This is a genomic window from Sulfitobacter sp. M368, assembly GCF_025141875.1.
GTDB lineage: Bacteria > Pseudomonadota > Alphaproteobacteria > Rhodobacterales > Rhodobacteraceae > Sulfitobacter > Sulfitobacter mediterraneus_A.
The window spans coordinates 3774291-3830089 of record NZ_CP081113.1 but is presented as its reverse complement, the minus strand read 5'-3'; the positions used below and the strand labels follow the sequence as shown (position 1 = coordinate 3830089).

General features: G+C 56.4%; 62 protein-coding genes (1 of these 62 only partly in view). 38 read left to right on the top strand and 24 right to left on the bottom strand.

Annotated elements, in window-relative coordinates; translation table 11 throughout:
- Window positions 1-35 precede the first annotated feature (35 nt).
- The 4 genes from K3754_RS18915 to K3754_RS18900 all read left to right on the top strand — a co-directional run bounded on the left by K3754_RS18915 (window position 36) and on the right by K3754_RS18900 (window position 2683).
- Entirely contained in the window at window positions 36-566 is a 531-nt protein-coding gene (locus K3754_RS18915; protein WP_203209646.1) for an invasion associated locus B family protein, read from the top strand.
- 108 nt (window positions 567-674) lie between these two features.
- Window positions 675-1859, top strand: coding sequence for a 23S rRNA (adenine(2503)-C(2))-methyltransferase RlmN (gene rlmN, locus K3754_RS18910; protein ID WP_259939562.1), 1185 nt, complete (start codon window positions 675-677; stop codon window positions 1857-1859).
- Between the two features lie 2 nt (window positions 1860-1861).
- Complete coding sequence (locus K3754_RS18905) at window positions 1862-2338, top strand: hypothetical protein (RefSeq protein WP_259939560.1); 477 nt, start codon at window positions 1862-1864, stop codon at window positions 2336-2338.
- 144 nt (window positions 2339-2482) lie between these two features.
- Window positions 2483-2683 carry a hypothetical protein gene (locus K3754_RS18900; protein WP_025049271.1) on the top strand — a complete coding sequence of 67 codons (201 nt, stop codon included), beginning with the start codon at window positions 2483-2485 and terminating at the stop codon, window positions 2681-2683.
- Between the two features lie 30 nt (window positions 2684-2713).
- Here the strand turns inward: K3754_RS18900 and K3754_RS18895 are convergent, their stop codons facing one another.
- Entirely contained in the window at window positions 2714-3556 is an 843-nt protein-coding gene (locus tag K3754_RS18895) for a TIGR00730 family Rossman fold protein (protein WP_203209649.1), read from the bottom strand.
- Window positions 3557-3634: 78 nt separating this feature from the next.
- Here K3754_RS18895 and K3754_RS18890 point away from each other — a divergent pair, with 78 nt between their 5' ends.
- The 4 genes from K3754_RS18890 to K3754_RS18875 all read left to right on the top strand — a co-directional run bounded on the left by K3754_RS18890 (window position 3635) and on the right by K3754_RS18875 (window position 6362).
- Window positions 3635-4555 (top strand): threonine/serine dehydratase, encoded by a 921-nt coding sequence (locus K3754_RS18890; protein WP_259939556.1) that lies wholly within the window; start codon window positions 3635-3637, stop codon window positions 4553-4555.
- Between the two features lie 230 nt (window positions 4556-4785).
- Window positions 4786-5613 (top strand): 2,3,4,5-tetrahydropyridine-2,6-dicarboxylate N-succinyltransferase, encoded by an 828-nt coding sequence (dapD, locus tag K3754_RS18885; RefSeq protein ID WP_203209651.1) that lies wholly within the window; start codon window positions 4786-4788, stop codon window positions 5611-5613.
- Window positions 5614-5679: 66 nt separating this feature from the next.
- A complete protein-coding gene (locus tag K3754_RS18880) occupies window positions 5680-5934 on the top strand; it encodes a GlsB/YeaQ/YmgE family stress response membrane protein (RefSeq protein WP_259939553.1) in 255 nt (84 codons plus the stop codon).
- A 68-nt stretch (window positions 5935-6002) separates the two neighbouring features.
- Entirely contained in the window at window positions 6003-6362 is a 360-nt protein-coding gene (locus K3754_RS18875; RefSeq protein WP_203209653.1) for a hypothetical protein, read from the top strand.
- Between the two features lie 46 nt (window positions 6363-6408).
- On the opposite strand, the gene K3754_RS18870 is transcribed toward K3754_RS18875, so the two are convergent.
- Both K3754_RS18870 and K3754_RS18865 read right to left on the bottom strand, forming a co-directional pair.
- Window positions 6409-7503 carry a Hint domain-containing protein gene (locus tag K3754_RS18870; RefSeq protein ID WP_259939549.1) on the bottom strand — a complete coding sequence of 365 codons (1095 nt, stop codon included), beginning with the start codon at window positions 7501-7503 and terminating at the stop codon, window positions 6409-6411.
- A gap of 1 nt (window position 7504) precedes the next feature.
- Entirely contained in the window at window positions 7505-9088 is a 1584-nt protein-coding gene (locus tag K3754_RS18865) for a Hint domain-containing protein (RefSeq protein WP_259939546.1), read from the bottom strand.
- A gap of 266 nt (window positions 9089-9354) precedes the next feature.
- On the opposite strand from K3754_RS18865, the gene dapE reads away from it, so the two are divergent.
- The 3 genes from dapE to rnr are packed head-to-tail and all read left to right on the top strand — an operon-like array spanning window position 9355 to window position 13359.
- Window positions 9355-10500, top strand: coding sequence for a succinyl-diaminopimelate desuccinylase (gene dapE, locus K3754_RS18860; protein WP_259939543.1), 1146 nt, complete (start codon window positions 9355-9357; stop codon window positions 10498-10500).
- A 20-nt stretch (window positions 10501-10520) separates the two neighbouring features.
- A complete protein-coding gene (locus K3754_RS18855; RefSeq protein WP_203212251.1) occupies window positions 10521-11072 on the top strand; it encodes a TIGR04282 family arsenosugar biosynthesis glycosyltransferase in 552 nt (183 codons plus the stop codon).
- Window positions 11073-11103: 31 nt separating this feature from the next.
- The gene (gene rnr / locus K3754_RS18850) at window positions 11104-13359 is read left to right on the top strand and encodes a ribonuclease R (protein ID WP_259939540.1); all 2256 of its coding nucleotides are present in this window, start codon (window positions 11104-11106) and stop codon (window positions 13357-13359) included.
- Here rnr and K3754_RS18845 read toward each other — a convergent pair.
- On the bottom strand, window positions 13328-14059 hold the full coding sequence (locus tag K3754_RS18845; RefSeq protein ID WP_259939537.1) for a glutathione S-transferase family protein: 732 nt from the start codon (window positions 14057-14059) through the stop codon (window positions 13328-13330). The two genes, rnr and K3754_RS18845, sit on opposite strands and share 32 nt — an antisense overlap.
- Before the next feature lie 75 nt (window positions 14060-14134).
- Here K3754_RS18845 and K3754_RS18840 point away from each other — a divergent pair, with 75 nt between their 5' ends.
- Both K3754_RS18840 and K3754_RS18835 read left to right on the top strand, forming a co-directional pair.
- Window positions 14135-14878: a YafY family protein gene (locus tag K3754_RS18840; protein ID WP_203209659.1), complete on the top strand. Its 744-nt coding sequence runs from the start codon at window positions 14135-14137 to the stop codon at window positions 14876-14878.
- Between the two features lie 32 nt (window positions 14879-14910).
- Window positions 14911-16173 carry a lytic murein transglycosylase gene (locus K3754_RS18835; RefSeq protein WP_259939533.1) on the top strand — a complete coding sequence of 421 codons (1263 nt, stop codon included), beginning with the start codon at window positions 14911-14913 and terminating at the stop codon, window positions 16171-16173.
- Between the two features lie 32 nt (window positions 16174-16205).
- Here the strand turns inward: K3754_RS18835 and K3754_RS18830 are convergent, their stop codons facing one another.
- Together K3754_RS18830 and K3754_RS18825 are read right to left on the bottom strand one after the other, a co-directional pair.
- Complete coding sequence (locus K3754_RS18830) at window positions 16206-17603, bottom strand: aspartate aminotransferase family protein (protein ID WP_259939531.1); 1398 nt, start codon at window positions 17601-17603, stop codon at window positions 16206-16208.
- 73 nt (window positions 17604-17676) lie between these two features.
- Complete coding sequence (locus K3754_RS18825) at window positions 17677-18378, bottom strand: GntR family transcriptional regulator (RefSeq protein ID WP_259939528.1); 702 nt, start codon at window positions 18376-18378, stop codon at window positions 17677-17679.
- 146 nt (window positions 18379-18524) lie between these two features.
- On the opposite strand from K3754_RS18825, the gene K3754_RS18820 reads away from it, so the two are divergent.
- The 5 genes from K3754_RS18820 to K3754_RS18800 all read left to right on the top strand — a co-directional run bounded on the left by K3754_RS18820 (window position 18525) and on the right by K3754_RS18800 (window position 23835).
- On the top strand, window positions 18525-19610 hold the full coding sequence (locus K3754_RS18820; RefSeq protein ID WP_203209663.1) for a polyamine ABC transporter substrate-binding protein: 1086 nt from the start codon (window positions 18525-18527) through the stop codon (window positions 19608-19610).
- A 79-nt stretch (window positions 19611-19689) separates the two neighbouring features.
- Window positions 19690-20817: an ABC transporter ATP-binding protein gene (locus K3754_RS18815; protein WP_259939524.1), complete on the top strand. Its 1128-nt coding sequence runs from the start codon at window positions 19690-19692 to the stop codon at window positions 20815-20817.
- A complete protein-coding gene (locus K3754_RS18810) occupies window positions 20817-21692 on the top strand; it encodes an ABC transporter permease subunit (protein ID WP_259943414.1) in 876 nt (291 codons plus the stop codon). Before K3754_RS18815 ends, K3754_RS18810 begins: the two co-directional genes overlap by 1 nt.
- Window positions 21689-22510, top strand: a complete 822-nt coding sequence (locus K3754_RS18805; protein ID WP_025049290.1) for an ABC transporter permease — start codon at window positions 21689-21691, stop codon at window positions 22508-22510. The genes K3754_RS18810 and K3754_RS18805 overlap by 4 nt, the downstream gene beginning before the upstream one ends.
- Window positions 22507-23835, top strand: a complete 1329-nt coding sequence (locus K3754_RS18800) for an FAD-binding oxidoreductase (RefSeq protein ID WP_259939517.1) — start codon at window positions 22507-22509, stop codon at window positions 23833-23835. Before K3754_RS18805 ends, K3754_RS18800 begins: the two co-directional genes overlap by 4 nt.
- Here K3754_RS18800 and K3754_RS18795 read toward each other — a convergent pair whose 3' ends face one another.
- Window positions 23836-24501, bottom strand: coding sequence for a flagellar hook capping FlgD N-terminal domain-containing protein (locus K3754_RS18795; protein ID WP_259939514.1), 666 nt, complete (start codon window positions 24499-24501; stop codon window positions 23836-23838).
- 11 nt (window positions 24502-24512) lie between these two features.
- Window positions 24513-24977: a flagellar hook-length control protein FliK gene (locus K3754_RS18790; protein WP_259939511.1), complete on the bottom strand. Its 465-nt coding sequence runs from the start codon at window positions 24975-24977 to the stop codon at window positions 24513-24515.
- A 1624-nt stretch (window positions 24978-26601) separates the two neighbouring features.
- Between K3754_RS18790 and K3754_RS18785 the strand changes: the two genes are divergently transcribed.
- From K3754_RS18785 to K3754_RS18760, 6 genes are all read left to right on the top strand, one after another.
- Window positions 26602-26886, top strand: coding sequence for a rod-binding protein (locus tag K3754_RS18785; RefSeq protein ID WP_203212252.1), 285 nt, complete (start codon window positions 26602-26604; stop codon window positions 26884-26886).
- Window positions 26867-27229 (top strand): flagellar biosynthesis protein FlgN, encoded by a 363-nt coding sequence (locus K3754_RS18780; protein WP_231024181.1) that lies wholly within the window; start codon window positions 26867-26869, stop codon window positions 27227-27229. Before K3754_RS18785 ends, K3754_RS18780 begins: the two co-directional genes overlap by 20 nt.
- 216 nt (window positions 27230-27445) lie before the next feature.
- Window positions 27446-28288: a flagellin gene (locus K3754_RS18775; protein WP_259939508.1), complete on the top strand. Its 843-nt coding sequence runs from the start codon at window positions 27446-27448 to the stop codon at window positions 28286-28288.
- Between the two features lie 73 nt (window positions 28289-28361).
- Window positions 28362-28733: a flagellar biosynthesis regulator FlaF gene (gene flaF / locus K3754_RS18770; protein ID WP_259939506.1), complete on the top strand. Its 372-nt coding sequence runs from the start codon at window positions 28362-28364 to the stop codon at window positions 28731-28733.
- Window positions 28730-29134: a flagellar biosynthesis repressor FlbT gene (gene flbT / locus K3754_RS18765; protein ID WP_259939503.1), complete on the top strand. Its 405-nt coding sequence runs from the start codon at window positions 28730-28732 to the stop codon at window positions 29132-29134. Before flaF ends, flbT begins: the two co-directional genes overlap by 4 nt.
- Window positions 29134-29922 (top strand): DUF1217 domain-containing protein, encoded by a 789-nt coding sequence (locus K3754_RS18760; RefSeq protein ID WP_259939500.1) that lies wholly within the window; start codon window positions 29134-29136, stop codon window positions 29920-29922. The genes flbT and K3754_RS18760 overlap by 1 nt, the downstream gene beginning before the upstream one ends.
- A gap of 15 nt (window positions 29923-29937) precedes the next feature.
- Here K3754_RS18760 and K3754_RS18755 read toward each other — a convergent pair whose 3' ends face one another.
- Window positions 29938-31275, bottom strand: a complete 1338-nt coding sequence (locus K3754_RS18755) for a FliI/YscN family ATPase (protein ID WP_259939498.1) — start codon at window positions 31273-31275, stop codon at window positions 29938-29940.
- 112 nt (window positions 31276-31387) lie between these two features.
- On the opposite strand from K3754_RS18755, the gene K3754_RS18750 reads away from it, so the two are divergent.
- The 9 genes from K3754_RS18750 to K3754_RS18710 are packed head-to-tail and all read left to right on the top strand — an operon-like array spanning window position 31388 to window position 35961.
- Window positions 31388-31774, top strand: a complete 387-nt coding sequence (locus K3754_RS18750) for a FlgB family protein (RefSeq protein ID WP_259939488.1) — start codon at window positions 31388-31390, stop codon at window positions 31772-31774.
- A gap of 9 nt (window positions 31775-31783) precedes the next feature.
- Complete coding sequence (gene flgC, locus K3754_RS18745) at window positions 31784-32176, top strand: flagellar basal body rod protein FlgC (protein WP_259939486.1); 393 nt, start codon at window positions 31784-31786, stop codon at window positions 32174-32176.
- 32 nt (window positions 32177-32208) lie between these two features.
- Window positions 32209-32487 (top strand): flagellar hook-basal body complex protein FliE, encoded by a 279-nt coding sequence (gene fliE, locus K3754_RS18740; RefSeq protein ID WP_259939484.1) that lies wholly within the window; start codon window positions 32209-32211, stop codon window positions 32485-32487.
- Window positions 32487-32756, top strand: a complete 270-nt coding sequence (locus tag K3754_RS18735; RefSeq protein ID WP_259939482.1) for a flagellar biosynthetic protein FliQ — start codon at window positions 32487-32489, stop codon at window positions 32754-32756. Before fliE ends, K3754_RS18735 begins: the two co-directional genes overlap by 1 nt.
- A 1-nt stretch (window position 32757) precedes the next feature.
- Window positions 32758-33468, top strand: a complete 711-nt coding sequence (locus K3754_RS18730; protein ID WP_259939480.1) for a flagellar hook-basal body complex protein — start codon at window positions 32758-32760, stop codon at window positions 33466-33468.
- Between the two features lie 26 nt (window positions 33469-33494).
- On the top strand, window positions 33495-34280 hold the full coding sequence (gene flgG / locus K3754_RS18725; RefSeq protein ID WP_259939478.1) for a flagellar basal-body rod protein FlgG: 786 nt from the start codon (window positions 33495-33497) through the stop codon (window positions 34278-34280).
- Entirely contained in the window at window positions 34280-34708 is a 429-nt protein-coding gene (gene flgA, locus K3754_RS18720; protein ID WP_259939475.1) for a flagellar basal body P-ring formation chaperone FlgA, read from the top strand. The genes flgG and flgA overlap by 1 nt, the downstream gene beginning before the upstream one ends.
- 8 nt (window positions 34709-34716) lie before the next feature.
- Window positions 34717-35442: a flagellar basal body L-ring protein FlgH gene (gene flgH, locus K3754_RS18715; RefSeq protein WP_259939472.1), complete on the top strand. Its 726-nt coding sequence runs from the start codon at window positions 34717-34719 to the stop codon at window positions 35440-35442.
- A gap of 12 nt (window positions 35443-35454) precedes the next feature.
- Window positions 35455-35961: a flagellar basal body-associated protein FliL gene (locus K3754_RS18710; protein WP_259943412.1), complete on the top strand. Its 507-nt coding sequence runs from the start codon at window positions 35455-35457 to the stop codon at window positions 35959-35961.
- A 14-nt stretch (window positions 35962-35975) separates the two neighbouring features.
- Here the strand turns inward: K3754_RS18710 and K3754_RS18705 are convergent, their stop codons facing one another.
- The 10 genes from K3754_RS18705 to fliL all read right to left on the bottom strand — a co-directional run bounded on the left by K3754_RS18705 (window position 35976) and on the right by fliL (window position 45887).
- Window positions 35976-36353, bottom strand: coding sequence for a hypothetical protein (locus tag K3754_RS18705; RefSeq protein ID WP_259939470.1), 378 nt, complete (start codon window positions 36351-36353; stop codon window positions 35976-35978).
- Window positions 36354-36385: 32 nt separating this feature from the next.
- Complete coding sequence (locus K3754_RS18700) at window positions 36386-37471, bottom strand: flagellar biosynthesis protein FlhB (RefSeq protein WP_259939468.1); 1086 nt, start codon at window positions 37469-37471, stop codon at window positions 36386-36388.
- A complete protein-coding gene (locus K3754_RS18695; protein WP_259939466.1) occupies window positions 37468-38241 on the bottom strand; it encodes a flagellar biosynthetic protein FliR in 774 nt (257 codons plus the stop codon). The genes K3754_RS18700 and K3754_RS18695 overlap by 4 nt, the downstream gene beginning before the upstream one ends.
- Window positions 38238-40322, bottom strand: coding sequence for a flagellar biosynthesis protein FlhA (flhA, locus tag K3754_RS18690; RefSeq protein WP_259939463.1), 2085 nt, complete (start codon window positions 40320-40322; stop codon window positions 38238-38240). Before flhA ends, K3754_RS18695 begins: the two co-directional genes overlap by 4 nt.
- Window positions 40323-40324: 2 nt before the next feature.
- Window positions 40325-40789 carry a transglycosylase SLT domain-containing protein gene (locus K3754_RS18685; protein WP_259939460.1) on the bottom strand — a complete coding sequence of 155 codons (465 nt, stop codon included), beginning with the start codon at window positions 40787-40789 and terminating at the stop codon, window positions 40325-40327.
- Window positions 40790-41149: 360 nt separating this feature from the next.
- Complete coding sequence (locus tag K3754_RS18680; protein ID WP_259939457.1) at window positions 41150-43510, bottom strand: hypothetical protein; 2361 nt, start codon at window positions 43508-43510, stop codon at window positions 41150-41152.
- A complete protein-coding gene (gene motA / locus K3754_RS18675) occupies window positions 43447-44316 on the bottom strand; it encodes a flagellar motor stator protein MotA (RefSeq protein ID WP_259939455.1) in 870 nt (289 codons plus the stop codon). Before motA ends, K3754_RS18680 begins: the two co-directional genes overlap by 64 nt.
- Window positions 44317-44383: 67 nt before the next feature.
- The gene (locus tag K3754_RS18670) at window positions 44384-45004 is read right to left on the bottom strand and encodes a MotE family protein (protein ID WP_259939453.1); all 621 of its coding nucleotides are present in this window, start codon (window positions 45002-45004) and stop codon (window positions 44384-44386) included.
- Window positions 45004-45390, bottom strand: a complete 387-nt coding sequence (locus K3754_RS18665; protein WP_259939451.1) for a hypothetical protein — start codon at window positions 45388-45390, stop codon at window positions 45004-45006. Before K3754_RS18665 ends, K3754_RS18670 begins: the two co-directional genes overlap by 1 nt.
- Window positions 45391-45398: 8 nt before the next feature.
- On the bottom strand, window positions 45399-45887 hold the full coding sequence (gene fliL, locus K3754_RS18660) for a flagellar basal body-associated protein FliL (protein WP_259939448.1): 489 nt from the start codon (window positions 45885-45887) through the stop codon (window positions 45399-45401).
- A gap of 120 nt (window positions 45888-46007) precedes the next feature.
- On the opposite strand from fliL, the gene fliF reads away from it, so the two are divergent.
- From fliF to K3754_RS18635, 5 genes are all read left to right on the top strand, one after another.
- Complete coding sequence (gene fliF, locus K3754_RS18655; RefSeq protein WP_259939446.1) at window positions 46008-47642, top strand: flagellar basal-body MS-ring/collar protein FliF; 1635 nt, start codon at window positions 46008-46010, stop codon at window positions 47640-47642.
- On the top strand, window positions 47642-48241 hold the full coding sequence (locus tag K3754_RS18650; RefSeq protein ID WP_259939444.1) for a hypothetical protein: 600 nt from the start codon (window positions 47642-47644) through the stop codon (window positions 48239-48241). Before fliF ends, K3754_RS18650 begins: the two co-directional genes overlap by 1 nt.
- A complete protein-coding gene (locus K3754_RS18645) occupies window positions 48234-48527 on the top strand; it encodes a FliM/FliN family flagellar motor C-terminal domain-containing protein (protein ID WP_259939442.1) in 294 nt (97 codons plus the stop codon). Before K3754_RS18650 ends, K3754_RS18645 begins: the two co-directional genes overlap by 8 nt.
- A gap of 59 nt (window positions 48528-48586) precedes the next feature.
- Window positions 48587-49264: a flagellar type III secretion system pore protein FliP gene (gene fliP / locus K3754_RS18640; protein ID WP_259943410.1), complete on the top strand. Its 678-nt coding sequence runs from the start codon at window positions 48587-48589 to the stop codon at window positions 49262-49264.
- Window positions 49265-49373: 109 nt separating this feature from the next.
- Window positions 49374-50546, top strand: a complete 1173-nt coding sequence (locus K3754_RS18635) for a hypothetical protein (RefSeq protein ID WP_259939440.1) — start codon at window positions 49374-49376, stop codon at window positions 50544-50546.
- Between the two features lie 6 nt (window positions 50547-50552).
- Here K3754_RS18635 and K3754_RS18630 read toward each other — a convergent pair whose 3' ends face one another.
- From K3754_RS18630 to K3754_RS18610, 5 genes are all read right to left on the bottom strand, one after another.
- Window positions 50553-51656 carry a flagellar basal body P-ring protein FlgI gene (locus K3754_RS18630; RefSeq protein ID WP_259939439.1) on the bottom strand — a complete coding sequence of 368 codons (1104 nt, stop codon included), beginning with the start codon at window positions 51654-51656 and terminating at the stop codon, window positions 50553-50555.
- Entirely contained in the window at window positions 51653-52657 is a 1005-nt protein-coding gene (locus K3754_RS18625; protein WP_259939437.1) for a flagellin, read from the bottom strand. Before K3754_RS18625 ends, K3754_RS18630 begins: the two co-directional genes overlap by 4 nt.
- 1 nt (window position 52658) lies before the next feature.
- Window positions 52659-54113, bottom strand: a complete 1455-nt coding sequence (gene flgK, locus K3754_RS18620; RefSeq protein ID WP_259939434.1) for a flagellar hook-associated protein FlgK — start codon at window positions 54111-54113, stop codon at window positions 52659-52661.
- Between the two features lie 39 nt (window positions 54114-54152).
- Window positions 54153-55454, bottom strand: a complete 1302-nt coding sequence (locus K3754_RS18615) for a flagellar hook protein FlgE (RefSeq protein ID WP_259939431.1) — start codon at window positions 55452-55454, stop codon at window positions 54153-54155.
- Window positions 55455-55562: 108 nt separating this feature from the next.
- On the bottom strand, window positions 55563-55799 hold the 3' end of the coding sequence (locus K3754_RS18610) for a flagellar motor protein MotB (RefSeq protein ID WP_259939428.1). Its footprint extends 609 nt past the window's final position; only the last 237 of its 846 coding nucleotides appear in the window; its start codon lies beyond the right edge, outside the window; it ends in the stop codon at window positions 55563-55565.

Below are 55799 nucleotides of genomic sequence, written 5' to 3'. Positions count from 1 at the left end.
TAAATTGAGGTAGAAGTCAGCTGGAGGCTGCACAGATGCGAACTGGAAGAACACTTGGATATGCGTTTGGGCTTATGGCTCTTGCCGCATTCCCCGCTGCCGCGCAGGAACAAAGCACAAACCGGGTTGCCGCAAAAACCGATTGGAGCGTTTTTGTCGAAGACAATCCAACCGAATGCTGGGGCGTCTCAACACCCAAAGAATCTGTAAACACTCGCGACGGGCGCGTTGTGGCGGTGAACCGGGGTCAAACCCTGCTCATGGTTTTTTACCGTCCCTCAGCCGGTGCCAAGGGTCAGGTTGCCTTTACAGGCGGCTATCCTTTTGCAGCTGGATCCACGGTCAACATGGATATTTCCGGCACCACGTTTGAGCTGTTCACCGAGGGTGAATGGGCTTGGCCTGCGACCACCGATGACGATGCCAAGATCATCACTGCAATGAAACGTGGCGCGACGGCGATCCTTTCAGGGCGTTCCGGGCGTGGCACCAACACCAAAGATACGTTTTCTCTGCTCGGCTTTACCGCGGCTGTGGAAGATGCGGGAAAACGCTGCGGCGGGTAAAACCTGTTGCGGTTTGCTAAAACGGCCCTGCACCTGCGGGGCTGTTTTCTTTTGATCCGGGCGCGATCCTCTATATAGAGGCGCATCACCCCTCATTGGAGATTCGCCATGTCCGGCACTGCACCGATCACACAGGACGTCATGACCATCCCGCGCAAATTGCCGGATGGGCCAATGAACCTTGTCGGGCTGACGCGGGAGAAACTGCGCGACGTTCTGATTGCCAGCGGCACCCCTGAAAAACAGGCCAAGATGCGCGTTGGCCAGATCTGGCAGTGGATTTATCTGTGGGGCGTGCGCGACTTTGCCGAGATGACCAATCTGTCCAAGGCCTACCGCGCCGAATTGGCCGAACAATTCGTCATCGAAATTCCCGAGGTGGTCACGCGGCAAATCTCCACAGACGGCACGCGGAAATATCTGGTCAAGATTGCCGGCGGTCATGAGGTCGAGATCGTCTATATCCCCGAGGATTCACGCGGCACGCTGTGCATTTCCTCTCAGGTGGGTTGCACGCTGACCTGTTCGTTCTGTCATACGGGCACGCAAAAACTGGTCCGCAACCTGACCGCGGCCGAAATCATCGGTCAGGTGATGGTGGTACGTGACGATCTGGGCGAATGGCCGGAGATCGGCGCGAAAAACGTCGAAGGGCGTCTTTTGTCAAACATCGTTCTGATGGGCATGGGCGAACCTCTTTATAATTTCGAAAATGTGCGCGATGCGATGAAGATCGCGATGGATGCCGAGGGCATTCAGCTGTCGCGCCGGCGCATCACCCTGTCCACATCCGGTGTGGTGCCGGAGATTGCCCGAACCGCCGAAGAAATCGGGTGCCAGCTTGCCGTTTCTTTCCATGCCACCACAGACGAAGTGCGCGACAAGCTGGTCCCGATCAACAAACGTTGGAACATTGAAACCTTGCTGGACGCCCTGCGGGTCTATCCCAAAGTGTCCAACTCTGAACGGATTACATTTGAATATGTGATGCTGCATGGGATCAACGACAGTGACGAAGATGCCCGCCGATTGGTAAAACTGATCGACGGTATCCCGGCCAAGATCAATCTGATCCCCTTCAATGAATGGCCCGGCGCACCCTACAAAAGGTCGTCAAACAACCGCATCCGTGCGTTTTCTGAGATCGTCTATAAAGCCGGCTATGCCAGCCCCGTCCGGACACCACGCGGCGAAGATATCATGGCCGCCTGCGGACAGCTCAAATCGGCCACCGAACGCGAACGCAAATCCCGCAAGCAGATCGCCCAAGAGGCGGGCCTGGCAGGAAGCTGACATTGCCAGCGCATTTCTTGGTTGCGGCAGACCTGCCCGGACGGCTGACGATCATGCCTTGTCCGACAGGGAATGATCTGGCAGATCAGTTTGCATCCTTTGCGCAGGCCGGGATCACGCGCATCATCTCTATGCTGGCCCCTGATGAGGCGGGTTTGCTGGGCGTCGCTTCAGAAACCAGATTATGCGCCGATGCGGGCATCGCCTTTGAAAACCATCCAATTGTTGATTTTGGATTGCCTGACCAATCCGCCTTTCGCAGGTTGGTGGCCCATATCACGGATCATCTGCAAAACGGCGCACATGTCGCCATCCACTGCCGCGCCGGTATCGGGCGATCTGGCATGGTGGCATCCGCCGTGTTGATCCGTCTGGGGTATGCGCCGGAACAGGCCATCGACAAGGTCAGCATTGCCCGCGGCGTTTCCATTCCCGACACAATCGAACAGCGGCAATTTATACTAGATTTTGCACCTTAACGCCGCAGATTTGGCTTTCGCCGTTATTTTCATGGCTGAAAAGGTTTTGGGAAATACCTTTATTCTGCCGCAATTCGGTTCAAATGCTGCCATGGTCACGCGCAAGGGTTGTTTCCAGATTGAAACCAATCAAGGAGCGGACCCATGTCCTTTATCTCTAAGAAAGACCAATTCGACACCAGCAAGGTGTTCGACTTTATCCTGAGCGAACGCGCCTGCGCCCTTTCTGTGCGTGAATGGAAGCACCGGCTGGCCGGCTATGGCTATGCGATCAAGGAAACGCTGCACGGCCAGGTCGTTGAAACCCTTCCGCACCACGTTGAAGTGGGTGTTTTGCCTGCGTAACCCGCAGGCAAGACCATTTGATACGGATCGTTATCTGCCTGGAATAGCATCCCGCGCCGGGGCCGTTTCCCAGTTCTCGATCAAATCCATTGCCTCTTGCGCCGTTTCGACAAAGCGGAAGAGATCCAGATCCTCGGCCGAAATTGTGCCGGCATCCGCCAATGCATCCCAGTTGATGATCTTTTTCCAGAATTCCTCGCCAAACAGCAGGAATGGGACCCGTTGCATTCGGCCCGTCTGAATCAGCGTCAGCGCTTCGAACAACTCATCCATGGTGCCAAAGCCGCCAGGGAAAACACAAATTGCCTTTGCCCGCATCAGGAAGTGCATCTTGCGGATCGCAAAGTAGTGGAAGTTAAAGCACAGCTCGGGCGTTACGTATTCGTTTGGCGCCTGTTCAAACGGCAACACGATGTTGAGGCCAATGGAATGCCCGCCCGCGTCAACCGCGCCGCGGTTGCCAGCCTCCATCACACCCGGCCCGCCGCCGGTCACAATCACATTCTCATGACCGCCACCTTCCATGGATTTCAACGTCATCAGCCGCGCAAATTCGCGTGTCTCATCGTAAAAGCGTGACAAATCCGACAGTGTCTGTGTGCGGGCTTTGTCCTTGTCCGCCGGGGCGGGGATGCGCGCGCCACCAAACAGTACAATCGTGCTTTCGATGCCTTGCTCATCCAGCATCAGCTGCGGTTTCAGCAGCTCAAGTTGCAGGCGAACAGGGCGCAACTCATCCCGGCACAGGAAATCCTCATCCGCAAAAGCCAACCGATAGGCTGGCGCGCGGCTTTGTGGTGTGTCGGGGACATGTTCGGCAGAATCGCGGTCTGTATGGGCGTCTCTGAACGGGCTGGTACGATCGTCTTTCATGAGGGTCACTTCCTGCTTGCGCGTTTGGTCCAGAGCTATAGGGTTTGCGCTTTGAGCACCAGCAACAGGAGCGTGATCATGGATTGGAAAGCTGAGATTGAGGCGGCAAAAGCACGGGTTGCGCCCTATGTTCGCGAAACGCCGGTGATCACCACCCGCAGCTTTGGTTTGTCCTATCCGGTCAACATGAAACTTGAGCATATGCAGCACACCGGCACGTTCAAGGCACGCGGAGCGTTCAACACCTTGCTGTCCACAAATGTACCGAAGGGCGGCGTTGTTGCGGCCAGCGGCGGCAATCATGGTGCGGCTGTGGCCCATGCGGCCAAGGCGCTGGGCCATGACGCCCATATTTTTGTGCCTGAACTGGCCGGTCCTGCAAAAATTGATCTGATCCGCCGCACAGGCGCGGAACTGACTGTTGTCTCCGGTGAATATGCAAATGCGCTTGCCGCCGCACAGGCCCATGAGGCCAAAACCGGTGCGATGCAGATCCATGCCTATGACGCGCCGGGCACAGTCGCGGGCCAAGGCACCATGATGGCGGAATGGGAGGCCCAGGGCCTTGATGCCGACACCGTGCTGATCGCTGTGGGAGGCGGAGGTTTGATCGGAGGTGCGCTTGGCTGGCTTCAGGGCCGCCGCAAGGTGGTGGGCGTTGAACCGCGCCATTGCTGTGCGTTGCATAAGGCGCTGGAATACGGGGAACCTTGCGATGTGCCGGTGTCGGGTGTCGCAGCCAATGCCCTTGGTGCACGGCGCATTGGCGATATTTGTTTTGGTTTGGCGCAGGCCCATCTGGGCGCGTCCGTATTGGTGGATGATGATGCGATCATCGCTGCGCAGGTGGCACTTTGGCGTGAATGGCGCATTCTGGTCGAACCGGCTGGCGCTGCCGCGCTCGCCGCCTTGATGAGCGGCGCCTACCAGCCAGAGCCGGGCGAAAAGGTCGCTGTTCTGCTCTGCGGGGCAAACCCGGCCCCCGATCCGATTTCATGAACCAGCGCCCTCGCAATTTGGCCGAATCCCATCCTCATTTGGCAAGAAAAACTCAATAAAGGCCTTTCAGCAAAGGGGCATGGCCGCTGATCCGTGACATCTTTGGCGCTTTTGCGTGGGCGGGCGGCGGTTTTGAAGGTGATGTGGCGGTCGGAATGCCCGATTGATCCAAGGGGGGGGAGCGGCTATAGCCCGCGACAAGCCTGAGAATTGAAATTGGAGATACGGATATGTCGAACGCGCAGCTGGAAACCGCCATTGAGGCAGCATGGGACACCCGCGATCAGATCACCTCGGCCACCACGGGCGAAGTGCGCGAGGCCATCGAAGACACCCTGAACGCGCTGGACAGCGGCAAACTGCGGGTCGCCGAAAAACAGGCAGACGGATCTTGGCATGTGAACCAATGGGCCAAAAAGGCGGTTCTGCTTGGCTTCCGTATCAAGGACATGGAACACCAAGAGGGCGGTCCACAAGGCGCAGGCTGGTGGGACAAAGTTGACAGCAAGTTCAAAGGCTGGGGCGACAACCAGTGGAAAGCTGCCGGTTTCCGTGCGGTGCCAAACTGTGTGGTTCGCAAATCGGCCTTCATTGCGCCCGGCGTGGTGTTGATGCCTTCTTTCGTGAACATCGGCGCCTATGTCGACAGCGGCACGATGGTCGACACATGGGCGACCGTTGGCTCTTGCGCCCAGATCGGTAAGAACGTGCATCTGTCTGGCGGCGTTGGCATCGGCGGCGTGTTGGAGCCGATGCAGGCAGGTCCAACCATCATCGAAGACAACTGCTTTATCGGGGCGCGGTCTGAGGTTGTTGAGGGGTGTATCGTGCGTGAGGGTTCGGTTCTGGGCATGGGCGTGTTCATTGGCCAGTCGACCAAGATCGTGGACCGCGAAACCGGCGAAGTCATGTATGGCGAAGTGCCGTCTGGTTCCGTTGTGGTTGCGGGCTCCATGCCGTCTAAAAATGGCGTGAACCTTTACTGCGCCGTGATCGTCAAACGCGTGGACGAAAAGACCCGTTCCAAGACATCCATCAACGAGCTGCTGCGCGACTGATCTGCCTCGCGGGAACCAAACATAGCGGTGGTGCGTTCTCCTTCCAACAAGGTGAAGGAGAACGACATGACGGGACTTGGATGGTTTGCGGCGCTGATCGTCGGGGCGCTTGCCGGCTGGATTGCTGAAAAGATAATGAAGCGTGACCATGGTCTGCTGCTGAATGTCTTCATGGGCATCGTTGGTGCGATGCTGTTCAATGCGATCCTTGGGTTTATCTTCGGCTCGTCGCTGGGTGGCTGGATTGGACAATTGTTTGCCGGTGTTGTTGGGGCCTGCATCCTGATCGCGGCGATCAACGCCTTTCGCAGCCGGCCCTGAGCCGAGGCTTTTCAATTCCCACAGATCACGCTAGGGCTGCCTTTCACACAGAAAAGGTGGCCCTTGTCATGTCTGATCCTAAGAAAGCCAAAAAGAAATCACGCCAACAGGTGTTTACCCTGCTGGTTCAGATTGGCCGCAAAGAGGGTGATGGCTTGCCGGACAAGGCAACCGGTGCGGCCCTTATGTGTTTTGCCTCCGGCATAGATGAGGCCGAAGCCGTGCGCGAAACCGTTGCCATTCTCAAACAGGCGGACACAAATCCATTGGATGTCACCGGCTACGGCACCATGGAGGAACGTGAGGCCGACGGACAAGAGATCGGCGACGAAGAACGCGCCTTGATGCAGCGGGCATTAGAGGAAAACGCCGTCATCGTGGCACAGATGACCCCGTTCTTTGACAAGGAACTGCCCTCACCGGAATGAGGCAAGGATCGCCGCGCCGCGCTTTCCTTGGTTTGCCACTCCGAAATCAGGCCGCCCGCTGACGCGCCAGGTGGATGGCATCATACCAGCGCAAGACATGGTGCGCGGGGCGTCCATGTTCGGGCAGGGAGCCCCGGTCGAAAGAACGCAACAGGCTGTTGGCCAGATGTTGGCCATTGCGCCGGATACGCCCGATATAAAGGCTTTCCAGCGTGGTGCCAGCGGCGAGCAATGTCTCATGGGAAGGCAACAACAACTGGGCATAGCGAATGACCGGTCCGCAGGGTTCCTCCAACGCGGCAAAGCCATTAACCAGATGGCGGGCGGGCACCAGAACCGCCTCTTGGTTGAACAGGTATTCCACCTCTGGCCCATCGATGATCAATCTTTGATCGGGAGACACGATGATGTCCTGTTGCAAGCCAAAATAGGGCGCCCGCAACCGCACAGGGCGATAACTTCCGCGCGCCGGGACCATCCGGTCAAGACTGTGCAGAACCGGAACCGTACCTGCGTTCCCCGTCAAGACGGTATCGCCGCGCTGCAACTGCCCCACTTCTTTGTATCCGCGCGGGGTCGCGACAGGTGTGCTTGGCAACAGGCTCGGCATGGGGCCAATCGGCTCAATCTTGTTCGAAAGCGCGGCAAAGATCATATCGGCTGAAAAGCTGTGATCATTGCGCCCCAACATCAGGTCGCGGATGTCATCAAGCGGCAGCGGTTTGGGCACTTCGATATAGGCATGCGAGATTTGTGCATCCTCTGGCCGCTCCAGCGTCATCCGTGCCCAATTGGCGGCGCAGTCCCATGAATAGGTGATACGGACAACATCTGTGCGACCGGTCTCGGACCTCTGGATCGCAGCATGGCAGATGTCCTGATCCTGCACCTGTACCATCGCGATGCCGCCACCGGGGATCGCCTGAAAGGTCAAGCTGCGCAATTCAGGATAGGTTGTCTTGTAACCGAACAATACCTGCGGCTTGCCATCCGGTGACAGCCGGGTCTCGAACATGATCGTGCCGCGGTTGAGCAAACTGCGTGGGTGATCAGGCAGCAGCGGTCTGTCTTTCTTGTCAGCGCCCAGTCCACGCAGGGAAAGCCGCCGGTCGTCGTGATCACTGAGGGCAAGCCATGTCATCTTAGGCCACCTGTCCAGAGCGCAGCAAATCTGCCTCAAACCGTTTCAAGGTTCGCCGTGCAGCGGGCGGATAGCCAATGCCCGTTTCGGGATCAATCTCAGGGAACAATGCGCATATCTCTGCCACGACTTCAGTTTCAAAACTCTTGTTGGTTTGAGGGCCCGGCAGATAGCTTTCTGTTTCCAAACCTTCGGAGAACACCACCTGATGGCGGTCAAACAGCAGGTGAACATAGGTCACATCGCCGCCTGGCTTGCGCCGAACGGAGCGATCATTGACCAGATCACGCGCGGCGACCAGCACCTCTGCCTCACCAAACAAAAGCTCTGCCAGATTGTCACGGATCAAGACCCGGTGCAGCGGAGACACCAACAGGTCGCGGTGATCGCCAAAGGTATTGGCGCGAATGTGAATCGGTGCAAACTCGCCTTCCGCCTTTACCGTGCGGGTTCCGATCCAGCGCAGTGGCTGTGGCCCGTCATCCTGGGTCAGCACCAGATCACCCGGCATCAAGGTCTCGGCAGGGCGTTCGCCGTCAGGCGTTGCGATCATTGTCCCCGCGACAAAGCAAGGCACACCCGTTGCGTTGACAAAGCCGACATCAACATCACTGCCGTTGTCGACGGTATAAGTAAAGTTGAAGTTCTCGACATCGCCATCACCCGTCACCGTAAAGGTGCCATTTGGGTTCAGCTTGACCGTTTGCCCTGTGGGCAGCGTGATCGTGTCACCGGCAACGACATCCTGTCCGTTGATCTGGGTGATTGTCAGGGTGCTGCCGGGTGTGTTGTTGATGTCGTTGGCCAGAACATCGATGTCTTTGTCGCCGTCTGGATAAAGGTCAATGTTATCGGACACCGCAACAAGGCTGGTCTGAACAGAGTTGCCTGCAATCAACAGATTTGAATCGAACTGGTTGTCCGACACATCCGCGATGGCGATCCGCATGGAGTTGACCACATTCGGTGTGACAGCCATCGTCAGGGTCATCGTGATGGTAAAACCGTCCATCTCGGTGTTGTAATCGTCAGACTGGTTGTTGACGTACATGTTGATGTTATTCGTGGTGTTGACGTTACCCGGATCGGTATCGCCGTTGCCAACATCCATCGGCACCAGATCGCCATTGACCCAGACACCCACAAAATCCTGATAGATCGAGTTTTGAAATTCGGGGTATTCCTCGGATGAGAACACAAACTGCATTGTCATTGTGGCCGCATCGGGGATGAAATCCACATCCAGCGTCGCGGCATCATAGGTGCGCGCGCCGGAGTGGTTGTTGTACATGCTGACGTTGTTGCTGCCAGAGGTATTGGTGCCGGTGTTTGTGCTTTGGTTGGATTGACCGCTGGAGTTGGTGAAATCCTCAGCCTCACCCGTGGACATGATCACGCCGGTATCAGATGGCGTGACACCCGGCGCAACGCTGTCGCCGTTTGAGTAAATACCCGCGCTGTCGCGATCACCGTAGTAAGTTGCGCCAGTGACCGTGACGCCATTGCCAAAGATCGCCTGCGCCATATCAAGCGCGGTTGTGCCCTCGCGCACCGTTTCGATAGGAAGTTCCGACGCTGCTACCATTGTGCCTCAAACCTCTGGTTCGGACAGAACGTGGCAGCCTGCATGGTTTTCCCATGCGAATGATCTTGGATGCAAACGCGGCCGGATTTTTCCGGTTTTGTCATCTGCGGTATGCTGCTGCGCCCTGCCTCGGGTCATATTATTGACACAAACTTAACACGAGGATTTAGGAACTGTTAACCTTTTCTCGGCCATCCCCCTTGGCATCGCGTGTTTTTCGCCACAAAACAGGGCAAATTTCACTGACCTAGCCAAAAGGAACCGCCATGCCCGGTGTTGATCCCGCCGAATTGACCGCGCAGCTTGTGCGCTGTGCCTCTGTCACCCCTGCCAATGAAGGGGCGTTGGAGATCCTGCATGATCTGCTGTGCGAGGCCGGATTCGAATGTGCCTGGGCGGATCGGGGCGGCATTCGCAACCTGTTCGCCCGTTGGGGCAAAAAGGGCAACACACGATCCTTTGGGTTCAATGGTCACACCGATGTCGTGCCCATTGGCAATCCCCAGGATTGGTCCATGCCCCCCTTTGGCGCGGAGGTGAAAGACGGGATCATGTATGGGCGTGGCACCACGGACATGAAATCTGGCGTTGCTGCCTTTGCTGCCGCAGCCGTAGATTTTGTGAAGGACACGCCGCCCGATGGATCGATCATTCTGACCATCACGGGTGACGAAGAGGGCGACGCGCTGGATGGCACCACGGCGTTGCTTGAATACATGGAAAATCATGGCGAGCGCATGGATGTGTGCTTGGTCGGGGAGCCAACCTGCCCGGAAACCATGGGCGAAATGATGAAGATCGGACGTCGTGGTTCGATGAACGCAAAGATCACCGTGACCGGAGTGCAGGGCCATTCGGCCTATCCGCACCGCGCCAATAATCCGCTGAATGCGATGGTGCGGCTTGTGGACAAGCTGGCCTCCCATGAGCTGGACCAGGGCACCGATCACTTTGATGCATCCACCCTTGCCGTAGTTACTGTCGATACCGGAAATCCGGCGACGAATGTTATCCCGGCAAGCTGTTCTGCGGGTCTGAACATCCGGTTCAACGATCTGCACTCAGGCGCCAGCCTGACCAAATGGTTGGAGCAGGAAAATTCCCTCATCCGTGACGAATTTGGCGTTGAGATCGAGATGAGCGTCAAGATTTCCGGCGAGAGCTTTATCACCCCACCCGGACCCCTGTCGGACTTGATCGGCAAGGCCGTGAAAGCGGAAACCGGCGTTCAGCCGGTGTTGTCCACGTCCGGCGGCACGTCAGACGCCCGATTTGTCAAACATCATTGCCCGGTGGTTGAATTTGGTTTGGTCGGTCAATCGATGCATAAGGTCGATGAACATGTGAAGGTGGATCATATCCATCAGCTCAAGGCGATTTATGGCCGCATTCTTCAGGACTATTTTGCGTGAAAAACGCCACCCTCATCGTAATGGTGAAGGAACCGCGCCCCGGGCGTGTCAAAACGCGGCTCGGGCGCGACATCGGAATGACTGCAGCGGCCTGGTGGTTTCGCCATCAGACCCGCCGTCTGCTGCGGCGGATCGAAGATCCACGTTGGCAGGTCGTTCTGGCCGTTGCCCCGGATGTGGAGGGGCTGAAAAGCCGCAATTGGCCGGCACACTTCCCGCGATTGCCGCAAGGGCGCGGTGACCTGGGCGAACGTATGGCGCGGATGCTGCGCCTGTCTGCGCCCGGTCCCGCTTGCGTGATTGGGGCGGATATTCCCGGCATCACACGCCACCATATTGCCGAAGCCTTTGCAGCGCTGGGCGATCATGATGCGGTATTTGGACCTGCGCCCGATGGTGGATATTGGCTCGTCGGGCTGAAACATCCCGCACGTCAGCCTGCGGGGTTTTTTGCCGGTGTGCGTTGGTCCAGCCCTCATGCGCTTTCGGACAGCCGGGCAACGCTTTCGGGCCACCGGATTGCGGAAATTACGCCACTGCGTGACATAGACACCGCCGACGATTTGCGATGACGCGCGGCAGGTCGCGTGCTACCTGAGGGATATGAGCAAAATCCCCTCCAAACCCGAAATTCTCGAATGGATCACCCAGAACCCGACCCTGACCGCCAAGCGTGACATCGCCAAGGCGTTCGGGATCAAAGGGGCCGCGCGTATCGACCTCAAGCGCGTGCTGAAAGAGCTGGAAGCCGAAGGCCATCTGGAAAAACGCAATCGCAGCTATCAAGACCCCGACCGTCTGCCACCGGTCTCCGTTTTGGTGGTCACTGGTCCGGACCGTGACGGCGATCTTTATGCCAAGCCGATGGAATGGCAGGGCGAAGGGCAGGAACCGCGTGTTCTGGTCTTGCCGCGTGCCTCTGATCCGGCGCTGGGCGAAGGGGATCGTATTCTGGCGCGGCTTACGCTGATCAAGAACGAAGAACATCACTATGAGGCGCGGCTGATCCGGCGCATCGGGACCAATCCCAAGAAGGTGTTGGGCATTTTCCGCAAGCGCACCGAAGGCGGACGTATCATTCCCATCGACAAAGGGTCTGACAAGGAATGGATCGTGGCTGATGACGCCACTTACGGCGCCAAGGACGGTGAGTTGGTCGAGGGTGAACTGGCCGGTCCAAAGGGCCGAATGGGCCTGCCACGGGCACGGATTGTTGACCGTCTGGGTGACCCGTCCGCGCCCAAAGCTGTGTCACTGATCGCAATTCATCAACACGGCATTCCAGACCAGTTTCCCGATGACGTGATCGCGCAGGCCGATGCGGCCAAACCTATGGGCCTGAAAGGGCGCGAGGATCTGCGGGAGATGCCGCTGATCACCATCGACCCATCTGATGCGCGGGACCACGATGATGCCTGTTACGCCCATGCGGATGATGACCCCAAGAACGAAGGTGGTCATGTCGTCTGGGTCGCGATTGCGGATGTGGCGGCCTATGTCACGCCCGGATCGCCACTGGACCAAGAGGCGCGTCGGCGGGGCAATTCCACCTACTTCCCAGACCGGGTGGTGCCAATGCTGCCGGATCGCCTTTCGGGGGATCTATGCAGCCTGCATGAAGGCGTGCCGCGGGCCTGTATTGCCGTGCGCATGGTGCTTGACCCAAAGGGCAACAAGTTGCGGCACAGCTTTCACCGGGGGTTGATGAAATCTCCGGCATCGCTGCACTATCAAGAGGTGCAGGACGCAGTGGACGGCCAGCCGAATGATCGCACCGAAGCATTGTTGGAGCCGGTGCTCAAACCGCTATACGCCGCCTACGAGGCGTTGAAGCAGGCCCGCGCAGAGCGCCAGCCGCTAGATCTCGATTTGCCGGAACGACGGATCGAACTTGATGCAGACGGGACGGTCAGATCCGTGAATTTCAAGGATCGGCTGGACGCGCATCGGTTGATCGAAGAATTCATGGTGCTGGCCAATGTGTCCGCGGCGGAAACCTTGCTGGCAAAGAAGGTGGATCTGCTGTTCCGGGTCCATGAGGAACCCTCACCCGAAAAACTTGAAAGCCTCCGGGAAACCGCGCAGGCGGCTGGATTCAAACTGGCCAAGGGGCAGGTGCTGCAGACCGCGCATTTGAACAGGTTGTTGAACGATGCGGCGGGTAGTGACGAGGCGGAGCTGATCAACATCTCGACGCTCCGCTCGATGACGCAGGCCTATTACGCGCCGCAGCATCTTGGCCATTTTGGGCTGGCATTGCGGTCTTATGCGCATTTCACCTCGCCCATTCGCCGCTATGCCGATTTGATCGTTCACCGTGCTTTGATCACGGCGCATGGTTGGGGTAAAGACGGGTTGAGCCCCGAAGAGATTGAGCGACTGGAGCAAACAGCGGCGCATATTTCGGACACCGAGCGCCGCTCGATGATGGCGGAGCGGGATACGACAGATCGCTATCTCGCGTCATATCTGTCCGAACGTGTTGGCAGCGAGATGACTGGCAGGACCAGCGGGATCGCCCGGTTTGGCGTGTTTGTGAAACTGGACGAAACCGGCGCGGATGGGCTTATTCCGATGCGCAATCTGGGGCGCGAATATTTCCATCATGATGCGGATAGTCAGACCCTGATGGGGTCTGACACCGGAATGACTATTGGCTTGGGTCAGCGGGTCAAAGTACGGCTTTCCGAAGCTGTGCCGGTCACGGGCGGGATCGCACTGGAGCTGCTTGAGATCGAGGATCAGAAGGTCAAACAAGGCTCGCGCAGCCCCGCGGGCCGCAGCCCACGCGGCAAAGCGCATAAAGCCAAGCGCAAGAAAGACAAGATCAAGCGCAAAGTGACGCGGAGCCGTCGGTGATCCAAGGCTTTCCCAATGCAGTGCTGACCCGATCAATGTAACGGCAAAGCACTTCATCCTCGGCGACACGGGTCTTGAGCGGGGTCTTGCCCGGCGTGGCTCTCATATTGGCGAGCATCGCCGCAACCGATGCATCCGCTGCCGTGGGCCTGTCGCCAAACAGATAGGCCCCGAGCCACAGGCGGGTTGAGATGGCTTGTAGATCCGGCTCAAGCCTTGCGAGGCGGTCGTCCTCGGACCAGCGTCCAAGGCCCTGAAATTGCATGCCTTGAATGACTGACTTTCGCAATTTGTCGGTGATCAAGCGGCGCAAGATTTTGGGAATGCTGTCAAAATACGTTTCCCGGATCGCCGGCCAAACCGCATCGTTGCACCACCTGTCCGCGACAATGTGGAAATACATATGCTCTTCCGCCATGCGTATGAACGCCCGCGAGGTTGCCTTTTCCATATCGGATAATCCGGCATCGAAGTCGGCGCCAAGACCCTCCAGATGGCATCTTATATTGTCGCTGTCATGGATCAACCGGCCATCGGCCTTGATCGCCGGCAGCTTCTGGTTGGGCATTTTACGTGGATCGGCGAGGTCTTTGCGCTGCCATTCCTGCCCGGACATATTCAAAAGCCAAATGGCTTTGGTACAGAACGGGCTGGCAGCAGGTTCGCCAAATGCGGGTTTGTAGGTGTAGAGGGTGATCATTGCAGTCTCCTGTTTCTGATGCTGGAGTAACATTCGATACTGTCAATTTCTGACAGGATAGGATATGTTTCGGAAATGACCCGCACCCATCGCCTTTTCCAGATGATGACGACTTTGCGCCGCCTGCCGGCGCCCGTTCGGGCGGTGCAGTTGGCGAATGAAATGGATGTATCGTTGCGCACGGTTTACCGTGACATTGATGCGTTGCGCGGGTTGGGTGCGGTGATCGATGGTGAGGCTGGGTTTGGCTACACCCTGATCGAAGATGCCGCCTTGCCACCGCTTGGTTTTGAGGATGATGAGCTTGAGGCGCTGGTGCTGGGCCTACGCGATGTTGCGGTGATCGGTGACCCGGCCCTGTCACGCGCTGCCGAATCAGCGCTTGCCAAGCTGACCGCGCGGGTGCCGCCCCGGCAGGCCCATCGCCTGCAACACGCAATTCTGGATGCCCGCCGTTTCTTTCGTCCCGAACCGCCGCGTATCGACGTGGCGGATCTGCGGGCGGCGACATGGGCCGAAGAAACTGTGGCGTTTTCATATGTGGATGCGAAAGGTGCCCCGTCGATACGCGAGGTCGATCCATTGGGGATCGTCTATATGCAGGACACCAATATGCTGATGGCGTGGTGTCATCTGCGCCGGGATTTCAGGGTGTTTCGCCTTGACCGGATGGATGATCTGCGGCGCACAGGGCAAAGTTTCCGGCCACGCAGGGTGCCGATGTTGCGTGAATATATGCAACAACTGCGGGCTGAAGCGGAGGAGCGGGCAAGATGCCGCCCAAGCGGAACCGACACTTCTGCGGATGACAAAAGCTGATAAGATGGCCATGTAGGCAGCAGGAAAAATTGATGCGGATCAGCAGTATTATTTGTGCGATGTCATTGGTCATTGCGCCGGTTCTGGCACTGGCGGCGGGGCCTGAAACATCGTCTCGGCCACCGGGTCAACGCAGTGCCATGATTGCCGTTGCAGGAGTGTCCGCGCAAGAGCCTGCAGGGCTGCAAGATTGGATTGCGGATTTTCGCCCGCGCGCGATGGCGCAAGGTGTTTCTGCCCAGACCTTCGACAGCGCGATGACCGGGCTGCGCTATGATGCACAGGTGATCAAACGCGATCGGAACCAATCGGAGTTTACCAAGACGATCTGGGACTATCTGGATACCGCCGTGTCGGATCTGCGCATTGCAAACGGGCGCAAGGCCCTGGCCCAATGGCAGGAGACACTGACACAAATCGAAGCGCGTTACGGTGTTGAAAAAGAAGTGGTCACCGCGATCTGGGGATTGGAAAGCGCCTATGGCACCTTTCGCGGCAGTGATAATGTCATCAATTCGCTGGCGACTTTGGCCTACGATGCCCGCCGCGCCGCTTTCTTTGAGGCGGAACTGATCCATGCGCTGACCATTTTGCAATCGGGTGACACAGACAAATCGCGGATGCGTGGCAGTTGGGCGGGGGCGATGGGGCATACGCAATTTATGCCTTCATCATTTCAGGCCCATGCGGTGGATTACGATGGCGACGGAAAGCGGAACATCTGGGAGGATGACCCGAAGGATGCATTGGCCTCTACCGCCGCATATCTCAAACATTTCGGATGGGCCAAAGGGCAGCCTTGGGGTGTTGAAGTGTCATTGCCCAATGACTTTGATTACACGCTGGCCCGGCGTGATCTTGCCAAACTGCCAAGCGAATGGGCCGCGCTGGGTATCGCGGGAGCAAACGGACCGGTGGCCGATTACGGCATTGCATCGGTGTTGTTGCCCGGCGGTGCACAGGGTGCGGCATTCCTGGTGTTCGATAATTTTGAAGTTCTGGAAAGGTACAACACGGCGGATGCCTATGTGATCGGTGTCGGGCATCTCAGTGACCGGATCAAGGGTGCGGGACCGATCCGCCATGATTGGCCTCGTGGCGACCGCGCCCTGACTTATGATGAACGGATTGAGCTCCAAAAACGGCTAACGGCGGCCGGATTTGACACCATCAAAATTGACGCGAAAATGGGGCCGCTGACCATCAATGCGGTGCGCAACTTTCAAAAGGCCAAAGGTTTTTTGCCAGATGGCTATCCCTCCTTGCGCCTGCTTGAGCGTTTGAGGGCGCTGTAGGCCGAGAAATGCCCGGCCTACAGGGATGCTTCTTATGATGCTGCCTTGAGCATGCCTTTTTCCTGAAGCTCAGCATAGGTCGCATCCAATGCTGCCTTGGCGCGGGTGGCCAATACCTCGATCTCTTCAGGGGTGATGACCAAGGGCGGGGAGACAATCATCCGGTCACCCACGTGGCGCATCACGAGATTTTGCGCAAAACAGTTCTCGCGGCAGATATAACCCACTGCCCCTTGCTCGCCTGCAAAGGGGGCGCGGCTGCCCTTGATGGGTGCCAGTTGAATGGATGCCATCAGGCCGGACATATTGATGGTGCCCACCAGCGGATGCTCCGCCAGTTTGTCAAAAGCAGCCTTGAGCGCCGGCGCTGCAACATTGCGCACGTGGTCGAGAATCTTCTCTTCCTCGATGATGCGCAGGTTCTCAAGCGCGACAGCGGCGCACACGGGATGTCCCGAATAAGTATAACCATGGTTAAACTCACAAGCGCTGATCACTGCGGCCACTTCGTCACTGACGATGGACCCACCGATGGGCGCATAGCCAGAGCTGAGACCCTTGGCGACAGTCATGATATCGGGCTTGATACCAAAAGTTTCGGACCCAAACATGTTCCCGGTCCGCCCAAAGCCGCAGATCACCTCATCGGCAATCAGCAGAACATCATATTTCTTACAAATCCGCTGAATCTCGGGCCAATAGGTGCTGGGTGGCACAACGACGCCGCCCGCGCCTTGCACAGGTTCGCCAATAAAGGCCGCGACCTTGTCTGCGCCAAGCTCAAGAATTTTCGCTTCAAGTTCTTGGGCACAGGCAAGACCAAAGTCTTCGGGCGTCTGATCGCCGCCTTCGGCCCACCAATCGGGTTGTGCGATGTGGTGAATGCCGGGAATGGGCATACCGCCCTGTTCGTGCATGTAGGTCATGCCACCCAATGATCCGGACCCGACGGACGAGCCGTGATAGGCGTTTTTACGGCTGATCACATGGCTTTTTTCCGGCTGGCCCTTCTGCGCCCAGTAGGTCCGCACCATCCGCAGGTTGGTGTCATTCGCCTCAGAGCCGGAACCGGCAAAAAACACATGGTTCAGATCACCGGGGGCGATCTCTGCCAGTTTTGCAGCCAATGCGATGACCGGCACATGGGTTGTCTGAAAGAAAGTGTTGTAGAACGGCAGTTCAAGCATCTGCCGGGCTGCGACCTGGCTCATTTCTTCGCGCCCGTATCCGATGTTGACGCACCACAGGCCCGCCATTGCATCCAGTATCTCGTGGCCTTCGCTGTCGGTCAGATAGACGCCATCGGCACGGGTGATGACGCGCGCGCCCTTTTTGCCCAGCGCCTCGTTCTCCGAAAATGGATGCAGGTGATGCGCGGCATCCAACGCCTGCAATTCATCAGTCGGGAGGTGATTGGAGATGATAGACATGATTCTGCGCCTTTCAATAATGGCCTAACGGATTGAGCGCAGAATATGATCAAATTATCCGAAGTCAATCGAATCAGTTGGCCTGCTGACCTTCTTCAAAAGCAGCCTGAACCTGAAGCATCCCCTGTTCGACGTCTTCTGCCATGGCCGCCACCGCCGCCTCAGTGTTGTTCTGTGCGAGTGCTTCAAGCAGGTCTTTGTGTTTGTCCGGTAGGTTGCTGGTTCCGAACCGCCCGCAGATGACCCGCAAAGAAGGCCCAAAGCGCAGCCAAAGCCGGTCCACGGTGGCACTCATGATCGGGGCATCTGCACCGTCGTAGATCATGCTGTGAAACCGATAGTTATGCGTCAGATACCCCCCCACATCGCCCAAAGCGATGGCTTGGTTGAGGTCTCTGTCGCAGGATCGAAGTGCCGCAAGCCGTTCTGGCGTCATGCGTTCCGCCGCGCGACGGGTCAGTTCCGATTCAAGCGTTTTTCTCATAAAATAAAGCTCATCGGCGCAGCTTTCCGTTAACTCTGGTACGCTAACGCGGCGGTTGCCCTGATGGGTAAGCGCCCCTTCGGAGATCAATCTGCGCAACGCTTCGCGCACTGGGGTCATCCCTGCGCCCAATTGTTTGGTCAATCCCTGAATTGTTACCGCCTGGCCGGGGGCCAGATCACCAAAGAGAATCATTTGGCGCAGCTCTTCATAGACATGTTGATGCGCCGGTGTTTTTACGGAAGTGTCCGCACCGTTTTCGCCACTGGCCGAGATCACGTCTTTCGTCATTTTCTGTTGCCCAATTTCTACGCTGTAACGGCACCTTGCACCAATGCGTCGTGCGTGAAACCATAAATCATCTTGCTCGAAGACGCAAAACTTGATCAAATTAACGTAAGGCCGGGGTCAACCCGGTCACTTGATGGGAGCTTACTATGAAAAACCGAATTCTTGGCGGCCTTGCCGTGACGGCTTTGACGGCGGTCAGTGCCATGGCCGAAGAAGTACGCGTGTACAACTGGTCCGATTATATCGACGAAAGTCTGTTGGAAAAGTTCGAGACCGAAACCGGCATCGAATTGATCTATGACGTGTTTGACAGCAACGAAGTGCTGGAAACCAAAATGCTGGCCGGTGGATCCGGTTATGACGTTGTTGTGCCCTCCGGCACCTTCTTGCAGCGCCAGATCAGCGCAGGTGCGTTTCAGAAGCTGGATATGTCCAAGCTGCCGAACAAAGACAATCTTTGGGACGTCATCGAAGACCGTCTCAAGAAATATGACCCAAGCAACGAATATGCGATCAACTACATGTGGGGCACCACAGGTATCGGTGTGAACATCGGCAAGGTCAAAGAAGTATTGGGTGAGGATGCGCCGGTCGGTTCGCTTTCACTGATTTTTGATCCCGCCAACATGGAGAAACTGGCGGGTTGCGGTGTGCATTTCCTTGATGCCCCAGCGGAGATGATCCCTGCGGCGCTGGCCTACATCGGTGAAGACCCCGATAGCCAGGACAAAGACGTGATTGCAAAGGCCGAGGATGTTCTGACCCCGGTCGCGCCCTTTGTGCAAAAATTCCACAGCTCTGAATACATCAATGCTCTGGCCAATGGTGACATCTGCGTCGCATTCGGCTGGTCCGGTGATATTCTTCAGGCGCGCGATCGTGCGGCCGAAGCGGAGAATGGCGTTGAGATCGAATATTACGCGCCGTCCGAAGGTGCGTTGATGTGGTTTGATAACATGGCAATTCCGGTGGATGCGCCGAACCCTGATGCCGCGCATAAGTTCCTGAACTTTATCTTGGACGCGCAAAACATGGCTGCGGCCTCCAACTACGTTTACTACGCCAATGGCAATCTGGCGTCTCAGGAATTTCTTGAGGAAGACGTGATCGGGGATACCGCGATTTACCCTGATGCCGCGACACTTGAAAATCTCTACACCACATCGCCTTACGGCCCCAAGACCCAGCGTCTGGTGACCCGGATGTGGACCAAGATCAAGTCCGGTACCTAAAATCTAAACGGGGCAAGGCAGCAATGCCTTGCCCTTTTTACATGCCCGATCAAATGGGCCGAACGAAGGATTGCCAGCCGTGAGCCAAACCGTTTTTGCGCCTTGGGATGATCCCAATGAAAAGCCTCTCATCCGCTTTCAGAATGTCACCAAGAAGTTTGGTGAATTCGTCGCGATTGATGATTTGACGCTGGATATCTTTGAACAGGAATTTTTTGCCCTGCTTGGTCCATCCGGCTGCGGCAAGACCACCATGATGCGGATGTTGGCCGGGTTTGAAACGCCAAGCGATGGCCGGATCGAACTGGCCGGTCAGGACATCGGCCCGGTGCCGCCAAACAAGCGGGCCGTGAATATGATGTTTCAATCCTATGCACTGTTTCCGCACCTTTCGATCTGGGAAAACATTGCATTTGGCCTCCGCCGCGATCGCAAATCAAAAGAAGAGATCAGTGCCCGTGTTGAGGAAATGCTCAAACTCACCCGGCTCGAAAAATTTGCACAGCGCAAGCCGCACCAGATTTCTGGTGGCCAGCGGCAGCGTGTGGCACTGGCCCGGTCTTTGGCCAAGGCACCAAAACTGTTGCTGCTGGATGAACCTTTGGGCGCACTGGACAAAAAGCTGCGGCAAGATACGCAATTTGAGCTGATGGATATTCAAGAGACCACCGGCACGACCTTTGTGATTGTGACCCACGATCAGGAAGAGGCCATGACAGTTGCCTCCCGCGTGGCGGTCATGGACGAAGGCCGCATCATTCAGGTGTCCACGCCCGCCGCAATTTACGAATACCCCAACTCCGTTTATGTGGCGGATTTCATTGGCGATGTGAACATCATTCAGGCGACGGCAAAGGCCTCTGGTGAACAGATGTATGATCTCAACTGGGCCGATGGTCAGTCCCCGATCAAGGCCACCTCGGCCAAACCATTTACCGAAGGGCAGCAGGCCCATTTGGCCATTCGCCCCGAGAAAATCCGTATTTCGACCGAAAAGCCGGAAGATGCGCCAAACGCGATGCAAGGCAAGGTACTTGATATCGCCTATCTCGGGAATCTCAGCACCTATCACGTCGAATTGCCCGGCGGTCAGATCATCAAGGCCCAAACGGCCAACACGCGCCGCCTGGCCCGCCGCGACATCACTTGGGAAGATCCGGTGTGGATCTCATGGAGCGCCACCGCCGGCGTTTTGCTGGACCAATGATGCGCCGCGCCGCCCTGATCGCAGTTCCTTATCTGTGGCTCTTGCTGCTGTTTCTGGTGCCGTTCCTGATTGTATTCAAGATCTCGCTGTCGGATACCGCACTTGCGATCCCGCCCTATTCACCAACCATGCGGGATGGATTATTTGCCCTTCTGGCCGAGTTGGATTTTGAGAATTTTGTCTTCCTGACCGAAGATGATCTTTACTGGAAAGCCTATCTCAGCTCTCTCAAGATCGCGGTTATCTCTACCGTTCTGACGTTGGTCGTAGGCTATCCCATTGCCTACGGCATGGCCCGCGCGCCCGAAGAATGGCGGCCAACCTTGATGATGTTGGTGATTCTGCCGTTCTGGACCTCATTCCTGATCCGCGTTTATGCGTGGATGGGCATTCTGAGCAATGAGGGTCTATTGAACCAGTTCTTGCAATGGCTGGGTCTGATCAATGATCCGCTGACGATTCTGAACACGACCACCGCTGTCTATATCGGTATCGTCTATACCTATCTGCCGTTCATGATCCTGCCGATTTATGCCGCATTGGACCGGCTCGATGATTCATTGAACGAAGCCGCGGAAGATCTGGGATGTTCCCGGATGCAGGCATTTTGGCTTGTGACCATTCCACTGTCCAAAAACGGCATCACTGCAGGATCGTTCCTTGTGTTCATTCCGGCGCTGGGTGAGTTTGTGATCCCATCGCTTTTGGGCGGATCAGGGACACTGATGATCGGCAAGGTTCTGTGGGAGGAATTCTTTAACAACCGCGATTGGCCGGTCGCCAGCGCCGTTGCGGTTATCTTGTTGCTGATCCTTGTGATCCCGATTGTGCTGTTCCAGCGCAACCAGCAGAAACAGGCGGAGGCAGAGCAATGAGGCGCTTAAGCTGGTTCAACGTCACGTCGCTGACCCTCGGGTTTGCCTTTCTGTATTTGCCGATGGTCATTCTGGTGATCTACAGTTTCAACGCATCCAAACTGGTCACGGTTTGGGCCGGTTTCTCGACCAAATGGTATGGCGAGTTGATCCAGAATGAGGCGTTTTTGGATGCCGCATGGGTCACGCTGAAAGTTGCAGTGATTTCCTCGACCTTTGCGACCATTCTGGGCACGATGGCGGCCTACGTTTTGGTGCGAGGCGGGCGGTTTTTGGGGCGCACCTTGTTTTCCGGTATGATTTACGCACCGCTTGTGATGCCCGAAGTGATCACCGGCCTGTCGCTGCTGCTGCTGTTTATCGGGATTGGGCTGGATCGCGGTGTTTTGACCATTGTTCTGGCGCATACGACATTTTCGATGTGCTACGTCTCTGTCGTTGTTTCATCGCGGCTGGTCTCCTTTGACCGTTCCTTGGAAGAGGCCGCGCTCGATTTGGGATCCTCCCCCTGGGAGGCGTTTCGCCTTGTGACCCTGCCGATTATTGCACCCGCTGTTATCTCCGGATGGCTTTTGGCCTTTACGCTCAGCCTGGACGATCTGGTGATTGCGTCCTTCACATCTGGCCCATCCGCGACAACGCTGCCGATCAAGATCTTCAGCGCGGTGCGTTTAGGTGTCTCGCCAGAGATCAACGCACTTTCCACGATCATGATTGCCATCGTGACAGTGGGTGTGATCAGCGCCTCTTTGGTCAGCAAGCGCAACTCGCTCCGTGCCCAAAAGGATGCGCAAGCCGCGGAACGCGCCAACGGATGACACGCATCTATCCTGACTTTGCTTATGGCGACGGTCCCCGTGCGGGCTGTTGGTGGAATAAAACCTGCGCCGCCCCGGACAGGTCTTCATTGACTGGAGAGCATCGATGCGACGTTGCCATCATCGGTGGCGGGTTCACCGGCATTTCCGCGGCGCTGCATCTGGCGCAAGCAGGCGTTTCTGCGACAGTCCTTGAAAGCCATTATGTGGGATGGGGTGCATCCGGTCGGAATGGCGGGTTCTGCTGCCTGGGCGGAGGTATGTTGGAAGATGCCGCGCTCGATAAAGCATTTGGCCGGCAAGGCAGAGCGGATTGGCGCGGGGCAGAACTGGCGGCGGTCAAACTTGTCGAAGACCTGATTGCGCGTTTTGGCTGGGAGGTGGATCGCCATTCCAAGGGCGAAACCATGTTTGCCCACCGCGCCCGCCATTTCGAAGCCATGAAGGGCGCTGCAGATTACTACGCTGAAAATTTCGGCGTTAAGGTTGATCTTGCCGGTCCGCAGGATCTGCAGGATGCGGGGATGAACGCAGGGTATCAGGGGGCGTTGACCGTCCCGATTGGATTTGGATTGAACCCGCGAAAATACATCACCGGATTGGCAGCGGAGGCTGAAAAAGCAGGCGCAATGATCTGTCACGACAGCCCAGTGACCTCGGTACGCCGCGCAGCGAAAGGGTTCTCTGTGGTGACGCCAGCTGGCAAAGTGACGGCAGACAGGGTGATTGTTGCAACCAACGGGTATTCCTCCGAAAACCTGCCACCCTGGTTCGCCGGTCGCTATATGCCGACGCAGTCCAGCATCATCGTGACGCGGCCAATGACCCAAGAAGAATTGACTGCGCAAAACTGGACCAGTCGGCAAGCCAGCTATGATACCCGTAGTCTGCTCCATTACTTTCGGCTTATGCCCGACAACCGTATGCTGTTTGGGGTGCGCGGCGGCTTGATGGCAACAGCCGGTTCAGAGGCCCGCGCGATGAAGCGCGCCCGTGCAGATTTTGACCGTATGTTCCCGGCATGGCGCCACGTGGAAACGCCGCATGCCTGGTCAGGGATGGTCTGTATCGCCCGCAAGATGATGCCATTTATTGGCGAAGTCCCCGGTGAGCCGGGGATGTTCGCGAGCCTGTGTTACCACGGCAATGGTGTCGCCATGGCAAGTTATTCAGGTGCCCTGCTGGCCGATCTGGTGCAGGGAAAACCGTCGCACCATATATATCCCGAGGCCGTGCAACGCCCCTTGGCAAAATTTGAATTGGGCCGATATCGCAGGGCCGTCATGCCCTTCGCCTATGCCGGATTTGCTTTGACGGATCTTTAATCAGAGCAACGGCGGGCTGCGCAAGCCCGTCACCGCATCCGCCGCCACAATTGATCCCCCCTCCAGCACCAAGAGCGTCTGGCCTGCATGTATCTGTGCTTCTGTGATTGTGCCGTATGTTTCCGCAGGCTCTGACAAGACAAGTTCGCCCTGCGCACGGCTTTCCACTTCGAACCGATAAAGGCCGGGCGGAAAGGGTGCGCCGCCTGAGGTGACGCCAGCCCAATGGACCGGTTCGGCTGAGGTCGGGATCGTCAACCGCTGAACCTCGGCCCCGACAGAGTCATAGACGACAAGCTGCACATTGTCGGCAATCGCCGCAGGGTTTGGCGCGACAGTCAGCGGCGCACCGTCAAAATGCACTGGCGCCGTTGTCCGGGCTTCCATGCCGATCCACCCTGACATCTGCGCCATGTTGCTGGCCCCCAATTGCGCGGTCAATGCGGAAAGCAGATCATTGGATTTCACCTGTTGTTCCACCATGGAGAACTGCGCAAGTTGGGCGGCATATTCCGAGGAATCAATGGGCTCTAGCGGGTCTTGGTATTTGGCTTGCGCGGTGAGCATTTGCAAAAATGTCTCAAAGTCCGAGGACAGGACAGCATTGGCCTGTGGCGATGCGGCGGTCCCGCCTGTGGCTGGGAATGTGGCAGAGGTGATTTCCATGTCGGACCTTTCTATAGGCGCAAATCAAGACCACCTTCGCGGGGCAGCGTGGCGGGCGCGGGTGGTGTCTCAGCGGGCGCAAGCGGATCCGCAATCTCGCCCTGATGTTCGGGTGACTGGCCGTTGGACGGGTCTGCTTGATCCTGTGGCCCTTGTCCCCCGGCAAACGAGAATGCGACATCCTCAAACCCAAGCTTCAGAAACTCTTGATCCAAAATGCCAATGTGGCGGCGCAACAGGTCCATTGTTTCCGGCCTCTCTGCAGAGACATGCACAGCGATACCCGCCTCGGACGTGACCAGATGCAACTTGAGACGCCCCAACTCTTCAGGGTTCAAGCTGATCTCGACTGGTCGATTGGGAAGGGTCTTCACCACATCTACAATCTGCTGTGCGATGTGGTTTGCAAGCTCTGGTTTGGCTGCCGCGGGTGTAGCCGGGTTTGGCGCGGCTGTCACATCCGTTCGCGCTGCCATCCCAAACTCCACGCTTGAGGATGCCATATGACCATGGGCTGATCGTTGGTCAGTGAGAAACGTCGCCGAGGGCTGGGTCAGGGGCGGAACGCTGACCTGTGCCGAGGGCCGGACGGCGATTTTCGCCTGTTGTTGCATCGGTGCCGTTGGCTGGCTTTCGATTGTCCGGTGACTCTCCACAGCTCTTGAAACATGTGGCATTGGATTGAGGGGTGCTTGATACCCGCGCAACATCTGTTTGAGGGGCGCGCGGTTGGCCGGTTCGGTTTCGGCCGTCTTTGTTGTTGTCGTGCGGCGATGATCAGGAACAAGTCCTGCAACCGTGATGTTCTGAGCTGGCGTCGCAATTGGTACCCCCATGTTGGCGGTGATATGCGTAGAACTTGCGGTCAAAGCCGAAGCCGGTCGTGCACCTGTCGGCGCAGAGGGGTTGGTTTTGGGATGGATAGAAAAGTCGCTTCTGTCTGGTACTGGCCGAATTGGAGTATGGGTCTTGGGATGTGTGGCAAGCGGCATATCCCTGTCAGGGATTGGGGTTTGCGCGACGGCTTTTTCTGCATTGGACTTGGGCATGGCTGCAGCGATGCCTTGCTGTCGGATTTCGTGATAGGCAGGTGTCGAAGGCTCACGTAACTGCGCCGCCGCGGGCACAATCGGTGCCCGATTTGGCGTGAGGGCAGCCTGCTTGGGCTGAACAGTTTCGGCAGTATGGGCTGCGTTTGGTTGTTCAAGCTTAACTTGGATGTTTGCTGGATGTGCAAGCGGAACCGCCGTTTTCTGATGCGCGGCTGAAGGTTGGTCTACATTGACGGTGGCAGGGTTCGCCAGCGGAATTTCTGTTTCAGCCATTGCAGGCGGGGTCTGCAATCGCGGCAAAGGGTGCCTGATCGTCTGGACCGTTGCAGGCAGCATCTGCGCTGGCGGTGCCGGTTGATGGAAGGGCCCTTTCGCGTCGGGAGTATTCAGCGTTTCGGGTTGTGCATCGCCGCGCATCACGGCGGCGGATGGGTCTTTCGGTTGGACCACCGTCGTGCGGGCTGGAGCTAGAATAGGTGCCCGCAATTCGGTGCCGGTCCGCGCCGAAGGAGCGAGCGGTTTGGTCTGATGAACCGCAGCCCCTTCTTCGATATTGGGCTGCGAAGCTTTCATCACTTTTGCAGCAATTTCATCTTGTGGAGAGAGTGAAGCAGGATCGTGTTTTAACTTGGCCTGGTCCTCATTTTCGGCTTCTTGGGTGAATGTCCCTTCTCCGGCAATTGGAGGCGCCTCTGGATCATCAGCGGAATCAGACTGAGAGGTGATTACGTTTGTATCATTCTCGGTCAGAGCCATTTCGATGCTTTCTGGGACTGTTGGCTCCTCAGTAGGCATTAGCGTCCTGAACAGATCACCAAACGTGGCCCCGGCCCCGTCTGCCGGAACGTCAACAGGGGCAAGGTGGGTAAGTGGACCCTGCTTGGCGGATTCAGCCGTGCCTGTGCCTGTAAGTATACCCATCAACGATTGCATCGCATCCTCCGGAAGTTTCTGCCCGTGGCTGCTGGTATGCGCGATCCTCCTTACCTGTTGTTTACCGAAACAGCGGATAACCGAGAAATATACGCAGCAATTTAAGGATCACGCGATGCAAATCCTGCCATCCCATCAACCCCAGACTGCGGTCGAACGAGACCAGAAATTGCGTGCCGCAGCACATGATCTTGAAACGACGTTTTTGGCTGAAATGCTCAAATCTGCTGGCTTGGGGCAAACGCGCGGCGCCTTTGGCGGCGGTGCGGGAGAGGATCAGTTCGCGTCTTTTTTGCTACGTGAACAGGCCGCCGCAATGGTGCGCAGCGGAGGTATCGGACTAAGCGAAACGATTTTTGAATCCCTAAAGGAGAGAAACGATGCAACCCCAATTGACTGACCTTGCGCTGGAAGATCTGAGCACCCTGTTGGACGCAGAACGTGAGGCGCTTCTTGGCGGTGATCTTGAACGCCTTGCTGACATGTATTCAGCCAAAGAAGCCCTTATCGGATCGGTGAATGAACATCCGGAGAAACATGATCTGAGAACTCTCGAAGCACTGGACAGAAAAGTGCGCCGAAACCAGCTTTTGCTCGACGGGGCACTTGAGGGCATTCGCGAGGTCGCGCGCCGCATGGCAGCTCTACGCGAAACCAGGGGATCGCTTGAAACCTATGGCGCAGATGGTCGCAAGCACCGCATCGAGATGGATGCAGAAGCCTCAGTGGAAAAACGCGCCTGAGGGGCGGATTTGGGCGTTTGAATAAAAATCGGGGTACTCCGTCGCAGCGCATTCAGAAGGTATTAACGCTCCGGACGGCAAGTTGTCCCTGCATCCGAGGTCGGATGGCGCAGCCTCTTCATTAGGCGTTTGCACAGGTCAGAACGACATTTCGTCCAGCCCCAGGGGGGTGGGACCTCACGGACGCAAAGCGTCAATGACTGAAGGACTATGCTTATGTCGAGCATTCTTACAAACAACTCCGCGATGGTGGCCCTGCAAACGCTGCGGTCGATCAACAAAGATCTGGCGATGACGCAAAATGCGATCTCAACAGGTAAAGATATCGGATCCGCGAAAGACAATTCAGCAATCTGGGCGATCTCCAAGGTGATGGAATCGGACGTCGCCGGTTTTGAAGCCGTTTCAAACTCTCTGGCGGTGGGTGAATCCACAGTTGCAGTTGCATCTGCCGGTGCAGAACAGATCGTTGAAACACTCAAGGAGATGAAGCAACTCGCGGTCGCGGGCCAATCGGAAACCGCGGATTTCACAAAGATCAACGCGGATATGCTTGAGAAGATTGACCAAATCACCGCGATCACCAACGGATCCCAGTTCAACGGTGTGAACCTGCTCAAGGACGATATTGATGGCAATGGCGCAACCGCCCTGACGGTTGTGTCCTCTCTTGACCGGGTCGGCAACGCCTCCCCTACCGTAACAACGATTGATGTAGACACGGCGGATTTCACGACCAATCTGGATGCCACCAGCATCTCTGCCATTACAGATGCGACCGAGGCGGCAACAGCCTTTGGCGAGATCGAGGCCTTCTTGACCGTCGCTATCGACGGGGCTGCCGCACTTGGCGCCTCCGCTCAACGAATTGCCGATCAACGTGATTTCATCAGCAAGCTGAATGACGCGGTCAAATCCGGGATCGGTTCGTTGGTTGATGCGGACATGGAAGCAGCCTCGGCCCGGCTTCAGGCACTGCAAACCCAGCAGCAGCTGGGTGTTCAAGCACTGTCGATCGCCAACCAGGCACCTCAAACCATTCTCTCGCTCTTCCGGTAAGAGAACAGCGGAGGCGTGACATCGCGCCTCCGCATGCGCCTTTAATCCGATTTAAGAGCAGGCAGGACATCTCATGAACGCGACCGATCTGGCACAACGTGCCTACGCGCCCACAACTGCGCCAACGAAATCTCACCGCAGTGTCGAATACGAGGTCATCGCGCGGATCACATTCCGGCTAAAGCAGGCAATAGAGGCGGACAAATTTCCGAAGCTTTTGGAAGCTTTGCACGAGAACCGCAAACTGTGGCGCACACTTGCTGTTGAGGTGGCTGATGACAATAACCTTTTGCCGTCAGACCTGCGCGCACGAATTTTCTATCTGGCTGAGTTTACGGATATCCACACCAGCAAAGTAATTGCCAGGCAGGCGACACCCATTGCCTTGCTCGAAATCAACACTGCCATTCTGCGGGGGCTCAAGCAAACAGGGGCATCGACATGAGTGGTCTTGTCCTGAAGTTGAGTCCAAAAGAAAGAGTGCTGATCAACGGTGCTGTCATCGAAAACGGTGATCGCCGCAGCCGTCTGTCAATCAAGACACCAGATGCGCATATTTTGCGATTGCGCGATGCTATCCATCCCGAAGATGCCAAGACGCCCGTGCGCCGCGCCTGTTTTGCGGTCCAGCTGGTGTTGTCCGGGGACAGTGCACCCGATACGGCACAACACGGCTTGTTGCGGCAGATCGAGGAGCTTAGCCAGGTCTTCAAAGATCCGGACAGCCGGGGCATCCTGGCAGAGGCGAGCGAAAGCCTGATCGAGGGTCACCATTACCGAACCTTGAAAGCGCTGCGCAGTTTGCTGGCAAGGGAAGACCGCCTTTTGGCGATCCGGCCAAGCTGATGTTTCAGCCCGTGATCCCTGCGGCGGGTCTCGCCGGCTGGCGGTTCTTACAACGAACCTACGACAGTCAGTTTGAGGCCTTCACCAAATCGACAGCATTGCAGCGCGATACGGAGTATTTTCGCGAAAAGCTTGGCCAGGTTTCAACCGCTGATGACCTTGTTTCAGATCGCCGCTTGCTGGGTGTGGCGCTGGGGGCCTTTGGACTTCAGGACGATATCGACAATCGGTATTTCATCAAGAAAGTGTTGGAGGAGGGCACGGTAAGTGACGATGCACTCGCCAATAAGTTTGCGGACACCCGTTACAAGGAATTGTCAGAGGCGTTTGGTTTCGGACCTGGAGAGTTTCTCAAGACCGGTCAGGCAAGTTTTGCGGATGCGATCATTGCCCGCTTTGAAACCGGCAGTTTCGAAGTGGCTGCAGGGGCGCAAAATGACGCGATGCGCGTAGCGCTTTATGCGCAGCGCAGCCTGGAAGATATCGCGGGTGCAGATATTTCATTGGATTCAAAGTGGTTTACGGTGATGGGTGATCCGCCACTGCGCGAACTGTTTGAAAAGGCGCTGAATCTGCCATCAGCCATTGGGCAAATCGATATCGACCAGCAGCTTGAAATCTTTAAAGATCGCGCAGCGTCAGTTTTTGGATCAAATGATTTGAGCCTCTTTTCACAAGAAGATGCCCGTGAGGATGCGATCACCAAATACGTCCTGCGTGATCAGCTGAGCGGGTTTGGCGGGGGCATGTCTGGCCGTGCGATTGCGTTATCGCTGCTGCAAGGTTGATGGTCTGGTCGTGCCCTAAGGCTTGATTTGGCTTTTGCCTGGCAGCGTTCCTGAGACCAAGCCGCCGCGCCGCAATAGCAAGGCCAGCTTTTGAAAGCTTGCTTCGCAGTCTTGCGGATCCAGCCGTGCCAAAAACGCCTCGAGTTCGGGCCAAAGAGTGATGGCGCGGTCCACTTCTACATCACTGCCATGGGAGTAAAGCCCGGCCCGGATCATCATCGCGTTTTGGTCGTAGGTCGCGAGGGCGCTGCGTGCCTGCGCAAGGATTTCATTTTCATCAGTGGTTGCTGCGGCGGGCAAACTGCGCGAGACGGAGCGCAAGACGTCGATCGCGGGATATCGTCCCCGTTCCGCGATGTCTCTGTCCAGCACGATATGGCCGTCCAAAACCCCGCGCAGAATATCGGCAATGGGTTCTTCCATATCAGACCCTGCCACCAAGACCGAAAATACCGCGGTGATGTCGCCCTGTGTCTGCCCGCCAGGACCGGCCCGTTCACAAAGTGACATGATTTGATGCGCGGTGGACGGTGGATAGCCGCGCAGCACCGGCGCCTCCCCTGCCGCCACGGCCACTTCGCGGTGGGCTTCGGCAAAGCGGGTGATGGAATCGGCGAGCAGCAGGACGGATCGCCCCTGATCTCGAAAGTGCTCTGCCACGGCCATCGCTGTCCAACCACACCGTCGGCGCAGAAGCGGTGATTGATCCGATGTTGCCACAACGACCACGGCGCGTTTCTTTCCCTCTGGGCCCAACACGTCGTCCAGAAAATGCCGCAGCTCGCGACCACGTTCCCCGATCAATCCCACGACAACAACATCCGCCTGCATGTGACTGGCCAGATGCCCCAAAAGACTGCTTTTGCCAACGCCAGACCCGGCAAAAAGGCCAATCCGCTGCCCCTTCACAATCGGCAGAAATGTGTTGGTGATAGCCATGCCGGTGCTCAAGCGATCACCAAGCGGTTTTCGGGTTGCGGCAGCGGGCGGCTGGGCACGTAAATCCCGCAGCACTGCGCCGCGCAACAATGGGCGTCCATCAAGTGGTTGACCTGCGGGGTCAATCACCCGCCCGATCCAGCTCTCATCTGGTGCAAGTGTCGCGTTGATCTCCACTGTGGCGCGATCCTGAAGCGCAACGCCATCTGGCGCCCCTTCGGCAAGAACAACTGTGGTCCTATCCTGCAACTGAACAACTTCACCCAATAGCGGCGGATGGTTCTGTCGGGCAATTCGGATGGCGTCACCTATTCGCGCCACGTCGCCCAATCCGGAAACCCGGATCACCCCGGCTGTGACGTCAGTCACACGGCCAATAGGCCGCACGGCTTTCATGCTGTCAATTTGAGCCATCAATCCGGCTAGGCGTGCGGCGGTTGTCATAAGCATCCCTTGGTCAACGCTCACCCTTTCTAAAGGAATCACAGTTAAGCGTTGATTGAGATAGCCCGAGGGAGAAACCCGGATGTTCAAGAACCTTGACCTCTTTAGGATGTCATCTGCCATGGCGGCACATGCCGGCCAGAAACAGGCATTGACCGCACAAAATGTCGCGAACGCGGACACGCCGGGATACATCGCACGGGATCTGGCGGATTTTCGCACAACGTTTGATCCCGGATCAGGCGCCGCTCACCCCAAGGCAACACGTTCCAGTCATCTGCATGGTGTCTCAGCCATGAACGCCATGTCAGCACCACTAGTGGGCGATGGAAGAGAAACACCCAATGGCAACACGGTTTCGCTTGAAACTGAGATGCTCAAATCGGTTTCCGCAAAACGTCAACATGACCGCGCCTTGGCCATCTACAAAACCGCGTTGAGCGTGCTGCGCAGCACCATTCGCTCGTGAGGTCCAAAGATGAATGAATTTGCCAAAGCTCTTACTGTTTCGTCCAGCGGTCTGCGTGCGCAGGCGACCCGGTTGAGGCATCTGTCCGAGAATATCTCAAACGCGGACACGCCCGGTTACAGGCGGAAAACGATCTCGTTTGAAACCGCTTTGGCAGCAGGGCGCGGTGTTGCCCAAGTGACGGCAGGCCCAGTCAGGCTGGATCAGACCGAGCTGGAAAAGATCCATGACCCTGCGCACCCGCTGTCAGATGCATCGGGGCACTATCGCGGCTCAAACGTGGATCTGTTGATCGAACTGGCCGACGCCCGAGAGGCGCAGCGCAGCTATGAGGCGAACCTCAAAATGTTCGAACAAACCCGAAAGATGTCTACTGGCCTGCTGGAACTGCTGCGCCGTTGACCCCGATCTAAACCCGAAAAAGGAGATCCAGAATGGATATCAAGGGCCTTTCCGCCATCCAAAAGTATCAGGCTGCCCGGCCGGCAACAGAACCGGCCAACCCTATCGATGCGGCCAAAACTGTCATCCATGATTTTGCCACGACACTGGCAGTGGGGGAGCAAACCGCGAAAGACGCGATGATTGGCGACGCGGATCCACATGCATTGGTCACCGCACTTGCCCAGACAGAGCTGGCCGTCGAAACCGCAGTCACCGTTCGCAACAAGGTGGTCGAAGCCTACCAGGAAATTCTGCGGATGCCGGTCTGATGCTGAACGAGGTCATCTTCTTTGACACGATGCGGCAGGGGCTATGGGTCGCGCTGGTGGTGTCTTTGCCGATCTTGACCGTGGCTCTTTTGGCCGGGGTCAGCATTGGACTTGTGCAGGCGTTGACCTCCATCCAGGAAATGACCCTGACCTTTGTTCCGAAACTTGCGGCGATTGCCGCTGTTTTCTGGCTGTCCATGGGATTCATGACGCAGACATTGGTCTCGTTTTTCCATGAACGCATCATCCCACTGATCATCGGAGGATAGAATGGAGAACGCTGGTTACACCACGCTCACCCGTCAATCGGGTCTCGCCCGCGAGATGCAGATCGTAGCGAACAACATAGCCAACAGCGCAACAACAGGGTTTCGCGCGGAAGGTTTGATTTTTAGTGAATTTGTAAGGCCGTTAAGACAGGGCGCATCTTTGTCCATGGGCCAGGGCAATGTCAGGAACACCTCGTTCGTCCAAGGGGCGTTGACCAAAACAGGCGGCACATTTGATCTGGCGATTGAAGGCGACGGATATTTTCTGCTCGAAACACCAGGCGGGGAACGCCTGACGCGGGCCGGAGCTTTTTCTCCAAGCGCCGAAGGGGATCTCGTGACACCCGGCGGCTATCGGGTGTTGGACGCGGGCGGCGCGCCGATGTTTGTTCCGCCGGGTGTCAACATCACCGTGTCGAGTGACGGTACCTTGAGCGCGGGTGGAACGCCGCTTGGCCAGATCGGGATCGTGCGGCCCATAGATGCCGCACAGATGACCCGCGAGGACGGTGTGATGTTCGACAGCCCGTCCGGGTTCGAACCGGCGGGCACTGCGCGCGTCCTTCAAGGATTTGTCGAGAATTCGAACGTCAATGCTGTGAGCCAGTTGGCGCGAATGATCGAAGTGCAGCGGGCCTATGAATTGGGTCAAAGTTTCTTGGAAACCGAAGATGAACGGGTCCGGGCCGCCCTTAAGAGCCTGTCCACTTAATACCCAAAAGCCAAAGGAGACCGACAATGCGTGCGCTCAAGATCGCGGCCACAGGAATGTCTGCCCAACAGATGCGGGTTGAAACCATTTCCAACAATCTCGCCAACATGTCGACAACCGGCTACAACGCCCGCCGGGCAGAGTTTGCCGATCTTCACTATCAACAATTGGCCCGCGCCGGTGCGGTGAATGCCTCTGATGGAACGGTTCTACCAACGGGGATCCAGCTTGGCCTTGGCGTGCGCCCCGCAGCAGTATCCATGCATCTTGCCCAAGGCAGCCTCTCGGCCACCCAGGGCGATTTGGACATCGCCATTGACGGCCAGGGCTTTTTCGAGGTGCAGCTGCCCTCAGGCCAAACCGCCTATACCCGTGATGGTGGGCTGAAACGCACGGGTGAAGGGGTGATCGTCACGTCGGATGGATATCCGGTCGCGCCTGAAATTGTCATCCCGAACGATGCGCGAAGCCTCTCCATCAACGGCGAAGGCGAAGTTTATGCGTATTTCGAGGAAAACGCCGCAGGGCAGCTTCTGGGGCAATTCACGCTCACTGGCTTTTCCAATGCCAAAGGATTGGAAGCGCTCGGGAGCAATCTGTTCGTTGAAACCGAAGCCTCTGGCCCGGCACTTGTCTCAGCCCCCGGCCAGGATGGTCTGGGCAGGCTTCGCCAAGGCTACCTAGAGGACAGCTCTGTTGATGCGGTGCGCGAAATCACGGAACTGATCGAGGCGCAGCGCGGATATGAAATGAACGCAAAAGTCATCTCTGCCGCTGATCAAATGATGGGCGCCACCACGCAGGTGCGCTGATGACGATCACTGCTGCCTCTCTCACGCTCGTACTTATTCTCGTTGCAGACACATCTTTGGCTGACACGGTCGTCCCGGCGCGGCCAATCCGGGCACAATCCATTATTGCCGAAGCAGACCTGACCGTAAGGGCTGGCGATTTGGCAAATGGCTTCCAAAACACGGCGGCTGTCGCCGGTCAGGAGGCGCGTGTCGTGCTTTATCCTGGCAGGCCCATATTGATCGGAGATATCGGGCCACCCGCGATTGTGGCCCGAAACCAGATTGTCCAAATGCGCTATGAAAACAACGGTCTGCACATCGTGACCGAGGGCCGGGCACTGGATCGCGGCGCTGTTGGTGACCGGTTGCGCATCATGAATCTGTCTTCGCGGGCCACGCTGGTGGGCCGGGTGATGCAAGACGGCACCATCAAGGTTTCCCAATAGGAGTTGCTATGAAACTGCCCATGTCTTTGCTGTGCCTTGGTCTGTTGGCCGCCTGCGCCCGATCGGATCACATCGGCAAGGCGCCAAGTATGACTGCACCAGCGGAATCCCGCGAGCATTCGGCCATGATCACCTCTGCCTTGCCATTGCGGGTTGAGGAAAAGCGGGACGTAGACCATGCGTCGCTTTGGTCAGGGTCACGGCATTCGCTTTTGGGGGACCGGCGGGCGATGCAACAGGGTGACATCCTGACGGTCGTCATTGAGATTGACGAAAAAGCCGAGATTTCAAATGCCACCGATCGCTCGCGCAGCGGGTCTGAAACGCTGGGTATCGACGGTCTGGCGGGGCTTCCGCAACGGCTCGACCAGAAACTGCCTGAAGGGGCATCGTCGTCAGAACTTGTGGGCATCAATTCCGCCAGTTCCTCTTCGGGCGATGGCTCGGTGAAGCGCAAGGAAAAGCTAACCTTGCGTATCGCTGCAACAATCGTTGATGTCCTGCCCAACGGGGTTTTGTCGATTGCAGGATCGCAGGAATTGCGGGTCAACTTTGAACTGCGCGAATTGTTGGTGACCGGCTATGTGAGGCCCGCAGATGTTTCACGTCAAAATGAGATCACATACGACAAGATTGCATCAGCGCGCGTGTCCTACGGCGGACGTGGCCAGATCACAGATGTGCAGCAACCCCGCATTGGCCAGCAGGTGCTGGACGCTGTTTCACCATTCTAGGAGAGCATGACGATGAAGAAAATATTGCCTTTGGTTCTGCTTCTTATCGGATCCGGTGCAGGGGTAGGCGCGGGGATTTTTCTGCGCCCGGCTCCGGAGGAGCCATCTTTGGTAGATACAGTCGAACATGCGGAGAATGGAAAGGCCAAGCCGGCACATGCGCCGGAAAAAGACCCCGAGAACCCACCTGCGGAAATGGAATATGTAAAACTCAACAACCAGTTCGTGGTCCCGATCGTCAAAGATCAGATCGTGGTCGCATTGGTTGTCATGGCGTTGAGCATTGAAGTGCCTGAAGGCAACAAGGACGGTGTCTTTAAACGTGAACCGAAGTTGCGCGATTCATTCCTTCAGGTGTTGTTCGACCACGCAAATGTCGGTGGGTTTGACGGCGCATTTACTGAAGCCAACAATCTGGCATTGTTGCGGACCGCGTTGCGGGACGTCGCGCAAAAAGATCTGGGAGCCGATGTAGCATCGGATGTTTTGATCCTCGAAATTGCCCGTCAGGATTACTGACCCCGTTCACGACTTCAGCGAAAAAGACTGCTTTCAATCGCATGACCCAACTGCCGCTTTGCCGCGTCACCCTGGGCATTCGATTTGCAACGATCCAACAGTTGGCCGGCCACAACCAGTTTCCCATAGGCTTTGCGAACGGCTGACAGGTGCTGTTCTTTCACCGCAAGCACCCGCGCGAGTTCCATGTTGATCGCCGTTTTGGACCGCCCGACCCAGCCCAGCCACAGCACATCGGCTGCGATTGCACGCATATTGTGATTGTGTGAAAATTGTTCTCGGGCATGCGCGTCCAACCCATTCAGCCTTTCGATTTCGCCCCGCAACCGCGCTTCTTCGGCCAGCACGAGTTGAAAGCGCTGTTGCTGCTGCTGATAGGCGATTTTGGTCACGGAGTGCAGCTTCTGTAGATTGCGCAGCGAGGTCAAATGCGCCCCTTTGCACGTTCTCGCAACCCTTCGGCAAATCGGATGGCGGCGGCGACCGCGCGATAAAGATCCGGTGGAATTTGTTGGCCGATGTCGACGGTTGCGTGCAGCGATCTGGCGGTTGGCGGGTCACTGTGGATTGGGACACCGGCCTCCGCCGCAATTCTCCGGATGGACTTTGCCACTTCGTCAACGCCTTTGGCGACACAAACGGGCGCCTCGCCCGGTTTGCGAGACCAGGCAAGCGCGACCGCAAAGTGGGTTGGATTGACGATCACCACATCGGCGGTTGGAACATCGGCCATCATTTGATTTTGCGAGATGGCCATGGCCCGCTGGCGACGTTCTTGTTTAAGGTGCGGATCGCCCTCGGCGTTCTTGGTTTCTTCCGTAATCTCCTTGTGAGACATCCGGTTTTTGCGCAGGTGCTCAAAGTGCTGCCATACCGCGTCGATCCCGCCGATGGTGGAGGCAATCAGCACTACGACAAATAAGAATGCGATGCACAATTCCGCCAACAAGGAGAGCACAAGATGCGGCGTGGTTTGAACTGCCGAGACCATATCGGGAAGGCGGGCTTGGATGAACATCGCAAGGCAAACGGAATAGACACAAAGTTTGGTGAAGCTTTTGGCAAACTCGAACAACCCGCCGCGCCCGAATTTGTTTTTGGCGTTGGAAAAGATGGAAATCCGAGATGCTTTTGGCTTTAATTTGCTGGGCGCAAACACCAGTGCACGCTGCGCCGCGATGGACCCGGCAACAGCCAGCGCGGGTATGAGAAACAATGGCGACAATCCGTAAATAACGGGCAAGATCAAACCCGCCATGGTCGTTGAAGCGTCGCCGTCAAATATCATTGGCGTCAATTGGGGTGCTTGATCGATCAACACCATCAATGCAGTTCCGGCCTGTTTTATACCGTTTGATCCGGTCATAAGCAGTGCCAGCAACAGCCCCGCATATGCGGCAGCCGTCATCAGGTCGGTCGATTTTGCGATGTCGCCCTTTTTCCGTGCTTCCAGAAGTTTTTGCGGGGTCGGTTCAAAACTCTTGTCAGTATCTTCATCTTGTCCGCTCATCTGGCCACCTCAAATGGTGAGGCGAGATAATGGTCCAGCGCTTTTTGCCACAACTCAAGGATGAAAGGGGTGGCGAGAAACAGAATGAACAGACCTCCGGCTGTGATCACCGGCGCGCCGACAAACGCGACCATAAGCTGCGGCATCGCCTTGTTGATCGCGCCTAATGTCAGGTTGTAGATCACAGAAAGGATCACGAACGGCGCGGCGAGGGTGAAGGCCAATCCAAAGGCCTGCCGGATCTGTCCAACCCCCCATTGTGAGACAGTTGCGCCACCCGGAAATTGACCCAAGGGGAGCAGATCATAGGATAGAATAACCAAGGCGGCCGCTTTGACGTGCAGGCCAGCCATCGCCGCAAGGGCCAATGCCCCGATAATGAGAATATATCCCATCGCAGGCAGCGGATCGGCCACGGCACCGCCGAGGATTTGCGACAGTGACGTGGATTGCGCGGCGATTGATCCCGCTGTTTGCAACGCAAGAACAAACATCCGAAGGCCAATCCCGATCAACAACCCGTTAATGGTTTCAGTCATGATGATCAGTGTCAGGCCAGACATGTCGGACGGTGTTGTCATCGAGGGCGCTGCGGGCATAACAATCACTGTAAAAGCGATGACGATTAGAAGCTTGACCCGTGCCGGAACAGTCCGTTCACCAAACGCCGGCATTAGGGACACCAACGCTCCGACGCGTACAAACACGGCAAACCCTTGCGCCAAGACAACCTGCGTAAGGTCCAAGAGTTGGGCCAACGCGGGCGTCATGCAGCGATCACACCAACCAAGGAGGGTTGGGCGTCAAGACCGATCTCTTCGAAGGAAAGAACAGGGTTGGTGATGCCTTTTGCCCGCATCACAGTTCGCAGAAAACGCCGTCTGCGTGTATTGGTAACCAATGCCGCGTAGATACCGTTTTGATTTGCATCGCCCAGCTTTTCCGAGGCCCGCTCTGCCAGTTGGTTAAACAGATCCGGCGGAAGCGCGATATCGAGCCCGCGATCCCCTTCGATCTGATAGGTGTTGAACGTATCCTCCCATTCCGGTGCCAGTTGCACCAAGGGCAGCGTGCCATCAACGCGGCGCAGCTCCGCCACCAGTTGAAACCCAAGCCGCTGCCTGACATGTTCGCAAATTGCCTCAGGTTGGGCATTCTGTCCTCGCGCTTCGGCAATGGCCTCAAGTATCAGGGGCAAGTTGCGAATGGAAACCTGCTCTTCCAGCAACAGTCGGAGAACGGCATGCAAGACATCAATGGGCACTTTGTCAGGGATCAGCTCATCCAAAAGCTTGCGGTTCGCATCGGCCCTTTGGGGATCCGAGATATTGGTCATTTCGGTGAGGGTGCGTCGCAGGGTTTTGAGTGTCAAAAGACGGCTGAAGTTTGTCTTAACCACTTCCAGCAAATGCGTCGCCAAGACCTCCGTCGGGGTGACGATTGTGACACCGGCCAATGCCGCTTCTTCCTGGTCTTTGGCGTTGATCCAGCGGGCAGGCGCGCCATAAACGGGCTCGTTTGTATCTGTTCCGGGAGGAAGGCTGTTTCGGTCATCCGGGGTCAGAGCCAAAACCTGATCTGGATTCAGTTCAGCACGGGCCTGCTCTACCCCCTGAATGCGCAGAACATAGACACCGGGCGTTAACCCGGGATGATCAGTTAGCCTGATTTCCGGTAAGATCAGTCCATAGACCGTCGCCACATGCCGGCGCATTTTTGTGATCCGCGCGTCCAGTCCAGTGCCGGGATCAAGCACCATATTGACCAGATCTGGCGCAAATTCGACATGCACATCGTCCAACTCCATAAAGTCTCCGAGTGATTTTTCTGCCGGCAGGGCAGCTTCGATATCTGCCTCGGGGCGGGCGGCGGCCCTATCTCGCGCACGTTTGTATAGCAGCAAGGCGGCGAGCCCTAACGAGCCACCACCCAACATGAACGGTAGAAACGGCAATCCCGGGAACAGACCGAAGGCGATCATCAAAATAGCCACTGTTGCGAGGGCGGATGGGTGTTTTCCAAGCTGACTGAACACTGCAAGGTCAGTTGCGCCTTGAGTGCCGCCACGTGCCAATAACAGCGCCGCAGCAATCGAAATGACGACCGCCGGAATTTGCGACACCAAACCATCACCAACCGTCAGAATCGCATAGGTTTCAAAGGCCGCGCCAAGTGGCATTCCATGTACGACCACACCCATGATCAACCCTGCAACCAGGTTAAGAAGCGTAATCAACAGCCCTGCAACGGCATCACCTTTGACAAATTTCGAAGCCCCATCCAACGAGCCGAAAAAGGTGGTTTCCTGTTGTTCGCGTTCCCGCCTTTCTCGGGCTTGTTCATGGGTGATGGCGCCCGCTGACATGTCGCTGTCGATGGCCATCTGCTTGCCCGGCATACCATCCAACGCAAATCGAGCACCGACCTCGGCCATGCGCGTGGCACCTTTGTTGATCACCATGAAATTAACGATCAGCAAAACGCAAAACACAACCAGGCCCAAAAAGACCGAGCCGCCCATAACGAATTGCGCAAAGCTTTCGATCACGTCTCCGGCGGCATCGGTGCCGGTGTGTCCTTGCCCAATGATCAATTTGGTGGAGGAGACGTTCAAAGACAGCCGCAACATCAATGAGGCGAGCAGGATGGTCGGGAACGCGGAAAAATCCAGAGGGCGTTCAATAAACAATGTGACCGTAAAAATGAGAATTGCGAGCGCAAATGAAGCTGCAAGGCCGGTGTCAAGCACGCCCGACGGCATCGGCAGAATCATCATCACGATGACGGCCATCAATGCGATCGCGAGCAGGATTGTCGGGCTGAAAAGGCCCTTGAGGGTTAAATTCTCCACAATCACTCCCTCCCGTTTTGGGACAGGATGCTGCGCGCGCGGCTATTGCCCAGTGGCACCAGAGAACCGTTTGAGCGGGCAACCGAGGACGCCTGAAAAAGTGGAAATCCATTCTCACGGGGCTGGTTATTGTTTGTCCGATTTGGCGATAAGGCCAGATCATCCCGGATGGCCGCGTATCGTTTCAGATAGCGCTTTGCAAATCTTGCGGTTCTGGAATGGTAAGCGCCTGCCGCCTTTGTCCAATCACCATGCTCCCGGTGCAGTTTCGCCAAGTATTGGGCGGCATATCGGGCATTTTGAACTGGATCGAACATTTCTTCGATGCTGCCAAACGCATGTCCATGCCATCTGTAATTGATTTGAAAACAACCAATGTCAAAGCTGCGCGCGCCGTTTTTGAAATGCCGGAACACAAAGGTTTGAGCTTGGGATTGGGTGTCAAACCAAACGCCTGTGCCTTGCATATTCACGGTCCAGGGCCAGGGATCGAGGCCGGTTGTGGCGCCGCGCCCGGTTTCGATGCGGGTGATGGCACGTAAAACCTCAAGCGGAACGGCGCTTTCTTGCGCAACATGACGTGCAGCCGCGTCGCAAATCTTGGTTGGATCTGTGGCTGCCGAAACCATTGTAAAAGGCGTTAGAATGAGCGCGGTCTGCAATACTAAAAACAATAGGGTGCGCGTGAAAATGGGTTTGCCAAGCGACGTATCGGTTTTGTGCATTCTGCCTCACATCCATCACCTTCTGTGACGGATGTAGGTTAAGTCGCCCAAGTTTATTTTTGGTAACTGCCTGCCAGATCTTTGAGACGGCTGAGTGGTCACTTAATTCTCGAGCGCTTGCTCGGTATCCAACGGTGTCGCCGATAGAACCGCTGCCAAAGTGGCGCGTGCGGCTTCGCTTTCGCTGAGTGTTTCGATGGTTCTTGCCAGCATCCCTTCGGCCTCTGCTTGAAAAGGGGGAGGGTTTCCAAGCGAAGCCAATTGACCAAAAATGGGTGTTTCGGCACTGACCAGCTCTCTCCACTCCGGGGCAAGCCAAGCCGCATTTATTGCGTCGGCTTGTTGACCAGACCGCAGGAAAATCTCATGCGCGTCTTTGTGGGCTCCGGCCATCTCTTTTGCCATTGCGCGCAACGGTTCGGCTCGGGCGTCTACAATTCCAATCAACTCTGCCTGAGCCTGAAAAGGCTGGCCGAGGGCAAGCGCAGCACGGGCGGCCAGAATTTGCCGGTCGGTGATCCTTGGCCGGTCGGGTATGGCGGTGACCACTTCCTGCGCGGATTCGGCAAACCCCAAATCCATTAAACGTACCGCCAATTTGATTTTTTCCTCCGGGGAAAGTTCATCCGTGTCCTGACGTGCATGGGCAAAGAAATGATCGAGGAAAACCACATCGTCAGCCGCTGTTGTCAACTCATTGAGAAATAGACCCCGAAGACTGAGATTGCGGCCTGTGTCCGAGGCACCGCGCAATTCCGTGATGGCCGATTGTGCCGTATCGAATTGGCCCGACCGGATCAGCGCCAGAACATGTGTGCGGCGCAATTTGGGACCAAGCGGTGTTTCTTGAAACTCTTCAGCGAAGGCCTGAACCAATTCGGCAGTTTCAGGCGCGATGGATAGCCCTTGGTCCAGTTTGGCGTCGACCAGTGCAATCAAGGCTTCCGGGGAATTCTCAGAGTTCCCCTCAATCACATGTTCAAGTAAATCTGATCCGGATGACACTTCCCCTTCGTCAATTGCAATTTGAGCTTGAGCCAGTTGCGCAGCGGCGGGCAGTGCCTGAGGCAGGCGTTCGAGATTGCGCAATGCAGTTGCTGCCGCGCCCCCGTCTCCATGGCTCCGGAGCCGTTGGCTTAACATTGGAGCCAGGAACCGGCGGAGATGCACGGGCAACCGGTTCAACGCCAAAAGTGCCGGCGCGGAATCGATCTGACCAGACACATCAAGAGAGGGTTTGGCCAAGATGGCCCAAAGCGCAACATCAGTGGAACAGTCGATAAGTTCCGAAATATTGGTCTCTTCTACAGTATGACCAATCTCCATTATCTCCGCGACGGAGATCAGGAGGTCAGCCTCTTTCCGAGGGATTTCCAGTTTCGTGAGCAAATGCTTTGCTTCAGCGCCCCATCCCAAGTGAAGATATAGCTTGGCAAGGTTGAGCGCCGCCTGGCGGTCAAGCTTGTCGAATTCACCATAAAGACGTTGTCTTAGTGCGCCGATCTGTTCGGGGAATGGCTGACCATTGTCCCAATTGGCAAAGTTGAGCAGCTCGTTCTCCGGGCAAATCAGGCCGCTAATGGATTGAGCGGATCCTGCGGAAGTTGCCCGGCCTGGCAGGTCCATGCTTGACGTGATGCGCATGTTGTTCACCAGACCAGCAAGCTCCTCTTCCGGGCGTGGCGGTTCATCTGCCAGTTCCGGGGCCGAAGGAGGGTTTTGTTCTGATGCCAGATTTGGTCTTCGAGCAAGAGGATTGGTGGTCAGCATACCTCTTGTGGCTGCGATTCCCACTTCCTTGGCGAGCCGTTCTTGCACATCATCCAGCACGGCTTGTTCCGCTTTGGAAAGGCTTCCGCGGGACAGTGGGCCGGGGAAGGAGGAGCCAGGCAAGGCGCGGGTTGCTTGAGGCAGAATTCTGCCCTCCTTCAACGTTGTTGGCAAAGGCAGCGGGGCCAGCGCAGAGTCCGTTTGCGGCACTGCCTCCGCCGTTGGTTGACGTGCATCTGGACCGTTGGTCTGGACAATGAGCGGGGTCGGCAACTGCACATCGGGTGAGGCAACGTCAATAACCACAAATCTTGCCTGCTCAAGAAATGCAGATACCCGGCAAGCACAGTCCAGAAACAACAAAACCTGATCTTTCAAGCTCTCGATATGGCGGATTCTGTCCCGGGAAATTGGATCATAAACACCCGTGAGATCAAAACCCTCGTCGTGACCTTTGTAAGTCAAAGTCACGGATTTCCCCTGATGCGAAACCTGCCAATCAATGCCATCCGGCAAGGAAAAAACCAATCGAGTGAAACCAGGGTGATCGCCCGATTGCACGGTGGCCGGCCGCGCGTTTGCCAAGCTGGGCAGCAGAAACCCAAGTATGACGCAGAAGAGGATCTGTCTCATGCTGCGTTCTGTTTTATGGATTTCAACGCTTCTTCCAGCTCCGAATAGCTTGGTCGGCAATGTGATGGCGTATTCTGTCGCCCAACCTCGATGCAGATGTTTGTGGCGTGGTTGTGCAAATTTGCCACCAAAACCTCACGGATCAATTGATAAAAATGCGCCTCGTCTTCTGTTACGTCTTTCACCTTTGCCGCGAATGGGCCAACCAGACCATAGGCGAGAAACACGCCCAGAAATGTGCCAACCAGGGCGCCACCGATAAGTTTCCCCAGTACCTCCGGAGGTTGGTCAATGGATGCCATTGTTTTGATCACACCCAACACAGCAGCTACGATGCCCAAAGCTGGCAATCCATCGGCAACGGTTTGAAGAGCATGGCTGGAATGCAGTGCATGATGGGCGTTCGCCTCCATACGTTTCTCAAGGACCTCTTCGACCTGATGCGGATCGTCGTAGTTCATCGATGCTGACCGCATCGTATCGCAAATGAGGGCAATCGCTTCGCCATCGGTCAGTATTTTTTCGTATTTTGAGAAGATGGAGGACGCCTCCGGCGCTTCGATATGTTCCTCGATCGCGACGGGATTTTGCCGCGCGAGGCGGATCAATTCGAATAGCAGGCACAGCAGATCACGGTAGTCCTCATGTTGCCACTTCGGTCCTTTGAAGACCTTACCAATATCTTTGATTGTGTGTTTTACCCCTGAGCTATCGTTGCTGATCAAAAAGGCGCCGACAGCTGCGCCGCCAATCATGGTCAGCTCAAAAGGCAAGGATTTTAGGATGATCCCCATCTTGCCACCGGCGGCCAGATACCCGCCAAAGACCATGACAAAAATGGTGATGATTCCAATGATACCAATCATGACTTGCCCGTTCCTGACCCGACTTGCGTCACTCTTTCAAACAGGGGTTAAGAAACCCTCAGTTTGATCAGCTTTTTGGTACTTTCGTGTTTCGGCCGGCGAGAATCACGCTGATTGCGTAGGCCATATCAGCCGGCAGTCCGGCCATGACCGACGCGGCTGCATCCGGGCGCATGCGGCCAAGAAAACCGGCAGCGAAATCAGGCTCCATCGCGCCAAACAATGCCGCTGCGTCCTTGGGCTTCATGCTCTCGTAAACGGCGGTTAGCCGCGCCAGATCACCTTCCGCCGCGCCGTCCGCCAGTGAAAGTGTCTCGCGTAGGGCGTTTTCTGCCTGCTCAAGAGCGGCAAGACGTTTTGTGATCTCTTCATCAGCAACGGCCAGAGCCTTGCTACGCATCTCGATCTTTTTCTCCTGTTCCTTGACGCGCATTTCCCGTTTCAAAAGGGCGGTTAACAGATTGCTCATCTCGGATCTGTCCATGGTTTGCTGGCCCGGCATCTTCGAGGTGGGATCTTTAGGAGTTTCGGCCGTTTCCCGGATCTGATCTTTTGTGGCTTCCGCATAGGCAGAACCAGCTTCGCTGCCTGCGCGCAGCGCGGCAGATCCGACCAATAGCAGTGCGATCAACCCGACTGTACCGCCACCCTTCTTGCGCAGCGCCTTTCGTTTCTTGAAGAGTTTCATCACGATGGCCTCTCAGCATTGCGGCGTACAAACATCGGTTCTGCCGGCCTGGGTGGCACTGAGTTGGATATCGCAGATGGCGCAGGCTCTGGTGTCTGCACGGGCGGGAGATCGTGCAAAGACGCCATCTGCAGCTCCAACTGGCGCGCGGTGTCTTCGGCGCGGCTGGTCAGTTGGGTCAAGGTTTCAGCCGATGCATTCGCGGTCTCCTGCGCGGATGTCAGTGTTTTTGTCAAATCATCCACTTGCGCCGACAGCACGGCAACTGCACCTCCGACACCTTTTTCAAGATCGTTGAAACGGTTCAGCCTGCGGCCCAGAACCAGGCAATAAAAACCCGCACCCAATGCACCGGCGGCCAGAAAAATATCAGCTATCAGATCCATTTTATCCCCTAGTTCAGAACAAATTCCATAATCAGCAGATCATTCACTTTCTGTAGTCCCGCGATCACCTGAACCCTCCGCAACATTTGGGCCCTGATCCGTGTGAGAATGGCGGGATGTTCCAGATCAGCCGGTTCCAAGGCGCGCAGATAGCTGTTCAGGACATCGACAACCCGAGGCATTAGTTTTTCGACCTCTGCTTGGTTTTGTGTCGGTACCTCAAGACTTGCACGAAAGCGCAAATACTGCGCCTGCGCCGGGGGCTGCAGAGAGATTACCAGGGGATCGACGGGCACGTATGCCACATCAACGTTCGGTTTGCTCTCCTCGGCATCTGCGCTGTCCGAGTGCTCCGATTCGGTGCCCAATATCATCCCGGACCAGGTCGCGTAAAATCCGCCACCACCTCCCGCCAGGGCCAGCACAAGGCCAATAATCAAGGGCAGTTTGGATTTCTTTGGCGGTTCGTCTTCGGCCTGATCTGCGTCTTCTGACATCATTCATCCCATTTCATCGGTGCAGTGAGCATAGACCGTTTTCCACTAACCGAATGTTAAGCCGGATCGTTCATCTGTTGCTCAACGTCTGGCAGAACGCCCGGCAGGACGGAGGCGATTGTGCAGCAATTACTAAATGTCTGGATGCAACTTGATTTGCGCCGCCAGATCATCGCGATCTTGGCAACGGGTGCGATGTTCTTTGCGATCCTGGCTATGTCGAGGATGGCGACAGCACCGAGTATGACATTGCTTTACGCAGGCTTGGAAAGTGGCGCTGCCGGTGAGGTCGTCCGATCCTTGGAGCAGCGCGGTGTCGCATTTGACGTGCGGGGCGGTGCCATCTTTGTGGATTCCAAACAACGCGATCAATTGCGCCTGACTTTGGCAAGCGAGGGTTTGCCCGCCAACAGTAACCGTGGCTACGAACTTTTGGACAGTCTCACGGGCTTTGGCACAACGTCACAAATGTTTGATGCAGCCTATTGGCGTGCGAAAGAGGGCGAACTGGCCCGCACGATTGTCGCCAATCCACAGATTACAATGGCACGGGTTCATATCGCCAGCACAGGATCAAACCCTTTCCAGCGCGGCGTAACGCCCAAAGCATCCGTATCCTTGACACCCAACGGCAGTGGGATCACCGCGCAGCAGGCCAAAGCCGTTCGTTATCTGGTTGCCTCTGCGGTGGCAGGGCTGTCGCCTGACGATGTTGCTGTCATTGATGCAAACGGCAGTTTGATTGGTCAAGCGGAGGATGCGGCCCCCGCCATAGGCGGAGATGACAAGGCACAAGTCCTTCGTGACCGTGTTCAACGGCTTCTGGAAGCCCGCGTTGGGTTCGGCAATGCGGTGGTTGAGGTCAGTGTCGATACCGAAACGGAAAGCGAGGCCATCCGCGAACGGGTCTTTGATCCAGAGGGGCGCGTTGCCATCAGCACGGATACCGAAGAGCGCAGCAATACTGCCAAGGGTGCCGCCGGCGGGGATGTGACAGTGGCCAGCAATCTGCCAGATCAGGACGGTGAAAATGGCGGGGAGGGGTCTTCCTCGCAAAACAGCGAGACCCGCGAACGTGTGAATTACGAGGTGTCCGAGACTGAACGCGAGATTGTCCGTGCGCCCGGTGCCGTCAAGCGGGTGACCGTTGCCGTTTTGGTGAATGCCGCGGTGACCACAGGTCCGGACGGACAGGAAATCTCCACACCTCGCGACGCCGAAGAATTGGCGGCTTTGCGTGAGTTGGTGTCTTCAGCGGTAGGATTTGATGAGGCGAGGGGAGACATCATCACTATCAAATCCATGTCTTTGCAATCTGTTCCTGCCAGCGGAACAGCCGCAGAAGATTCGCTTTTTAGCCGGATCGACCTTGATTTGATGTCAGCGATCCAAATGGCAATTCTGGCACTCGTGACGCTGATCTTAGGCCTGTTTGTCGTCCGTCCAGTGTTATCGAAAGGCGCGCCGGATGATGGAAATCAAGTGCCCGCGCTGCCCCCCGCGGGAGGATTCGGTGATCCAGGCGCGGTTCCCGGAACTCTATCCGGCGATGGGGATGACGGTGACTTTAACCTCCCGCCGTTGGACATGGCGCCCGCCTTTGGCAGTGAGCTGGAACCTCTTCCTGATTTGCCCGCTCTAGGGGGAGGCGACGGTGATCCGGTCGAACGCCTGCGAAATATGATTGGGGAAAGGCAGGAGGAAACAGTTGAAATTCTTCGCAGCTGGCTCGAAGACAAAGAGGAACATGTGTGATGTCCTTGTTGGATCGCTATAACGACTTTGGAGCGCTCTCCGGACCCAATCTGAACGCCGATGCCGTCAAATCAGATGAGCAAGAAACCCTACGCCTGGAGGCCTTTGAAAACGGGTATCAGGCGGGTTGGGAAGACTCCAGTGCCGCGCAACAGACCGAGCGGGAGAAAGTTTCGTTTGACCTGGCACAAAGCCTTCAGGATCTGTCGTTCACTTATCATGAGGCCTACGCCAAACTGTCTTTGGCGATGAAACCGCTGCTGACAAAATGCGTCACGACGCTTCTGCCGCAAACTCTCCAATCCTCTTTGTCGGCGCAGATTATTTCGACGGCTTCGGAACTGGTAAAGGCGCAATCCGAAGGTGCCATCGAAATTGCCGTTTCACCTCAGACTGAACCAGTCATCCGTGGATTGCTGGAGCAGAATCTGAACCTGCCTTTCAATCTGAAAATTGACCAGAACCTTTTGTCCGGACAGGTCCGCTTGCAGGCCAAGTCTGGGGAGTGTGAGATCAATCTCGATGCGCTTTTGGATGAGCTGACAACTGCGATTGATGCATTCTTTGAAATTAACAAACAGGATATTCTAGATGGATGATCCCAAGCAATCTGCGATCCCCGCCAGCGATGCCACCAATCCATTCACTGGAGTCCCTATTGAGATCAATGTCTGCGTTGGCAAAGCGCGCCCACTCATCAGGGATCTGGTTATGCTGGGTGAAAACGCTCTTTTGTCGCTGGACAGCAATGTGGATGATCCAGTTGATCTTTACGTTGGAGACCGGCTCATCGCTCGCGGACTGCTTGAGGAAAAAGAGGGAGATCACCCTGGCCGGTTGGCGGTCAGGTTAACCGAAATTATAGATCTGCAAGGCCCGTCGTGATCGGCCGCCCTGCGACGATTGCGGTGGTCTCGGTTGCCGCAATTTGGCTGTGCCCGACAATGCTCCCCGCGCAGGAGATATCAATCTCTTTGGGCGATGAAAGCTCTCTTTCGGCCCGTACGATTCAGCTTTTTGCGTTGATCACAGTGTTGAGCCTTGCGCCTGGCTTGGCGATCATGGTCACCTGCTTTCCGTTTTTGGTCACAGTGCTTTCCATCCTCAGGCAGGCCATTGGGCTCCAACAATCACCGCCCAACATGCTGATCGTCAGCCTCGCTTTGTTCCTCACATACTTCGTGATGGAACCGGTTTTTACCGAAGCTTGGAGCAAGGGAATCGCTCCATTGACCACCGAGGAGATCACTGCGGAACAGGCGTTTATCCGCACGTTGGCCCCCTTCCGTGTTTTCATGGCGGCACGGCTGGATGCAGATACATTCCTGGCCATGGCGGATTTGCGGCCTGATCTTCAATTGACGGAACCAAATCCGCAAACGCCTCTCTCGATCCTAGTTCCGAGTTTCCTACTGTCAGAAATATCCCGCGCATTCCAAATCGGATTTTTGGTGTTTTTGCCATTTCTGATCATCGATCTGGTGGTGGCCGCAATCCTTATGTCGATGGGTATGATGATGGTTCCACCGGCAATTGTATCGCTGCCGTTCAAGCTGGCGTTTTTTGTTGTCGCTGACGGTTGGAGCCTGATCGCAGGCAGCTTGGTGAAGAGCTATTTCTAGGTTATCCAGTAAATTTGCCTAAAGACCCAATCAAGAAATTACGCGTCTTCACTCGTCGGTAAACTGGCCTCTGCATAGTCCGAACAGGGAAATGTGGGGGCATCATGCGTTGGATGAGCATATTCAGGCAGGTCGTCGTTTGATGGTCGGATGCGCCTTTGCAGCCATCGGCTGGATCATACTGGCTTGGAACGTTTTTCAGGCTCTGCCTTCGGCGGAGGCGTCTTTGATCTTGGGCGTAATCGCACTTGCTGAGTCTGTTGCATCGCTTTTGGTGCGGCAGGAGATCAAAAGAACGCTTCACCAAAAATTGGAAGATTGCCTGGCCCTCTGGGCCGCGTTCACTGTCATAATTTTGCTGCTCAGTTGGTATAGTGAGCTGCCCTTTTTCAAGGGTTCACCATTGGCTCTTCTCTGTTTCTTGGGATTAAGCCTTTGCGTTTCCTTGCTGCGGCTTTTCCATTCGCACATGCAGGGAACCAGTGCTCTTTGGTGCTCATTCTCCTGTCGCATTTGGGTCTTGGCGATGATCTGCCCCGCGATTTCTTGGGGCACCGAGCCAACTCAAACCGTAGTTCTATTCGCGTCTGTTCTCGTGGTTTTGCTCCAACTGTGTTTTGCATTAGATGGAAGCCGCCCAAGCCTCGATGATCCGATGACTGGTCGCTTGGTTTCTAGGTCATCAACGTCGCTGATGGCCCAGATGGACCTCCTGATGTTGCCTATTTTCTTGGGTCCGATCCTTGCTTGGCCCTATTTGATTGCGCGTGGTGTTGGGTTTCTGCCGCGTCTGGCCCTGACCTTCTTGGACAATGCGGCCGAGCCGAAGTTGGCAGACATGCGGACCGGTGCAGGGCGTCTTGTTGCCACGGCCGGTCGCATCAATCTCGGTTCTCTGTTGATTGGAGGTGCGTCTGCCCTGATGGTTCTTGCGGCAATTCCCTTGGTCGCGCAGCATTTTCGCCTTGAAGATACAGACTTTAGATCAATTGCCATGTGGATTGCTTTTGCAAATTTCGCGCCGGCGCTGCTTGGCGCGACAGCCGTTTTACTTCGCGCAGTCGGGATGCAACGGGAACTTGCTTGGATTCAGATTTTCTGTTCCGGGCTTTTTTGCAGTGCTCTGCTGCTCGGCTCAGACAAGTCCGGAATTGACATTGCAAAGGCCCTGGCCGCCTCAACCTGGCTGGCGTCTATTTTGGGGGCGGCCCTTCTTGCCAAAAATTTTGGGATTTGGCCGGGCATCACCGCCCTGCTGTTTCGACAAATCCGTTTGTTTTGATTGTTCTCATCGGACGACAAACTCTGCATGCAATGCTCCGGCAGCTTTGATGCTTTTGAGAATATCGATCATGTCGCGTGGCGAGACACCAAGCGCGTTCAGCCCCGCGATCACTTCTGACAAGGACGTGCCCGCGCGAATTTCTGCCAACCCGATGCCCGGTTCCTCCTGAATGGCGGCGTTGGTACGTGGGACAACAACGGTTTCGCCGTCCGAGAATGGATTGGGCTGTACGACCAGAGGTTGTTCTTGGATGCGCAAAGTCAAATTGCCTTGAGATACAGCGACACGGGAGATCCGGACATCTTCCCCAAGAACAATAGTGCCGGACCGTTGATCCACGACTACTCTTGCCTTTCTCTCGGGCTGAACCTCGATATTCTCAATGCGGCCCAATACATGGGCGACGGATCGCATCTGCGTAGCCGGGATATCAAGCTGCACCGTGCCACTGTCGAGCATGAGCGCAACGCGTTTTCCGAAGTCTCGGTTGATCGCCCGTTCGATGCGCCCGGCAGTGGTAAAATCGGCGTCTCTAAGGGCAAGCCGCAAGTCATTGATTGAGGCGAGCTGAAATTCGATTTCACGCTCTATGCGCGCCCCGGCCGGGATGACGCCAGACGTGGGCACCCCTTGTGTCACTCTGCCGGCATCCCCTTCGGCCACTGCCCCGCCCGCAATGATCGTACCCTGTGAGACGGCATAAATCTCACCATCTGCAGCGTTGAGTGGGGTCATGACAAGGGTACCGCCCATCAGGCTTTTGGCGTCACCAATGGCAGAAACTGTCACGTCTATTTGTCCGCCAGCCCGCGCAAAGGGAGGTAAGGTGGCTGTCACAAGGACTGCGGCCACGTTTTTGGGGCGAAATTGCTCTCCTGTAACGTTCACCCCGAGACGTTCCAGAATGTTGGTCATGATGTCTTCGGTGAAGGGTGCGTTTCGCAATCCATCGCCGGTTCCGTCAAGGCCAACAACAAGGCCATAACCGACCAGATCATTTCCGCGGACACCATCGAAATCAACCAGATCTTTGATCCGCACAGGGCTGGCTTGTGCCGCGAACGCCCAGAACAATGCCGCGCAAATCAAGGAGGTAAGGCATTTCATAGGAAATTCACCAAAGAGAGTTGCGACATGCGTACAGTGACTGAATACAGACTTTGCAGTTGAAATTGTACGTCCTCCAGCTTGGTCGCCGCCTCAAACGGGTCGATTTCAAGAAGCGCGGCTTTTGCAAAACTCAGGCTTGTTGTCTCGGCAGCATTGCGGGAGGTGATCGCGTCAATACGGGCCTCTACAAAACCGACATTTGCTTGCAAAGACGTTAAACTGTCCTGAGAAGCCAACATCCGTTGACCAAGATCGAGGAATAATTGTGCATGCTCAGGCGGGGCCAAGGCAAAAGTCGGTTCGTCGGCAAGGGCCGCAAGCGCCGTCAACATCAAAGTGTTTTTCAGGTCAGGGTCTGTTGCTCGTAGATCCAGATCTACGGCATCGGCCTGTGACATTTCAAAGGGTGCGAGGCCGGTGTTTGATCCTTGATAGATCACTGCATCGAACCCAGCCGGATCAGCAAACCAGAACTGCGCCGCTGTGATCATATCGGCGGGTGTCGCGGCACCTGCCATTGCGGCTGTCAGTTCCGTCAAAAGTGTTTGCGCGTCAGTCAGTGCCGGTCGATCAGTCGCAGCCCCAGAAAACATGTGGCGACCAGACACGTTGGTGTTCAGCCGCCCAATCAGCGCCTCCAGCGCATTCTCAGCCTCATTTGAAAGATCGCCTGCCGAAACACCAATGCCGCTGGTACCTGCCGTGATCAAGCTGCCTGACAGGTTCTCGGATATGTTCCCCATCTGGCCAAGGGCTGCCTGCATCGCGGCAGTGAAATGTGTGGCCTCTGTTGTCGCAACCGCATATCCCGAAAGGATATCCATCTTTCGTTCCAGATCAGTCAAATAGCTTTGGTTGCCAGACAAGACCTGCCTGACATCCGCCACTTGCCCGCTGGCCAATTCCTGTGTCAGCCGGGTGATATCCTGCTTGAGTGCCGTGTTGCGGTTGCGCAGCATATAGGACTGCGCCAAGTCGCCCAAAGTGGTTCCTGTCATATCAGAGCCTCATGATTGTTTGCAGCATCTCATCAACCGTTTCGATCACACGGGCATTGGCGGCATAGGCTTGCTCAACCAACATGAGCCGTTGAATTTCATCATCGCTGTCTACGCCATCGGCCAGTTGCCTTTCCGTCAGTTCGGCCAATCTGGCGGCGGAGTAAGTCAGCTTCTGTTCCGTGATGTTTCGAGACACGGCAATTTCTGAAGTGAGGGTTGTGGCCAGATGGATCGCGGAGAAAGCGCCGCCGCCAAACCCGCCACTGGCGGGCACACGCGGGTCGGTGAGCGCAGTACCCAATGCTTGCAGCAGGCTGGCATTGCCAACATCACCCTGAGTGACCGCGCCAATTCCATCGCGCATGCGCCAGATCGCGCCGCCTTGATCGGGATCAACGGCGGCATTGATGGCGATGCGATCCGAAATGCCAACTTCATCAAGCGGGTCGAATGCGCCGGTGCCATCGGTGAACAGTCCCGCATCACCTGGCGCAAGGGTGCCATCCACTGCCGGATCCTGAAACCGTTCGATCAGATCACGCGCGAGCGCATCAATCTGTGTTTGAGCTGCGACACCCGTTTCATCGCGAATTTCGAATTGCGCGGCCAGTAAACCCCCTCTGATCGCGCCTTTTTCTGAATCTGTTCGCACCTCGGTCCCGTTGATTGTGAGTGCCGAAAGGGTGCTGCCGGAAAGGGTCATGTAGGGCGTGGCGAGGTTTGCCGGGGCAAAACCAATTTTGGCCGGCGTGCCATCAAGCAGGACCGCACCGCCGACAGAATAGAGTGCAATCTGCCCGTTGCTGCGCGGCGCTTCTCTCACGGGGACCAGTTCCCCAACACGGTCCACAACCTGCTGCCGTAGATCAAGAAGGGACGATACATCACCGCCCTGAACCTGAAGGCCGGTGATCTGGGAGTTGAGCGTGGCGATCTGCGTGAGGGCTGTATTCAACTCCTCGACCTGGGCATGAATGGTCCGGTCGGCCCGCGTTCGGGCGTCTTGAACACCTTCGGAGGCAGCGTTCAGCGCTTGCGCCACAGCACGCGCCGCCGCGACCGCACCACCAAGCCGTTCCGGCGCGTCGGGGCGACTGGCAGCGGTAATCAAGCTGTTCTCAAAGCCAGACAATTGCGCGGTCAACGATGTGGGATTGTCCGGTGTGCCTAACAGATTCTCGATCCGAGCCAGAAAATCAGCGGCAATCTGAGTGTTGCCGTTTTCGGCATGGGCAAGACGTCTGTCTGCCGCAAGGCCAGCATCCACGATCCGCGTGATGCCGTTGATCTGCACCCCGCCAAAATCCCCGACATTGGATGACGAGAGCGACAAAACCCGCCGCCCGTATCCGGGCGTCAGCGCATTTGAGATGTTGGATGAGATAACCTCGGCGCCGCGCCCGGCTGCACGCAGGCCAGTCATGGCATTGTTGAGAGCCCCCGAAATGGTCATGGCTACACTCCTCTGACTATGGGTTTCTGACTGTCACCGTTAGCGTTTGATGTTCGTGGTCTCTTGCAACATCTCGTCGACCGTCTGGATCACCTTGGCGTTGGAGGTATAGGCCCGCTGTGTCTGGATCATCGATGTCAATTCACCGGCAACATCTGTCGCAGATTCCTCAAGCGCGAAGGCCAAAACATCCCCTGTCGGCCCATCGCTCGCGTCCCATAGGAAGAAGGATCCACTATCGACTGATGGTTGATAGGTCTGGTGATCCAGGGCGACCATCCCGTTGGGATTGGGCAGATCCACCAGCGGCACCTGATATATCCGGCTGGTGATCCCGGTATCGAAATAGGCATAGACATAGCCGTTTTCGTCCACCTCAACGGAGGTCATGTTGCCCACGGGCGATCCGTCTTTCGAGATGGAAACAGGCGCAAAATTGTCAGACAGTTGGGTGATTCCGTCGCTTTCACCGATTTGGCCGATGTCGATTTCAATCGGGCCGCCCGCAACGTTCACGATCAGATTGCCGGTCAGCGGATCATATGCCCCGCCAGATATTGTGGTCACAGTTGCCAAAGTGCCGCCCGAGGTTCGGTCATCGGCAAAGGTCAATGTGTATTCGCCAATCGTCGTCAGCGGATCAACAGAATCGGTCAATGTCATCGTCCATTCGTTCGATGACCCCGTCGCCGGAACGGTCGGTGTGAACGTTATGTTAATGCTCTCCGATGTGCCCAGATTGTCGTAATATTCAACTGACAATTGCTGGGTGTCGCCACTGGCTGATGCTTCGGTTTCAGTTGCGGGCAGGTTGATGCCAAGTGCCATGTTTGTTGTCGGCTCGCCCGAGAACAAATTGACGTTGATCTGCACCGGCTCCAAGCCGTCTGAGGTGTCGCGCGGAAAGGTTGGGATGGTCCCATCCGTATTGGCAGGCCATCCCAGCAGCACCAGCCCGGAATTGGTGCGCAGATACCCTTCGGCATCCGTGCGGAACGATCCGGTTGTTGTTAGAAACATTGAAGTATCGCCATTGGCCACCTCAACCTCTGTGGCTTGCGCAACAGGAAGAAAGCCGCGTCCCCGGATCGCCAGATCGGTGGCGTTGCTGGTGGAAACAAGTGGTCCGCGTTCGTCAATCAATCGCCGGGTGTCGGCCCGTACCCCGCCAGCGGAATAGGTGCCGCCCCGCGAGGACACGACCAAAGATTCGAAATCGGTTTGCACCCGCTTGTATCCATAGGTCGAGGAATTCGCGATGTTGTCTGAGATAGAGGCAAGGCGGGTTGCATTGGCCTGCAATCCAGCCACACCAGCGTTCAAAGAAGAAGAGATTGTCATGAAAGCGCCTTTCTGCGGTGGCAATCAACGTTGCCCCAACCCATAGCCGCCGCGGACTTAAGAGCAGGCTAACAGATAAAATGCGCCCTATTCTGCCATGCTTTCTTGTCAGTTCCGCTTGGTATCCCGCAGCAGGATCACCTCGATCCTGTTGTTGCGCCGCGCCATCGGATCGCGCACCGCCAGGGATCGATCCGCATGCCCTGTCACACGGTGAACCCGCTTGGCATCAATCGACACGTCCTCCAGCAGTTGCCGCATCTGAGCGGCGCGATTTGCGGATCGTTCCCAAACCACGCTTTGCGCCAAAACGACAGGATCTGATCGGACATGCCCACCTATGGC

Coding starts and splice junctions, on each gene's coding strand:
- K3754_RS18915 (WP_203209646.1), top strand. CDS start 36: ATGCGAACTGGAAGAACACTTGGATATGCGTTTGGGCTTATGGCTCTT.
- rlmN (WP_259939562.1), top strand. CDS start 675: ATGTCCGGCACTGCACCGATCACACAGGACGTCATGACCATCCCGCGC.
- K3754_RS18900 (WP_025049271.1), top strand. CDS start 2,483: ATGTCCTTTATCTCTAAGAAAGACCAATTCGACACCAGCAAGGTGTTC.
- K3754_RS18895 (WP_203209649.1), bottom strand. CDS start 3,556: ATGAAAGACGATCGTACCAGCCCGTTCAGAGACGCCCATACAGACCGC.
- K3754_RS18890 (WP_259939556.1), top strand. CDS start 3,635: ATGGATTGGAAAGCTGAGATTGAGGCGGCAAAAGCACGGGTTGCGCCC.
- dapD (WP_203209651.1), top strand. CDS start 4,786: ATGTCGAACGCGCAGCTGGAAACCGCCATTGAGGCAGCATGGGACACC.
- K3754_RS18880 (WP_259939553.1), top strand. CDS start 5,680: ATGACGGGACTTGGATGGTTTGCGGCGCTGATCGTCGGGGCGCTTGCC.
- K3754_RS18875 (WP_203209653.1), top strand. CDS start 6,003: ATGTCTGATCCTAAGAAAGCCAAAAAGAAATCACGCCAACAGGTGTTT.
- K3754_RS18870 (WP_259939549.1), bottom strand. CDS start 7,503: ATGACATGGCTTGCCCTCAGTGATCACGACGACCGGCGGCTTTCCCTG.
- K3754_RS18865 (WP_259939546.1), bottom strand. CDS start 9,088: ATGGTAGCAGCGTCGGAACTTCCTATCGAAACGGTGCGCGAGGGCACA.
- dapE (WP_259939543.1), top strand. CDS start 9,355: ATGCCCGGTGTTGATCCCGCCGAATTGACCGCGCAGCTTGTGCGCTGT.
- K3754_RS18855 (WP_203212251.1), top strand. CDS start 10,521: ATGGTGAAGGAACCGCGCCCCGGGCGTGTCAAAACGCGGCTCGGGCGC.
- rnr (WP_259939540.1), top strand. CDS start 11,104: ATGAGCAAAATCCCCTCCAAACCCGAAATTCTCGAATGGATCACCCAG.
- K3754_RS18845 (WP_259939537.1), bottom strand. CDS start 14,059: ATGATCACCCTCTACACCTACAAACCCGCATTTGGCGAACCTGCTGCC.
- K3754_RS18840 (WP_203209659.1), top strand. CDS start 14,135: ATGACCCGCACCCATCGCCTTTTCCAGATGATGACGACTTTGCGCCGC.
- K3754_RS18835 (WP_259939533.1), top strand. CDS start 14,911: ATGCGGATCAGCAGTATTATTTGTGCGATGTCATTGGTCATTGCGCCG.
- K3754_RS18830 (WP_259939531.1), bottom strand. CDS start 17,603: ATGTCTATCATCTCCAATCACCTCCCGACTGATGAATTGCAGGCGTTG.
- K3754_RS18825 (WP_259939528.1), bottom strand. CDS start 18,378: ATGACGAAAGACGTGATCTCGGCCAGTGGCGAAAACGGTGCGGACACT.
- K3754_RS18820 (WP_203209663.1), top strand. CDS start 18,525: ATGAAAAACCGAATTCTTGGCGGCCTTGCCGTGACGGCTTTGACGGCG.
- K3754_RS18810 (WP_259943414.1), top strand. CDS start 20,817: ATGCGCCGCGCCGCCCTGATCGCAGTTCCTTATCTGTGGCTCTTGCTG.
- K3754_RS18805 (WP_025049290.1), top strand. CDS start 21,689: ATGAGGCGCTTAAGCTGGTTCAACGTCACGTCGCTGACCCTCGGGTTT.
- K3754_RS18800 (WP_259939517.1), top strand. CDS start 22,507: ATGACACGCATCTATCCTGACTTTGCTTATGGCGACGGTCCCCGTGCG.
- K3754_RS18795 (WP_259939514.1), bottom strand. CDS start 24,501: ATGGAAATCACCTCTGCCACATTCCCAGCCACAGGCGGGACCGCCGCA.
- K3754_RS18790 (WP_259939511.1), bottom strand. CDS start 24,977: ATGGCAGCGCGAACGGATGTGACAGCCGCGCCAAACCCGGCTACACCC.
- K3754_RS18785 (WP_203212252.1), top strand. CDS start 26,602: ATGCAAATCCTGCCATCCCATCAACCCCAGACTGCGGTCGAACGAGAC.
- K3754_RS18780 (WP_231024181.1), top strand. CDS start 26,867: ATGCAACCCCAATTGACTGACCTTGCGCTGGAAGATCTGAGCACCCTG.
- K3754_RS18775 (WP_259939508.1), top strand. CDS start 27,446: ATGTCGAGCATTCTTACAAACAACTCCGCGATGGTGGCCCTGCAAACG.
- flaF (WP_259939506.1), top strand. CDS start 28,362: ATGAACGCGACCGATCTGGCACAACGTGCCTACGCGCCCACAACTGCG.
- flbT (WP_259939503.1), top strand. CDS start 28,730: ATGAGTGGTCTTGTCCTGAAGTTGAGTCCAAAAGAAAGAGTGCTGATC.
- K3754_RS18760 (WP_259939500.1), top strand. CDS start 29,134: ATGTTTCAGCCCGTGATCCCTGCGGCGGGTCTCGCCGGCTGGCGGTTC.
- K3754_RS18755 (WP_259939498.1), bottom strand. CDS start 31,275: ATGGCTCAAATTGACAGCATGAAAGCCGTGCGGCCTATTGGCCGTGTG.
- K3754_RS18750 (WP_259939488.1), top strand. CDS start 31,388: ATGTTCAAGAACCTTGACCTCTTTAGGATGTCATCTGCCATGGCGGCA.
- flgC (WP_259939486.1), top strand. CDS start 31,784: ATGAATGAATTTGCCAAAGCTCTTACTGTTTCGTCCAGCGGTCTGCGT.
- fliE (WP_259939484.1), top strand. CDS start 32,209: ATGGATATCAAGGGCCTTTCCGCCATCCAAAAGTATCAGGCTGCCCGG.
- K3754_RS18735 (WP_259939482.1), top strand. CDS start 32,487: ATGCTGAACGAGGTCATCTTCTTTGACACGATGCGGCAGGGGCTATGG.
- K3754_RS18730 (WP_259939480.1), top strand. CDS start 32,758: ATGGAGAACGCTGGTTACACCACGCTCACCCGTCAATCGGGTCTCGCC.
- flgG (WP_259939478.1), top strand. CDS start 33,495: ATGCGTGCGCTCAAGATCGCGGCCACAGGAATGTCTGCCCAACAGATG.
- flgA (WP_259939475.1), top strand. CDS start 34,280: ATGACGATCACTGCTGCCTCTCTCACGCTCGTACTTATTCTCGTTGCA.
- flgH (WP_259939472.1), top strand. CDS start 34,717: ATGAAACTGCCCATGTCTTTGCTGTGCCTTGGTCTGTTGGCCGCCTGC.
- K3754_RS18710 (WP_259943412.1), top strand. CDS start 35,455: ATGAAGAAAATATTGCCTTTGGTTCTGCTTCTTATCGGATCCGGTGCA.
- K3754_RS18700 (WP_259939468.1), bottom strand. CDS start 37,471: ATGAGCGGACAAGATGAAGATACTGACAAGAGTTTTGAACCGACCCCG.
- K3754_RS18695 (WP_259939466.1), bottom strand. CDS start 38,241: ATGACGCCCGCGTTGGCCCAACTCTTGGACCTTACGCAGGTTGTCTTG.
- K3754_RS18685 (WP_259939460.1), bottom strand. CDS start 40,789: ATGCAAGGCACAGGCGTTTGGTTTGACACCCAATCCCAAGCTCAAACC.
- motA (WP_259939455.1), bottom strand. CDS start 44,316: ATGATTGGTATCATTGGAATCATCACCATTTTTGTCATGGTCTTTGGC.
- K3754_RS18670 (WP_259939453.1), bottom strand. CDS start 45,004: ATGAAACTCTTCAAGAAACGAAAGGCGCTGCGCAAGAAGGGTGGCGGT.
- K3754_RS18665 (WP_259939451.1), bottom strand. CDS start 45,390: ATGGATCTGATAGCTGATATTTTTCTGGCCGCCGGTGCATTGGGTGCG.
- fliL (WP_259939448.1), bottom strand. CDS start 45,887: ATGTCAGAAGACGCAGATCAGGCCGAAGACGAACCGCCAAAGAAATCC.
- K3754_RS18650 (WP_259939444.1), top strand. CDS start 47,642: ATGTCCTTGTTGGATCGCTATAACGACTTTGGAGCGCTCTCCGGACCC.
- K3754_RS18645 (WP_259939442.1), top strand. CDS start 48,234: ATGGATGATCCCAAGCAATCTGCGATCCCCGCCAGCGATGCCACCAAT.
- fliP (WP_259943410.1), top strand. CDS start 48,587: ATGCTCCCCGCGCAGGAGATATCAATCTCTTTGGGCGATGAAAGCTCT.
- K3754_RS18630 (WP_259939439.1), bottom strand. CDS start 51,656: ATGAAATGCCTTACCTCCTTGATTTGCGCGGCATTGTTCTGGGCGTTC.
- K3754_RS18625 (WP_259939437.1), bottom strand. CDS start 52,657: ATGACAGGAACCACTTTGGGCGACTTGGCGCAGTCCTATATGCTGCGC.
- flgK (WP_259939434.1), bottom strand. CDS start 54,113: ATGACCATTTCGGGGGCTCTCAACAATGCCATGACTGGCCTGCGTGCA.
- K3754_RS18615 (WP_259939431.1), bottom strand. CDS start 55,454: ATGACAATCTCTTCTTCTTTGAACGCTGGTGTGGCTGGATTGCAGGCC.